The 57,671-nt window shown below is 55.9% G+C and carries 50 protein-coding genes (2 of these 50 running past the window's edge); 32 read left to right on the plus strand and 18 right to left on the minus strand.

The window, feature by feature from the left end; translation table 11 throughout:
* Together malF and malE are read right to left on the minus strand one after the other, a co-directional pair.
* On the minus strand, positions 1 to 1,202 hold the 5' portion of the coding sequence (malF, locus tag AFK66_RS01340) for a maltose ABC transporter permease MalF (RefSeq protein ID WP_007778585.1). Its footprint begins 343 nt before the window's first position; the window shows 1,202 of its 1,545 coding nt (coding positions 1-1,202); its start codon is at positions 1,200 to 1,202; the stop codon falls past the left edge of the window.
* Between the two features lie 228 nt (positions 1,203 to 1,430).
* Positions 1,431 to 2,621 (minus strand): maltose/maltodextrin ABC transporter substrate-binding protein MalE, encoded by a 1,191-nt coding sequence (gene malE / locus AFK66_RS01345; RefSeq protein WP_004387535.1) that lies wholly within the window; start codon positions 2,619 to 2,621, stop codon positions 1,431 to 1,433.
* Between the two features lie 369 nt (positions 2,622 to 2,990).
* On the opposite strand from malE, the gene malK reads away from it, so the two are divergent.
* The 5 genes from malK (at position 2,991) to ubiA (ending at position 8,119) form a co-directional block, all read left to right on the plus strand.
* On the plus strand, positions 2,991 to 4,100 hold the full coding sequence (malK, locus tag AFK66_RS01350) for a maltose/maltodextrin ABC transporter ATP-binding protein MalK (protein ID WP_004387536.1): 1,110 nt from the start codon (positions 2,991 to 2,993) through the stop codon (positions 4,098 to 4,100).
* A 43-nt stretch (positions 4,101 to 4,143) separates the two neighbouring features.
* Entirely contained in the window at positions 4,144 to 5,490 is a 1,347-nt protein-coding gene (locus AFK66_RS01355) for a maltoporin (protein WP_007778581.1), read from the plus strand.
* A gap of 123 nt (positions 5,491 to 5,613) precedes the next feature.
* Positions 5,614 to 6,555: a maltose operon protein MalM gene (malM, locus tag AFK66_RS01360; protein WP_023897892.1), complete on the plus strand. Its 942-nt coding sequence runs from the start codon at positions 5,614 to 5,616 to the stop codon at positions 6,553 to 6,555.
* A gap of 182 nt (positions 6,556 to 6,737) precedes the next feature.
* On the plus strand, positions 6,738 to 7,247 hold the full coding sequence (ubiC, locus tag AFK66_RS01365; RefSeq protein ID WP_007778575.1) for a chorismate lyase: 510 nt from the start codon (positions 6,738 to 6,740) through the stop codon (positions 7,245 to 7,247).
* On the plus strand, positions 7,247 to 8,119 hold the full coding sequence (ubiA, locus tag AFK66_RS01370) for a 4-hydroxybenzoate octaprenyltransferase (RefSeq protein ID WP_007778572.1): 873 nt from the start codon (positions 7,247 to 7,249) through the stop codon (positions 8,117 to 8,119). Before ubiC ends, ubiA begins: the two co-directional genes overlap by 1 nt.
* A 221-nt stretch (positions 8,120 to 8,340) precedes the next feature.
* On the opposite strand, the gene plsB is transcribed toward ubiA, so the two are convergent.
* Positions 8,341 to 10,767: a glycerol-3-phosphate 1-O-acyltransferase PlsB gene (plsB, locus tag AFK66_RS01375; protein WP_032968437.1), complete on the minus strand. Its 2,427-nt coding sequence runs from the start codon at positions 10,765 to 10,767 to the stop codon at positions 8,341 to 8,343.
* A 132-nt stretch (positions 10,768 to 10,899) separates the two neighbouring features.
* Between plsB and AFK66_RS01380 the strand changes: the two genes are divergently transcribed.
* From AFK66_RS01380 to AFK66_RS01395, 4 genes are all read left to right on the plus strand, one after another.
* On the plus strand, positions 10,900 to 11,268 hold the full coding sequence (locus tag AFK66_RS01380; protein WP_007778567.1) for a diacylglycerol kinase: 369 nt from the start codon (positions 10,900 to 10,902) through the stop codon (positions 11,266 to 11,268).
* A gap of 108 nt (positions 11,269 to 11,376) precedes the next feature.
* Positions 11,377 to 11,985 carry a transcriptional repressor LexA gene (lexA, locus tag AFK66_RS01385; protein ID WP_004388589.1) on the plus strand — a complete coding sequence of 203 codons (609 nt, stop codon included), beginning with the start codon at positions 11,377 to 11,379 and terminating at the stop codon, positions 11,983 to 11,985.
* 126 nt (positions 11,986 to 12,111) lie between these two features.
* Positions 12,112 to 13,419 carry an MATE family efflux transporter DinF gene (gene dinF / locus AFK66_RS01390; RefSeq protein ID WP_032968435.1) on the plus strand — a complete coding sequence of 436 codons (1,308 nt, stop codon included), beginning with the start codon at positions 12,112 to 12,114 and terminating at the stop codon, positions 13,417 to 13,419.
* Between the two features lie 207 nt (positions 13,420 to 13,626).
* Complete coding sequence (locus AFK66_RS01395; protein ID WP_004388591.1) at positions 13,627 to 13,836, plus strand: CsbD family protein; 210 nt, start codon at positions 13,627 to 13,629, stop codon at positions 13,834 to 13,836.
* Between the two features lie 79 nt (positions 13,837 to 13,915).
* On the opposite strand, the gene zur is transcribed toward AFK66_RS01395, so the two are convergent.
* Complete coding sequence (gene zur, locus AFK66_RS01400) at positions 13,916 to 14,431, minus strand: zinc uptake transcriptional repressor Zur (RefSeq protein WP_004388592.1); 516 nt, start codon at positions 14,429 to 14,431, stop codon at positions 13,916 to 13,918.
* Between the two features lie 109 nt (positions 14,432 to 14,540).
* On the opposite strand from zur, the gene AFK66_RS01405 reads away from it, so the two are divergent.
* The 4 genes from AFK66_RS01405 (at position 14,541) to pspG (ending at position 17,954) form a co-directional block, all read left to right on the plus strand.
* Complete coding sequence (locus tag AFK66_RS01405) at positions 14,541 to 15,047, plus strand: cupin domain-containing protein (protein WP_007778556.1); 507 nt, start codon at positions 14,541 to 14,543, stop codon at positions 15,045 to 15,047.
* Positions 15,048 to 15,195: 148 nt separating this feature from the next.
* Positions 15,196 to 16,476 carry a conjugal transfer protein TraF gene (locus AFK66_RS01410; protein WP_007778553.1) on the plus strand — a complete coding sequence of 427 codons (1,281 nt, stop codon included), beginning with the start codon at positions 15,196 to 15,198 and terminating at the stop codon, positions 16,474 to 16,476.
* A 90-nt stretch (positions 16,477 to 16,566) separates the two neighbouring features.
* Positions 16,567 to 17,562, plus strand: a complete 996-nt coding sequence (gene dusA / locus AFK66_RS01415) for a tRNA dihydrouridine(20/20a) synthase DusA (protein ID WP_007778550.1) — start codon at positions 16,567 to 16,569, stop codon at positions 17,560 to 17,562.
* Between the two features lie 131 nt (positions 17,563 to 17,693).
* Positions 17,694 to 17,954, plus strand: coding sequence for an envelope stress response protein PspG (gene pspG, locus AFK66_RS01420; RefSeq protein ID WP_007778547.1), 261 nt, complete (start codon positions 17,694 to 17,696; stop codon positions 17,952 to 17,954).
* 181 nt (positions 17,955 to 18,135) lie between these two features.
* Here pspG and AFK66_RS01425 read toward each other — a convergent pair whose 3' ends face one another.
* On the minus strand, positions 18,136 to 19,119 hold the full coding sequence (locus AFK66_RS01425) for a quinone oxidoreductase (RefSeq protein WP_007778544.1): 984 nt from the start codon (positions 19,117 to 19,119) through the stop codon (positions 18,136 to 18,138).
* A 120-nt stretch (positions 19,120 to 19,239) separates the two neighbouring features.
* Here AFK66_RS01425 and dnaB point away from each other — a divergent pair, with 120 nt between their 5' ends.
* The 7 genes from dnaB (at position 19,240) to AFK66_RS01460 (ending at position 29,076) form a co-directional block, all read left to right on the plus strand.
* A complete protein-coding gene (gene dnaB / locus AFK66_RS01430; RefSeq protein WP_004388597.1) occupies positions 19,240 to 20,646 on the plus strand; it encodes a replicative DNA helicase in 1,407 nt (468 codons plus the stop codon).
* A 173-nt stretch (positions 20,647 to 20,819) separates the two neighbouring features.
* On the plus strand, positions 20,820 to 21,899 hold the full coding sequence (alr, locus tag AFK66_RS01435) for an alanine racemase (RefSeq protein ID WP_032986277.1): 1,080 nt from the start codon (positions 20,820 to 20,822) through the stop codon (positions 21,897 to 21,899).
* A 290-nt stretch (positions 21,900 to 22,189) separates the two neighbouring features.
* Positions 22,190 to 23,383: an aromatic amino acid transaminase gene (tyrB, locus tag AFK66_RS01440; protein WP_007778537.1), complete on the plus strand. Its 1,194-nt coding sequence runs from the start codon at positions 22,190 to 22,192 to the stop codon at positions 23,381 to 23,383.
* A gap of 446 nt (positions 23,384 to 23,829) precedes the next feature.
* On the plus strand, positions 23,830 to 25,512 hold the full coding sequence (locus tag AFK66_RS01445; protein ID WP_032983416.1) for a ShlB/FhaC/HecB family hemolysin secretion/activation protein: 1,683 nt from the start codon (positions 23,830 to 23,832) through the stop codon (positions 25,510 to 25,512).
* A gap of 128 nt (positions 25,513 to 25,640) precedes the next feature.
* On the plus strand, positions 25,641 to 26,063 hold the full coding sequence (locus AFK66_RS01450) for a secondary thiamine-phosphate synthase enzyme YjbQ (RefSeq protein WP_007778530.1): 423 nt from the start codon (positions 25,641 to 25,643) through the stop codon (positions 26,061 to 26,063).
* Complete coding sequence (locus AFK66_RS01455; RefSeq protein WP_007778525.1) at positions 26,060 to 26,413, plus strand: MmcQ/YjbR family DNA-binding protein; 354 nt, start codon at positions 26,060 to 26,062, stop codon at positions 26,411 to 26,413. The genes AFK66_RS01450 and AFK66_RS01455 overlap by 4 nt, the downstream gene beginning before the upstream one ends.
* Positions 26,414 to 26,784: 371 nt before the next feature.
* Positions 26,785 to 29,076 (plus strand): filamentous hemagglutinin N-terminal domain-containing protein, encoded by a 2,292-nt coding sequence (locus AFK66_RS01460; RefSeq protein ID WP_023897904.1) that lies wholly within the window; start codon positions 26,785 to 26,787, stop codon positions 29,074 to 29,076.
* 29 nt (positions 29,077 to 29,105) lie between these two features.
* Here AFK66_RS01460 and AFK66_RS01465 read toward each other — a convergent pair whose 3' ends face one another.
* From AFK66_RS01465 to uvrA, 3 genes are all read right to left on the minus strand, one after another.
* Positions 29,106 to 29,450, minus strand: coding sequence for a hypothetical protein (locus tag AFK66_RS01465; RefSeq protein ID WP_007778519.1), 345 nt, complete (start codon positions 29,448 to 29,450; stop codon positions 29,106 to 29,108).
* A 12-nt stretch (positions 29,451 to 29,462) separates the two neighbouring features.
* On the minus strand, positions 29,463 to 29,975 hold the full coding sequence (locus AFK66_RS01470) for a hypothetical protein (RefSeq protein WP_007778516.1): 513 nt from the start codon (positions 29,973 to 29,975) through the stop codon (positions 29,463 to 29,465).
* Positions 29,976 to 30,064: 89 nt separating this feature from the next.
* The gene (gene uvrA, locus AFK66_RS01475) at positions 30,065 to 32,890 is read right to left on the minus strand and encodes an excinuclease ABC subunit UvrA (protein ID WP_023897907.1); all 2,826 of its coding nucleotides are present in this window, start codon (positions 32,888 to 32,890) and stop codon (positions 30,065 to 30,067) included.
* Positions 32,891 to 33,120: 230 nt separating this feature from the next.
* Between uvrA and ssb1 the strand changes: the two genes are divergently transcribed.
* From ssb1 to AFK66_RS01490, 3 genes are all read left to right on the plus strand, one after another.
* Positions 33,121 to 33,657 carry a single-stranded DNA-binding protein SSB1 gene (ssb1, locus tag AFK66_RS01480; protein WP_004386202.1) on the plus strand — a complete coding sequence of 179 codons (537 nt, stop codon included), beginning with the start codon at positions 33,121 to 33,123 and terminating at the stop codon, positions 33,655 to 33,657.
* 345 nt (positions 33,658 to 34,002) lie between these two features.
* Positions 34,003 to 35,049 (plus strand): GGDEF domain-containing protein, encoded by a 1,047-nt coding sequence (locus AFK66_RS01485; protein ID WP_007778508.1) that lies wholly within the window; start codon positions 34,003 to 34,005, stop codon positions 35,047 to 35,049.
* A 175-nt stretch (positions 35,050 to 35,224) separates the two neighbouring features.
* Complete coding sequence (locus tag AFK66_RS01490; protein ID WP_032968434.1) at positions 35,225 to 35,569, plus strand: hypothetical protein; 345 nt, start codon at positions 35,225 to 35,227, stop codon at positions 35,567 to 35,569.
* A gap of 62 nt (positions 35,570 to 35,631) precedes the next feature.
* On the opposite strand, the gene AFK66_RS01495 is transcribed toward AFK66_RS01490, so the two are convergent.
* Positions 35,632 to 35,910 (minus strand): YjcB family protein, encoded by a 279-nt coding sequence (locus AFK66_RS01495; RefSeq protein WP_007778502.1) that lies wholly within the window; start codon positions 35,908 to 35,910, stop codon positions 35,632 to 35,634.
* Between the two features lie 587 nt (positions 35,911 to 36,497).
* On the opposite strand from AFK66_RS01495, the gene AFK66_RS01500 reads away from it, so the two are divergent.
* Positions 36,498 to 38,105 (plus strand): EAL domain-containing protein, encoded by a 1,608-nt coding sequence (locus AFK66_RS01500; RefSeq protein ID WP_144432650.1) that lies wholly within the window; start codon positions 36,498 to 36,500, stop codon positions 38,103 to 38,105.
* Here AFK66_RS01500 and soxS read toward each other — a convergent pair.
* On the minus strand, positions 38,093 to 38,416 hold the full coding sequence (gene soxS / locus AFK66_RS01505) for a superoxide response transcriptional regulator SoxS (protein ID WP_004386206.1): 324 nt from the start codon (positions 38,414 to 38,416) through the stop codon (positions 38,093 to 38,095). The genes AFK66_RS01500 and soxS overlap by 13 nt on opposite strands.
* A gap of 86 nt (positions 38,417 to 38,502) precedes the next feature.
* Here soxS and soxR point away from each other — a divergent pair, with 86 nt between their 5' ends.
* From soxR to AFK66_RS01525, 4 genes are all read left to right on the plus strand, one after another.
* Positions 38,503 to 38,961 (plus strand): redox-sensitive transcriptional activator SoxR, encoded by a 459-nt coding sequence (soxR, locus tag AFK66_RS01510; protein WP_007778486.1) that lies wholly within the window; start codon positions 38,503 to 38,505, stop codon positions 38,959 to 38,961.
* Positions 38,962 to 39,038: 77 nt separating this feature from the next.
* A complete protein-coding gene (locus tag AFK66_RS01515) occupies positions 39,039 to 39,707 on the plus strand; it encodes a glutathione S-transferase family protein (protein ID WP_007778483.1) in 669 nt (222 codons plus the stop codon).
* A 314-nt stretch (positions 39,708 to 40,021) separates the two neighbouring features.
* Positions 40,022 to 41,371: an NCS2 family permease gene (locus AFK66_RS01520; protein WP_023897912.1), complete on the plus strand. Its 1,350-nt coding sequence runs from the start codon at positions 40,022 to 40,024 to the stop codon at positions 41,369 to 41,371.
* 139 nt (positions 41,372 to 41,510) lie between these two features.
* Positions 41,511 to 43,157 (plus strand): Na+/H+ antiporter, encoded by a 1,647-nt coding sequence (locus AFK66_RS01525; RefSeq protein ID WP_007778478.1) that lies wholly within the window; start codon positions 41,511 to 41,513, stop codon positions 43,155 to 43,157.
* Between the two features lie 33 nt (positions 43,158 to 43,190).
* Here AFK66_RS01525 and AFK66_RS01530 read toward each other — a convergent pair whose 3' ends face one another.
* The 4 genes from AFK66_RS01530 to acs all read right to left on the minus strand — a co-directional run bounded on the left by AFK66_RS01530 (position 43,191) and on the right by acs (position 48,644).
* Positions 43,191 to 44,486, minus strand: a complete 1,296-nt coding sequence (locus tag AFK66_RS01530; protein ID WP_032986278.1) for a Gfo/Idh/MocA family protein — start codon at positions 44,484 to 44,486, stop codon at positions 43,191 to 43,193.
* Between the two features lie 148 nt (positions 44,487 to 44,634).
* Entirely contained in the window at positions 44,635 to 46,281 is a 1,647-nt protein-coding gene (actP, locus tag AFK66_RS01535) for a cation/acetate symporter ActP (protein WP_007778474.1), read from the minus strand.
* Positions 46,278 to 46,592: a DUF485 domain-containing protein gene (locus AFK66_RS01540; RefSeq protein ID WP_032969042.1), complete on the minus strand. Its 315-nt coding sequence runs from the start codon at positions 46,590 to 46,592 to the stop codon at positions 46,278 to 46,280. The genes actP and AFK66_RS01540 overlap by 4 nt, the downstream gene beginning before the upstream one ends.
* Before the next feature lie 93 nt (positions 46,593 to 46,685).
* On the minus strand, positions 46,686 to 48,644 hold the full coding sequence (gene acs, locus AFK66_RS01545) for an acetate--CoA ligase (RefSeq protein ID WP_023897917.1): 1,959 nt from the start codon (positions 48,642 to 48,644) through the stop codon (positions 46,686 to 46,688).
* Between the two features lie 424 nt (positions 48,645 to 49,068).
* On the opposite strand from acs, the gene gltP reads away from it, so the two are divergent.
* Entirely contained in the window at positions 49,069 to 50,382 is a 1,314-nt protein-coding gene (gene gltP / locus AFK66_RS01550; protein ID WP_007778468.1) for a glutamate/aspartate:proton symporter GltP, read from the plus strand.
* A 150-nt stretch (positions 50,383 to 50,532) separates the two neighbouring features.
* Here the strand turns inward: gltP and AFK66_RS20930 are convergent, their stop codons facing one another.
* Both AFK66_RS20930 and AFK66_RS01555 read right to left on the minus strand, forming a co-directional pair.
* Positions 50,533 to 50,685: a Hok/Gef family protein gene (locus AFK66_RS20930; RefSeq protein ID WP_071602984.1), complete on the minus strand. Its 153-nt coding sequence runs from the start codon at positions 50,683 to 50,685 to the stop codon at positions 50,533 to 50,535.
* A 372-nt stretch (positions 50,686 to 51,057) separates the two neighbouring features.
* Positions 51,058 to 51,210 carry a Hok/Gef family protein gene (locus AFK66_RS01555; RefSeq protein ID WP_007778465.1) on the minus strand — a complete coding sequence of 51 codons (153 nt, stop codon included), beginning with the start codon at positions 51,208 to 51,210 and terminating at the stop codon, positions 51,058 to 51,060.
* Positions 51,211 to 51,749: 539 nt separating this feature from the next.
* On the opposite strand from AFK66_RS01555, the gene AFK66_RS01560 reads away from it, so the two are divergent.
* The 3 genes from AFK66_RS01560 (at position 51,750) to yjdP (ending at position 56,349) form a co-directional block, all read left to right on the plus strand.
* Entirely contained in the window at positions 51,750 to 53,606 is a 1,857-nt protein-coding gene (locus tag AFK66_RS01560; protein ID WP_007778462.1) for an ATP-binding protein, read from the plus strand.
* A complete protein-coding gene (locus AFK66_RS01565) occupies positions 53,606 to 55,921 on the plus strand; it encodes an ATP-binding protein (RefSeq protein ID WP_032983672.1) in 2,316 nt (771 codons plus the stop codon). The genes AFK66_RS01560 and AFK66_RS01565 overlap by 1 nt, the downstream gene beginning before the upstream one ends.
* Positions 55,922 to 56,028: 107 nt before the next feature.
* Positions 56,029 to 56,349, plus strand: coding sequence for a DDRRRQL repeat protein YjdP (gene yjdP, locus AFK66_RS01570; protein ID WP_007778457.1), 321 nt, complete (start codon positions 56,029 to 56,031; stop codon positions 56,347 to 56,349).
* Here the strand turns inward: yjdP and phnH are convergent.
* Together phnH and AFK66_RS01580 are read right to left on the minus strand one after the other, a co-directional pair.
* Positions 56,346 to 56,942: a phosphonate C-P lyase system protein PhnH gene (gene phnH, locus AFK66_RS01575; protein ID WP_032973765.1), complete on the minus strand. Its 597-nt coding sequence runs from the start codon at positions 56,940 to 56,942 to the stop codon at positions 56,346 to 56,348. The two genes, yjdP and phnH, sit on opposite strands and share 4 nt — an antisense overlap.
* Positions 56,943 to 57,653: 711 nt before the next feature.
* A protein-coding gene (locus tag AFK66_RS01580) for a zinc ribbon domain-containing protein YjdM (protein ID WP_007778449.1) crosses the window boundary here: on the minus strand, positions 57,654 to 57,671 show its final stretch. Its footprint extends 318 nt past the window's final position; the window shows 18 of its 336 coding nt (coding positions 319-336); its start codon lies off the right edge, out of view — the gene reads right to left on this strand; the stop codon is at positions 57,654 to 57,656.

The following is a 57,671-nucleotide window of genomic DNA, read 5'->3' on the forward strand; positions in this document are numbered from 1 at the left end:
TCGTAGAGATCGTCCGGGATAGCTTTCAGCAGCCCCATGCAGAGGATCATCATGTACGGATAGCCAAGCCAGGTGTTGACGATGATGATCATGGTGCGCGCGGTCGTCGGGTCGGTAAACCACGCCGGCTTGATGCCAAACAGCGCGCTCAGCATCATGTTGATCTCACCAAAACTCTGGTTGAACAGCCCTTTGAAAATCAGAATGGAAATAAACGACGGCACCGCATACGGCAGAATGAGCAGCACGCGGTAGATGGCTTTACCCTTCAGCGATTCCCACTGCACCAGGCACGCCAGCACCATGCCGACCGCCACCGTCAGCACGACGGTCAGCGCCGCGAAGACGACCGTCCAGACGAAGATGGCCATAAATGGTTTCTGGATGCCTTCATCGGCAAAGACGCGCAGGAAATTATCCCAGCCGATGGTCACGGTGTAACCCGGGCTGAGCTTCTCATCGCCCCACTGGCCGTCGGCGTTCACCGACTGATAAAAGCCGATATCGTTGTTCGGGCGGTATTTCACGCCGCTCTGATTATTAGTGAGCGTGCCGTCACCGGCGAGCGTATAGAGCGGACGGGTGCCGGAGAACTGGCGCAGCGAACTCATAACGAGCTGGCTTTCGTCCGGCAGTTCGGCGGTGATCTGGTTCAGCGCCTGGCGATTCTGAGTGATAACACGCAGGCTGGCGCGTTCGCCTTCCGGCAGGGCAGGCGCGGCGGAAAGCTTCAGTTTCTGCTCGCCGCCAAATTTAAACGGTTCAGAGACATAATAGTTGCCGCTGGCGCCGTCCGTGAGGGCCAGACGCCACTGATCGCCTGCGGGATACAGGCCAAAGGTGTAGCTTTCGCCCGCCTGATATTTACGATCCATCAGCACTTCACGCGCGCGCTCCTGCGTGAGCTGGTTGGTGCTGCTGTAGTTGGTAAAGGCGATGGCGATGGTGCAGGCGAGCGGAAAGAGCACGAAAAGCCCCATGCCCGCGAGACCCGGATAAACATAACGCCACGCGTAGGCGCGGCGATTCGCGAAAATGTAGAGGCCAATTGAGCTTAAAATCAGCGTCATGATGGCGAACAGGTATTCCCCCTGTGCGTACATTAAAACGACAAGGTAACCCACCAGTAAGCCCAGCAGACCAATCGCCGACCATTTCAGCGCGTCGCTTTGCCACCAGTGTTTCTTTTTAATGACATCCATGGGGATAATCCTCAACAACGATGAAAACGTAGGTGTGGCCGTGCCACGGTGTAATGCCTTACAGGGTGTGGTGGGTGCGTTACGCTTGCCCACCTGCTTTTGTTCGTGGGGGCGCTTCGCTTACCCACCCTACATGATGTTTGCGGGTGCGCTTCGCTTACCCACCGTAAATCTCTGAGAATGGTTTTGTAGGGCGGGTAAGCAAAGCGCACCCGCCATTAACAACCGTTACTTCGCAATACGGCCCTGCGCGTCTTTCAACGCGGCGTCAACGGTCTGACGACCGGTTACGGCGTTGATGACGGCGGTACGTACGGCATACCAGAACGCGGACATTTGCGGCACGTTAGGCATAATTTCGCCGGTTTTCGCGTTCGCCATGGTGGCGGCGATGCGCGGATCTTTCTCCAGCTTCTCCTGGTAAGATTTCAACGCGACGGCACCCAGCGGCTTGTCTTTGTTCACCGCTTCCAGACCCTGGTCGGTCAGCAGGTAGTTTTCCAGGAACTCTTTCGCCAGCTCTTTGTTCGGGCTGGCGGCGTTAATACCCGCGCTCAGCACGCCCACGAACGGTTTAGACGGCTTGCCTTTAAAGGTCGGCAGCTGCGCCACGCCGTAGTTAACTTTGCTCTTGTCGATGTTGGCCCACGCCCACGGACCGTTGATGGTCATGGCGGTTTCGCCTTTGTTAAACGCCGCTTCCGCGATGGAGTAATCGGTGTCGGCGTTCATGTGTTTATCTTTGATAAGCTGAACCAGGAAATTCAGGCCCGCTTTCGCGCCCGCGGTATCCACGCCAACGTTTTTCACGTCATATTTGCCGTTTTCAAACTTAAAGGCGTAACCGCCGTCAGCGGCAATAATCGGCCACGTGAAGTACGGCTCCTGCAGGTTAAACATCAGCGCGCTCTTGCCTTTCGCCTTCAGCTCTTTATCGAGTTTCGGGATCTCTTCCCAGGTTTTCGGCGGGTTCGGTACCAGGTCTTTGTTGTAAATCAGCGACAGCGATTCCACGGCAACCGGGTAGGCAATGATTTTGCCGTTATAGCGAACCGCGTCCCATGTGAACGGGTAAAGTTTGTCCTGGAACGCTTTCTCCGGCGTGATTTCCGCCAGCAGGCCAGACTGCGCGTAGCCGCCAAAGCGGTCGTGCGCCCAGAAAATAATGTCCGGGCCGTCGCCCGTCGCCGCAACCTGCGGGTATTTCTCTTCCAGTTTGTCCGGGTGCTCAACGGTCACTTTAATGCCGGTGTCCTGTTCAAACTTCTTACCCACTTCGGCCAGGCCGTTATAGCCTTTGTCGCCGTTGATCCAGATAACCAGCTTACCTTCTTCAATCTTGGCCAGAGCAGAGGCAGAAAAGAGCGCCGTCGTCAGCGCTGAGAGGGCGAGGAGGCGTACGCCGCTTTTAATTTTCATAACTCCTATCCTTTTAGTGGTTTGCGCGTGGATACACGTGTTGGCTTTACGTGTAACAGTCTGGGCATCTGACAAGCGCTTCTCATCCTCCTTTCCTCTACGCCCCACCGCCTCGTAGTGTGATCTGCATAACATAAGTGGATTTTCTGTGGCCCCGCGCACAGAAAACCGCTGCGTTTTTTGCCGCTTGCATCACGAAAATCGCCGCGGGCCGCCCGGCCGCAGGACGGTCGCCAACCCCTCATCCTCCCGTCTCCTCCCCCATAAAAAAGGCAGGGGTGGAGGATGGCTCGCCCTCGCGCAAGGCGCATAGTGCCGTCAACGTGTTTTTCCCGCGGCAAGCGGGTGAAGTAGACAAGGGAGAAGGGAATGGCAGGCGTTCAGCTTCGCAACGTAACAAAAGCCTGGGGCGATGTGGTGGTATCGAAGGATATCAATCTTGATATTACCGAAGGCGAGTTTGTCGTATTTGTCGGGCCGTCGGGCTGCGGAAAATCCACGCTGCTGCGTATGATTGCCGGGCTTGAGACCATCACCAGCGGCGATTTGCATATCGGCGGCAAGCGTATGAACGACGTGCCGCCCGCCGAGCGCGGCGTGGGGATGGTGTTTCAGTCTTACGCGCTCTATCCGCACCTGTCCGTGGCTGAAAACATGTCTTTCGGCCTGAAGCTGGCAGGCGCCCGCAAAGAAACCATCAACCAGCGCGTCACTCAGGTGGCGGAAGTGCTGCAACTGGCGCATCTGCTGGATCGCCGTCCGAAAGCGCTCTCCGGCGGTCAGCGTCAGCGCGTGGCGATTGGCCGTACGCTGGTGGCGGAGCCTTCCGTATTCCTGCTCGATGAGCCGCTCTCAAACCTTGACGCCGCGCTACGCGTGCAGATGCGTATTGAGATCTCCCGCCTTCACAAGCGCCTTAAGCGCACCATGATTTACGTCACCCACGATCAGGTCGAAGCGATGACGCTCGCCGACAAAATCGTGGTGCTGGACGCGGGCCGCGTCGCCCAGGTGGGCAAGCCGCTGGAACTCTATCACTACCCGGCGGATCGCTTCGTCGCGGGCTTTATCGGCTCGCCGAAAATGAACTTCCTGCCGGTGAAAGTCACCGCCACCGCTATCGATCAGGTGCAGGTGGAGCTGCCGAACCGCCAGCTGGTCTGGCTGCCGGTGGAAAGTACCCATGTTCAGGTGGGTGCCAACATGTCTCTTGGCATTCGCCCCGAACACCTCCTGCCGAGCGATATCGCCGATGTGACGCTGGAAGGCGAGGTGCAGGTGGTCGAACAGTTAGGTCATGAAACTCAGATTCATATCCAAATCCCTGCGCTGCGTCAGAACCTGGTTTACCGCCAGAACGACGTCGTGCTGGTAGAAGAGGGCGCCACATTCGCTATCGGCTTGCCGCCGGAGCGTTGTCATCTTTTTCGGGAAGATGGCACCGCCTGTCGTCGGTTGCATAAAGAGCCAGGCGTTTAAGCGCCCCCGCTTACAAAGAAAAGCAATGATCTCAGGAGATAGAATGATGATAACTCTGCGTAAACTCCCTCTGGCTGTGGCCGTGATGGCGGGCATCTTCGCCGCTCAGGCCTCGGCTGTGGACTTCAAAGGTTATGCCCGTTCCGGCATCGGCTGGACCGGCAGTGGCGGCGAACAGCAGTGCTTCCAGGCGACCGGTGCAGGCGCTAAATACCGTCTGGGTAACGAATGTGAAACCTATGCGGAACTGAAGTTCGGTCAGGAAGTATGGAAAGAGGGCGATAAGAGCTTCTATTTCGATACTAACGTAGCGTATTCCGTTGCGCAGCAGAATGACTGGGAAGCGACCAGCCCGGCGTTCCGCGAAGCTAATGTACAGGGTAAAAACCTGATTGACGCGCTGCCGGGTTCAACTATCTGGGCCGGTAAACGCTTCTATCAGCGTCACGACGTTCACATGATCGACTTCTACTACTGGGATATCTCCGGCCCGGGCGCAGGTCTTGAAAACGTCGATCTGGGCTTTGGTAAGCTCTCTGTTGCGGCAACCCGCTCCTCTGAAGCTGGTGGTTCTGCGACCTTCCAGAGCGACAGCATTTATGATTACAACAAGAGCACGGCTAACGACGTCTTTGACGTACGTTTAGGCAGCCTGGAAGTGAACCCGGGCGGCACGCTGGAACTGGGTGTGGACTATGGTCGTGCCAACGCGCGTGACGACTACTATCTGGCTGACGATGCGACCAAAGACGGCTGGATGTTCACCGCTGAACACGTTCAGACCATCGGTACTGGCTTTAACAAATTTGTTGTTCAGTATGCGACAGATGCACTGACCTCTCAGGGCAAAGGCCTGTCTCAGGGCTCCGGCATTGGCATCAGCGACACCGATCCTAAGTTTGCGTATGCCCAGAACAACAATGGCCACATGCTGCGTTTAATCGATCACGGCTCAATTTCTATGGGCGATCGCTGGGACATGATGTATGTCGGTATGTACCAGGACATCGACTGGGATAACAACAACGGCACCCGCTGGTGGACCGTGGGTGTGCGCCCGATGTTCAAATGGACGCCTATCATGAGCACCCTGCTGGAAGTTGGCTATGACAACGTGAAATCCCAGCGTACTGACGAAACTAACAACCAGTACAAAATCACCCTGGCGCAACAGTGGCAGGCAGGCGACAGCATCTGGTCTCGCCCGGCGCTGCGCGTCTTCGCAACCTATGCCAAGTGGGATGAAAAATGGGGTTATGACAAAACGGGTAACCCGAGCAACAACGCCAACTATGGCTACGCAGTTAAAGATGGCTTTAACGGCGGTAGCTTCGGTCGCGGCGACAGCGATGAATGGTCCTTCGGTGCCCAGATGGAAATCTGGTGGTAATCACGCGTTAGCGTAGTAACAAGAGGGGCGCAAGCCCCTCTTAACCCTCATTGAAAAGTACAGATTTTCGGGAAGCGCGCTATTGCCTGGCTACCGTTTCCCTCTCCACCCGAGGTAATAAAAATGAAAAAACGTCTCGTCGCATTATGCTTAAGCGCAGGGCTGCTCGCAGGCCTGCCCGCCGTCAGCTTCGCTGATGTGAATATCGTGCCGCAGAATACCGCCGCGGCGCCATCCATTCCGGCCGGTGAATTGCAGCGCCTGACCTGGACGCCCGTCGCGCAGTCGCAAACCCAGACCACCGATCTCGCCGCCGTGGGGCAGACCCTCAACGTGCCGGGCATTACCGGTAAAGTCGCCGCGTACAGCGTGCCAGCCAATATTGGTGAATTAACCATTACGCTCACCAGCCTTGCGAACAAACAGACCGGCATTTACGCCCCGAACGTGCTGGTGCTGGATCAAAACTTAACGCCTGCCGCGTACTTCCCGAGCAATTACTTTACCTATCAGGAACCGGGCGTGGTCTCTGAAGACCGCCTCGAAGGCGTTATCAAACTGACTCCTGCGCTGGGGCAGCAGAAACTGTACCTGCTGGTTTTCACCACGCCGCAGGATCTGCAGAAGACCACCACCATGACCAACCCGGCGAAGGCGTACGCCAAAGGCGTGGGTAACGCCGTGCCGGATATCGCCGATCCGGTGGCGCGTCATACGCCTGACGGCAAGCTTAAATTGAAAGTGAGCACTAACTCCGCATCCAGCGTTCTGGTCGGCCCGCTGTTCGGCTCTTCCAGCCCGTCGTCTGTGACGGTCGGCAACACCGCAGCGCCTGCTACAGCTTATTCCGCACCAGCGCCTGCCGCACCGGCGGCTGCGCCCGCTCCTGCCGCGAAGCGCGAGCCGGTGCTTAACGACACTGAAGCCTATTTCAACCGCGCCATTAAAGAGGCGGTCGCGAAAGGCGATGTCGATAAAGCGCTGAAACTGCTGGATGAAGCGGAGCGTCTCGGCTCTACCACAGCACGTCAGACTTTTATCAGCAGCGTAAAAGGCAAGGGGTGACAGTCTCCCCACGCTGCTGATGTTTGCAACACCTGGTGCGCTTGCGCGCACCTTTTTTCCTGGCGCAGCATGCCATCCTGTTGCACCCATGTTGCGCTTTTGTTCGTACTCCTTGTTTCCCCGCCCCCGTTTTGCTGGTTCTGCGTTACAATACGTCCACTTTTGGCCCCGGAGAGTCACGCATGTCCCATCCCGCGCTGAGACAACTGCGCGCGTTGTCCTTTTTTGACGATATCAGCACGCTTGATAGTTCGCTGCTCGACTGGCTAATGCTGGAAGATTCCATGACCCGCCGTTTCGAAGGTTTTTGCCAGCGTGTGACGGTCGACATACTGTTTGAGGGCTTTGTCGGCCCCGAGGCGCTGGAGGAAGAGGGCGAGTTTTTGCCTCAGGAGCCGCGCTACTGGCTGCGCGAAATTCTGCTGTGCGGCGACGGCGTGCCCTGGCTGGTCGGGCGCACAGTGGTGCCGGAGTCTACACTTTGTGGGCCAGAGCTGGCGTTGCAGCAGCTCGGTACCACGCCGCTGGGCCGTTATCTCTTTACCTCATCCACCCTCACGCGTGATTTTATCCAGCCGGGCCGCAGCGACGAACTCTGGGGACGCCGCTCTCTGCTGAGGCTTTCCGGCAAACCGCTGCTGCTGACTGAACTGTTTTTACCTGCATCACCTTTGTACGGAGAGGAAAAATAATGGAGTGGAGCCTGACGCAGAATAAGCTGCTCGCCTATCACCGCCTGATGCGCACCGATAAGCCGATTGGCGCGTTACTGCTGCTCTGGCCGACGCTGTGGGCGCTCTGGGTCGCGTCGCCTGGCGTGCCGCCGCTGTGGATACTCGCAGTGTTTGTGGCGGGTGTCTGGCTGATGCGCGCCGCAGGCTGCGTCGTGAATGATTACGCCGACCGTAAATTTGACGGGCACGTAAAGCGCACCGCGCATCGGCCGCTGCCGAGCGGCGACGTGACCGAAAAAGAGGCGCGCAATCTGTTCGTTATTCTGGTGCTGCTGTCATTTTTGCTGGTGCTAACGCTGAATGTGAAAACCATTCTGCTCTCGGTGGCAGCGCTGGCGCTGGCCTGGATGTATCCGTTTATGAAGCGCTACACCCATCTGCCGCAGGTGGTGCTGGGTGCTGCGTTTGGCTGGTCAATTCCAATGGCGTTTTGCGCGGTGAGTGAATCGCTGCCGTTGAGCTGCTGGCTGATGTTTTTCGCCAATATCTGCTGGGCGGTGGCGTACGATACGGAATATGCGATGGTCGATCGCGATGACGACGTGAAAATCGGCGTTAAGTCGACGGCCATTCTTTTCGGACGCCACGACAAGCTGATTATCGGGCTGTTGCAGATAGCCGTGCTGGCGCTGCTTGGCACAGTCGGCTGGCTGAACGGTCTGGGGGCGTTTTACTATGCCGGTCTCGCAGGCGCGGGCGCGCTGTTTATCTGGCAGCAAAAAATCATCGCCGGGCGCGATCGCGACGCCTGTTTCCGCGCCTTTTTGAATAATAACTACGTGGGGTTGCTGGTGTTTATCGGCCTGGCGTTAAGTTATCTGAAGTTCTGATAAAAGCGGGGAAACCCGCTTTTTTTATGGCTGACGGCCGTGCGGTGATGGCGGGTACGCTGCGCTTACCCGCCCTACATTTTTTCGGCGAGCAAGATTATGAGTAGGGTGGGTAAGCGAAGCGCACCCACCACCCACAGCGTTATCAGCCATTACCCCTGTTTTCCGCCAATAAAAAAGGCGGGTTTCCCCGCCTTATTACTGTCTGTCGCCAGACTCAATCACGCGCCCGCTTGTGCCGCCGCGCTCTCGATAGTCAGTCTGACATCGGAGGTCATCAGCTCTGCCAGCATCTGGTAAACCTTCATGGTTTCCGCCGGTTCGGCATCGCCCGTATCGCTGATATAGCCTTCATCGCGCAGCGTCAGCACCAGCGTTGAGAACACCGCTTTATCGAAGAACTCCGGTGCGTTAATGCCGTGCAGCACCGAAAGGCGCTGCGCCACCGTGCGGCTCTCTTTTTCAAGCGTACCGCGGTTGATGGACGGATTGGCGCTCAGCAGCCAGAAGGTAATCGCGTAGCGTTGCAGCGTTTCGCGCACGCCAGCGGCCAGCAACTGCAGCGTGCGGGAGCGCGCCGGGTTCACCTGAAGCCATTCGTCATCAGCAAGAATAAGCCCCTGCTGCGCCAGCTCGTTAACCAGCGCATCGACGACCGCCGACACTTCTTCTTTCTCCCAGCGCAGGAACAGCTCCGTCTTCAGCATCGGGAATAACAGTTCCACCTGCTGCTGCACCGCCTCACGGCTGATGCGACGATGCTGGGTGACGATAGCCGCGATAAGCGACGGCAGCACCAGCATATGCATGATGTTATTGCGGTAGTAAGTCATCAGCACCGCTTGTTCGCGCGGCAGCACGATGATGTCGCCAATGGTGTCTTTCTCGACTTCAAACTTATTCATCTGCAGCGCGTGCTCAATGAGCTGCGTCGCCGTGGCGTCCGGCACCGTGGCGTCTGCGGCGTAAGGCACGTTACGCAGCAGGCTCAGGTAGCAATCCAGCTGTTCGGTTAACTGCTCACGCGTTAACGAACGCTGGCGCGAAGCCAGCAGCGCGGTGCAACACAGGTTCATGGCGTTGGCCGCGCCCGCGTTGTTGATACGCACCATCAACTGAGCGGCAATCTCGTTCACCGTCGGGGTCAGCCACGCCGGGCGTACCGCCTCGATAGGATCGATAGCATCGCGCCACTCCGGCACGTGCTGGTTCAGGAAGGTCATCAGCGGCAATGGTTCACCGAAGTTCACATAACCCTGACCGAGGTTACGCAGTTTGCTTAAGCCGCGCAGCATCTGCAGCAGGCTCTCTTTCTCTTTGGTGGCGCCGCGCAGCTCTTTAGCGTATGTGCCCACTTCCATCACATGCTCATAACCGATGTAAATCGGCACCAGCGTAATCGGACGCGTGCCGCCGCGCAGCATAGCCTGGATGGTCATGGAGAGCGTGCCGGTTTTCGGGTCAAGCAGACGGCCAGTACGTGAACGCCCGCCTTCCACGAAATATTCCACCGAATAGCCACGGCTGAAGAGTTCGCCGAGATATTCGCGAAACACCGTCGAGTAAAGCTTGTTGCCCTTAAAGGTGCGGCGAATAAAGAACGCGCCCAGGCGGCGGAAAATCGGTCCGGCGGGCCAGAAGTTCAGGTTGATGCCCGCGGCAATATGTGGCGGCACAAGCCCCTGATGGTAGAGCACATATGAGAGCAGCAGATAGTCCATATGGCTGCGGTGGCAGGGCACATAGACAATTTCGTGGCCGTCGTGGGCGAGCTGACGCACACGTTCGGCGTTATGCACATTAATGCCCTGGTAGAGGCGGTTCCAGGTAAATCCAAGCACGCGATCGGTAATACGAATCGCCTCGTAAGAGAAGTCGGCGGCGATCTCTTCCATCAACGCGACGGCATTCTGCTGGGCTTTCTCGTGCGAGATTTTTTTGGTGCGCGCTTCGTCTTCAACGGCGCGAGCAATCGCTTTTGACGAGAGCAGTTTATTAAAGAGATCCTGGCGCGCAGGCAGGCGCGGACCGACGGCGGCGAGGCGCTGACGGGCGAAGTGCATACGCGCCACGCGCGCCAGTTTCTGGGCGATGCGTTTGTCGGTGCCGTGCTCGGTCGCCATGCGGCGCAGCGATACGGGCGGTGAGAAGCGCACAAAGCTGTCGCGACCAAGCCACGAGACCGCAAAGAATTTCTGAATGCCGTTCAGCATGCGCAGCGGCGGGTTTTCCTCGCCTTTTTCTCGCCCCGGTGAGCGGCCAAACATGACCGACACCGGCACCATCTGGACGTCGAGATCCGGGTTGCTGCGGTGCAGATCGAGATAATTGTGGAACAGTTTGATCGATTCTTCTTTCGGCGTGTAGTAGGTAAACACGCGCGGGCCGCCATGGATAAACACATAGCGCGGCAGTTCGGTGCCGTCGATGACCAGCGGATCCAGCGGATCGGGCAGATCGTGCTCCAGGCACTGCGCCCGCAGCGTCAGGAGATCCGCCTTCGAGTTATACGGCAACACGTACATAATAGGGCGTGACGTATCCAGCCCAAGTTCGGGGCAGGGCGCCGCCGGGATGGACTTGCTTTTTACCAGCACGCTTAATGGTAAATTAAGTAATTTGTAGTAAATTCGTGGCCAACCGGACATAAACGATGTAAAGCCTCTGGTTAATAATGCAATTGCGGCGCAAGAATATCAGAAACTCCGTAGAATTTCTGTGGTGCTTCTTTATCGAAGCGCATTAGCATTGACGCCTGAATTTAAAAAAGGTTTCTTGTCATGGCCAATAACACCACGGGGTTAACCCGAATTATTAACGCTGCCGGCTATTCCTGGAAGGGATTACGCGCCGCCTGGAAAAATGAAGCTGCATTTCGCCAGGAAGGGGTTGCCGTGATAGCGGCAATTCTTATCGCCTGCTGGCTGGATGTCGATCCTGTCACCCGCGTGCTGCTGATTGGCTCCGTTACGCTGGTAATGATTGTCGAAATTCTCAACAGCGCCATTGAAGCGGTGGTGGATCGCATCGGCCCTGAATTTCATGAGCTTTCAGGGCGCGCCAAAGATATGGGCTCCGCTGCCGTTCTGCTGTCGATTATCCTCGCGCTGATCGTGTGGGTCACGCTGCTCTGGCAGCATTTGCGATAAGTTTTCCAGAAATCGCGAAAGAAGCGCTTTTTTAACCGGTTATGGTTTTAAAATCACCTTTAGCTGTATATACTCACAGCATCACTGTATATGCACCCAGGGGGCGGAATGAAAGCATTAACTACCAGGCAACAAGAGGTGTTTGATCTCATTCGGGATCACATCAGCCAGACCGGCATGCCGCCTACGCGTGCGGAAATCGCGCAACGTCTGGGTTTCCGTTCACCGAACGCCGCGGAAGAGCACCTTAAAGCGCTGGCGCGTAAAGGGGTGATTGAGATTGTCTCCGGCGCGTCGCGCGGTATCCGTCTGTTGCAGGAAGACGAAACCGGCCTGCCGCTGATAGGGCGCGTGGCGGCGGGCGAACCGCTGCTGGCTCAGCAACATATCGAAGGGCATTATCAGGTTGATCCTGGCCTGTTTAAGCCAAACGCCGATTTTCTGCTGCGTGTTAGCGGGATGTCGATGAAAGATATCGGGATTATGGACGGCGATCTGCTGGCGGTTCATAAAACGCAGGATGTGCGTAACGGGCAGGTCGTCGTCGCGCGCATTGATGATGAAGTAACGGTGAAACGCCTGAAAAAACAGGGTAATACCGTTGAGCTTCTGCCGGAAAACAGCGAGTTTAAACCGATTGTGGTTGATCTGCGCGAGCATAACTTCTCAATCGAAGGTCTGGCCGTCGGCGTTATCCGCAACGGCGAATGGCTCTGATGCGTCACCCGGCTCTCTGAGGCCGCATTACCGTAACTGGCCCGCCCCGGTTACGGTAATGACTTCTCCCGTTAGCTAAAGCCCTTCATACTTTTTCTTCTTCGCGTAACGGCATCGGAACGCCATATGCCCTTTCTGACATCTACTGATAAAGCTCTCTGGCGCCTCGCGCTGCCAATGATTTTCTCCAATATCACCGTACCGCTCTTAGGCCTGGTCGATACCGCCGTTATAGGTCATCTCGACAGCCCCGTATACCTTGGCGGCGTCGCGGTGGGGGCTACCGCCACCAGTTTCCTGTTTATGCTGCTGCTCTTTTTACGCATGAGCACCACCGGGCTAACTGCGCAGGCGTTCGGCGCGCGCGATCCGGTAGCGCTGGCCCGCGCCCTGGTGCAGCCTATGGCGCTGGCGCTGATTGCCGGTGTGCTGATCATCGCCCTGCGCGAGCCGCTGATTCATCTGGCGCTGCATGTTACCGGCGGCAGCGACGCGGTGCTGACGCAGGCCCGGCGGTTTCTGGAGATCCGCTGGCTCAGCGCGCCCGCGGCGCTCGCTAATCTGGTGCTGCTTGGCTGGCTGTTAGGCGTGCAGTACGCCCGCGCGCCGGTGATCCTGCTGGTGGTCGGCAATCTGCTTAATATCGTGCTCGATCTCTGGTTCGTCATGGGGCTTGGCCTTAACGTCCAGGGCGCGGCGCTGGCGACAGCGATAGCGGAATACGCGACGCTTGGCATCGGTCTCATGATGGCAGCCCGCGTGCTGCGCCTGCGCGGTATTACCCTTTCGATGCTGAAAATGGCGTGGCGCGGCGGCGTTGGCAGGCTGCTTGCGCTTAACCGCGACATCATGCTGCGTTCGCTGCTGTTGCAGCTCTGCTTCGGTTCCATCACGGTGTTTGGCGCACGGCTCGGCAGCGATATCGTCGCGGTGAACGCCATTCTGATGACCCTTCTGACCTTCACCGCCTATGCGCTTGATGGCTTCGCCTATGCCGTAGAAGCCCATGCCGGGCAGGCCTTCGGCGCGCAGGATAAATCGCAGCTTAACAGCGTCTGGCGCGCGGCATGCCGACAAGCAGGGATGGTGGCGCTGGCATTCGCGCTGCTGTATGCAGTGGCGGGGCAGTACATTGTGTCGCTATTGACCTCATTACCTTCGCTCCAGGCGCTGGCGCAGCCCTATCTCTTCTGGCAGGCGATCCTGCCGGTCGTCGGCGTCTGGTGTTATCTGCTGGACGGTATGTTTATCGGCGCGACGCGCGGGGCGGAGATGCGCAACAGCATGGCCGTCGCGGCGCTCGGTTTTGGCCTGACGCTGCTCACACTGCCAGCGCTTGGCAACCATGGCCTGTGGCTGGCGCTCACCTTTTTCCTGGCGCTGCGTGGGTTGTCGCTCGGCTATTTATGGCGCCGGGGGCGTCTTTTGCACTGAGTTTCCCTGACGTATCACATCGCCCATAAAAGAAAATTTGTCGGCGTCAGCGCTTCGTTATGGTTAAAGATTCTGAATATCCCACCGGGGTTAAAATTGACGTCTAAAATAAGTAGTACGTTCAGCAAATGATGAAGATGACTCGGGCTGAACCCCCACAGGAAAACCTGTGAGACTGATTCACTACCGAATGTTAAGGAGACGTCTATGAACAGAGATGAAGCTGGCGGTAACTGGAAACAGTTTAAAGGTAAAGTGAAAGAGCAATGGGGTAAATTAACCGACGATGATATGACCATCATCGAAGGGAAACGTGACCAGCTGGTAGGTAAAATCCAGGAACGTTACGGTTACGCGAAAGACGAAGCCGACAAGGAAGTGACTGACTGGGAAAGCCGCCACGATTACCGCTGGTAATCGGGCCACCACCTCAAACGGTATTTTCCCTCTGAGGCTGCCCTGCCCACCGGTACAAGGATGTACCACCCAACCTGATTTAACGTCCTTTCTTTTTCACCGTAATGCTGTGGTCGTGACCACATTGCCCCTGATGGCGACACGCCTCAATTTCTGCACACGCCGCACACAGCCCATGCGCTTCAATGACGTTATGACGCAGCGCAAAGCCCATTCTGGCCGCCAGCGCATGCATGATATCTTCCACGCCTTCCGCTGCCTCTTCTTTGACCACGCCGCATCTGTCGCAAATGAACATGGCTGAAGTATGCGCCGGGTTATCAAACAGATGACACAACACATAGCTGTTGGTGGACTCCACCTTATGAACAAACCCCTGCTCTAGCAGAAAATCGAGCGCGCGGTAAACGGTGGGCGGTTTCGCCTGCGGTTCGCTTTCGCGTAATAAATCAAGCAGATCGTAAGCGCTGATAGCCCCCGGCTGGATGGTCATCAGGCGCAGCACTTCGAGGCGCTGCGGAGTCAGGCGCACATTACGTTGCTGGCAGAGCTTTTCAGCCTGCGCCAGAACTTCCTGCGAAATCGTCGTATCCATCGGCATCCTCTATGAATCGTGTTTATGTCATCACTTTATCATGAACTGGCTGAAACACCGACATCCCGCCTGTGTTATACCTTTCAGGGAACATTAACCGGAGGTTTATATGCATACGCGGCCTGAATGTATTTGTCACTGGCAGGAAGTCGAAGGCAACGATGACGCCTGTTACCCGGACAGCGACGAACTGATGTCCATCGGCGCGCCGCTGGCGAAGCGTACCGGGCTTACGCGGCTCGGCATTCATCATGAGCGCCTGCCGCCGGGGCGTCGTACGTCTTACCCGCATGCCGAAAGCAGCGAAGAAGAGTTTGTCTATGTGCTCGAAGGCTTTCCGGATGTCTGGCTAAACGGTGAGCTATGGCCGTTAAAACCGGGCGACAGCGTGGGGTTCCCGGCAGGCACCGGGCTTTGCCACACGTTCATTAATAATACCGACAGCGAAGTCCGGCTGCTGGTAGTAGGCGAGGCGAACAAACCGGAAAACCGGGTTTACTATCCGCTTAACGGCCCTTACGCCGCCACGCGCCCGGATCGCTGGATAGACCATCCGCCACAATTTTTTGGTCCACACGACGGCTTACCTACACGAATTAAGAACCCTAATCTATAAATAATGAGGGCGATCACGAAACGAGCCCGGAAATGCCGTTGAGCTTTTAGCCTCAACCTCTGGCGTAGTGCGTTCTTCACAACAGAAATCGTCTCTGTCATGAACTGACAGAGGATGTCATTCATGTTGCTAATAAGCAGGGTAAACAGTGAAAAATATAATCAAACCTTCAGTGGCAGCCGTCGCCCTTTCTCTGGTGATGGCCAATCAGGCGAGTGCGGCAAATACCTGGGCGCAGGCGCGTAACGATGCGATGGGCGGCACCGGCGTGGCGTCAGCCGATTACGGCAGCGGCGCGTTAATTAACCCGGCGCTGCTGGCACGTTCACAGCCAGAAGATGACATTACGGTGATTTTGCCGGCATTACAGGCGCAAATTACCGATAAAGACAATCTCGAAGATGAGATAGACCATATTAGCGATCGCGTCGATTATTATCGCGATGTGGTGAACAGCCTGACGCCGGGGGATATCGCGGCCAACCCGATCGGTACGCTGCGTCAGTTCCAGGGCGCGGCGCGTGAACTGGGCGACGAGCTGGAATATCTGCGCGGCAAAACGGCAAGCGCACGCGCGGCGGGCGGTATCGCGGTCAGTATTCCAAACGACGTGCTGGCGGTGGCCTTTGTGGCGAAAGCGTATGCGCATGCGCGCGTCAGCACCCGCGTGGATCAAAGCGATATCGATTACCTGCGTCGCATCCAGAACGATGATATCTACGCGGGCACACAAATCATCAACGCTGCGATCAACGGCTCTGACGCTATCACCGATCGCCTGACGTCCACCGCGTTTGGCCGTGCGGCGATCGTTTCTGATTATGGCGTGGCGTTCGCGCATCGGTTCCAGGTGGGTGATGTGCCGGTCTCCGTCGGCGTCACGCCGAAGCTGCAGAAAACCTGGCTCTATAACTACACCGCGTCGATTTATAACTACGACAGCAGCGACTGGAACAGCTCGCGCTATCGCAACGACGACACCGGTTTCAACGTCGACGCCGGTGTGGCGGCGGATTTCGGCCCGAACTGGACCGTGGGCGTGAGCGGGCAGAACCTGATGTCGCGTGATATCGATACCAAAGAGGTCAACGGGTATAAAGATACCTATCAGATCTCGCCGCTGGTGACGGCGGGCGTGGCCTGGCATAACGATCTGGTAACCCTGAGCGCCGATGGCGATCTGACGGAAACCAAAGGCTTTAAGAGCGAGGAGAACTCACAGTTTGTCGGCGTGGGTGCCGAAGTACGTCCGCTTAACTGGCTGGCGGTGCGTGCTGGTTTCCGCGCAGACGTGAAAGATAATGAGAGCAACGTGTTTACCGCGGGTGTCGGTTTCGCGCCGTTTAACCGCGTGCATCTCGATCTGACAGGCATTGTCGGTGAAGACGAAACCTGGGGCGCAGGCGCGCAGTTGAGCCTGACCTTCTGATCATGTGCAGGGGCGCAGTGCGCCCCTGCCTGAAGTTTGTGCTATAGTAACGCCCCTTTTTCAGCCCGAACTTCGACTCGCTTAGCTATTATGACGTCCACATCCCGTAACGCTTTCCCCGCCCATCGCTTTTCCATCGCGCCGATGCTCGACTGGACCGATCGCCACTGCCGCTACTTCCTGCGTCAGCTTTCGTCCCAGGTGTTGCTCTATACCGAAATGGTGACGACCGGCGCGATCATTCATGGCAAAGGGGATTACCTCGCCTATAGCGAAGAGGAACATCCGGTGGCGTTGCAACTGGGCGGGAGCGATCCGGCGGCGCTGGCGCACTGCGCGAAGCTCGCCGAGGAGCGCGGCTATGACGAGATAAACCTTAACGTCGGCTGCCCGTCCGACCGTGTCCAGAATGGCCGCTTCGGCGCCTGCCTGATGGGCGAGGCGCAACTCGTCGCCGATTGCGTCAGGGCGATGCGCGATGTGGTTTCCATTCCGGTGACGGTGAAAACTCGTATCGGTATTGACGACCAGGACAGCTACGAATTCCTCTGCGATTTCGTCGGCACCGTGGCGGAGCAGGGCGGCTGCGACACCTTTATTATTCATGCGCGCAAGGCGTGGCTCTCCGGCCTCAGCCCAAAAGAGAACCGCGAAATCCCGCCGCTGGATTATCCGCGCGTTTACCAGCTTAAGCGCGATTTCCCGCAGCTTACGATGTCGATTAACGGCGGCATCAAAACGCTGGATGACGTGAAAACGCACCTTGAACATATGGATGGCGTAATGGTGGGCCGCGAGGCGTACCAGAATCCTGGCATACTGGCGTCGGTCGATCGCGAAATCTTCGGGCTTGATGTGCCGGATGCCGATCCGGTGGCGGTAGTGCGCGCCATGTATCCTTACATTGAGGGCGAGCTGGCGAAAGGCACGTACCTGGGCCATGTCACCCGCCATATGCTCGGGCTTTTTCAGGGGATCCCCGGCGCGCGGCAGTGGCGTCGCTATCTCAGCGAAAACGCCCATAAGCCAGGCGCGGATATTAACGTGCTTGAGCAGGCGCTGAAACTGGTGGCTGACAAACGTTAAATTTCACCAGAATATCGTCAATTTCACTAACGCCCCGGATAACATGCCGGGGCGTTTCTTTTTAATTCAGTGAGTTAAATGTGGCACGAAACTTGTAATAGCAGGGCATAACGTTTTTAAGGAGAACGAGAATGTTTGAACTGCTGTTTGTGGTGGCTTTCTTTCTGATGCTGCTGGCGACCGGCGTGTCGCTTATCGGGATTATCGCCGCGCTGATGGTAGCGACCCTGGTGATGTTTTTCGGTGGCGTATTCGCGCTGATGATTAAACTACTGCCGTGGCTGTTGCTGGCGGTGGCGGTGGTGTGGGTGATCCGCACCGTGAAGGCCCCGAAAGTGCCGGAGTATCGTCGTACCTCACGTTACAGCCGGACGAATCGCTGGCGTTACTAATAAGTTGCGGGGTTGATCACAACCTCGCAACTTTCCATGTTACTTTGCGCGCTAAGCCATGTTCTTTGCCGGGGCTGTCTGGCACTATGTCAGCCGTGTTACAGAATTCATCAGCGCTGTACCCTACATGCGGCGCGAACAATAAAAAAGAAAGGGCTTCCTGCGGGAAGCCCTAATTCTTTCAGGGAATCAACAGGCTGGAGCCTTGCGTGCTGCGGCTTTCCAGCGTCTTATGGGCGCGCGCGGCGTCTTCAAGCGCAAACTTCTGGCTCTCTGCCACCTCCACTTTAATTACCCCACTGGCGATCAGCGAAAACAGCTCGTTACTGGCTTCTTCCAGTTCGGCGCGATTGGTCAGATAGCCGTTCAGCGATGGGCGGGTCACGTAGAGCGAGCCTTTTTGATTAAGAATGCCGAGATTCACGCCGGTCACCGGGCCGGAAGAGTTACCGAAGCTCACCATTAAGCCGCGGCGTTGCAGGCAGTCGAGCGACGACTCCCAGGTCTCTTTACCCACCGAGTCATACACCACGCGCACTTTTTTACCGCCGGTCAGTTCACGCAGCCGCTCTGGCACATTCTCTTCACGGTAGTTGATGGTTTGCCACGCGCCCGCCTGCTTCGCCCGTTGGGCTTTTTCGGCAGAACCTACGGTGCCGATAAGGCGCGCGCCAAGCGCTTTCGCCCACTGGCAGGCGATAAGCCCGACGCCGCCTGCGGCCGCGTGAAACAGGAACATCTCGTCGGGTTTGATTTCATAGGTTTTGCGCAGCAGATAAAAGACGGTCAGCCCTTTTAAAAAGCAGGCCGCCGCCTGTTCAAACGAGATGACATCCGGAAGCACAACGGCTTTATCCGCTGGCACGTTATGCACCGAGCTGTAGGCACCGAGCGCCGATTGTGCGTAGACGACGCGATCGCCAGGTTTGAGGTGCGTCACGCCGCTGCCGACTTTCGTCACGACGCCCGCGGCTTCGGTGCCGAGGCCCGCCGGGAGCGCCGGTGGCGGGTAGAGACCGCTGCGAATATAGGTGTCGATATAGTTGATGCCGATGGCTTTGTTTTCCACCTGCACTTCCATCTCGTCCGGGTCGGCCGGGGTAAACGTCACCGCTTTTAACACTTCTGGTCCGCCATGCTGGCTGAACTCAATACGCGTCGCCATAGGAACTCCTTGTTAAGGGTCGGGCATGAAAGCAGGAGCGCGCAAACTGAGTACAAAACGACTCAGATCAGATACACTCCTCATTCTCTCTGATGATGATTTTTGGTAACTCCATTCACTATGGCAGGAAATAAACCCTTCAACAAACCCACTGAACCTCGTGACCCGCAGGTCGCCGGGCTGAAAATGCCGCCGCATTCCATGGAGGCGGAACAGTCGGTGTTGGGCGGTTTAATGCTGGATAACGAGCGCTGGGACGATGTGGCCGAGCGCGTCGTGGCCGAGGATTTTTACACCCGCCAGCACCGCATGATCTTCACCGAAATGCATCGCCTGCAGGAGATGGGCAAACCCATCGATCTGATTACGCTTTCCGAATCGCTGGAACTCCAGGGACAGCTGGAAAGCGTCGGCGGTTTTGCGTATCTCGCGGAGCTTTCCAAAAACACGCCAAGCGCCGCGAACATCAGCGCTTATGCCGATATCGTGCGCGAACGTGCTGTCGTGCGCGACATGATTTCCGTCGCCAATGAAATTGCCGACGCCGGTTACGATCCGCAGGGCCGCACCAGCGAAGATCTGCTCGATCTCGCCGAATCGCGCGTCTTTCAGATAGCCGAAAACCGCGCCAATAAAGACGAAGGGCCGAAAAGTATCGATCAGATCTTAGAAGCCACCGTCGCGCGTATCGAAACGCTCTATCAGCAGCCGCACGACGGCGTGACGGGCGTGGATACCGGCTATCAGGATCTCAATAAAAAGACCGCGGGCTTACAGCGCTCGGATCTCATCATCGTGGCGGCGCGTCCTTCGATGGGTAAAACCACCTTCGCGATGAACCTGTGCGAAAACGCCGCGATGCTCCAGGATAAACCGGTGCTGATCTTCTCCCTTGAGATGCCCGGCGAGCAGATCATGATGCGTATGCTGGCGTCGCTCTCCCGCGTGGATCAGACGCGTATTCGTACCGGCCAGCTGGATGACGAAGACTGGGCGCGTATTTCCGGCACCATGGGCATCCTGCTTGAGAAGCGCAATATGTATATTGACGACTCCTCGGGCCTGACGCCGACGGAAGTGCGCTCGCGCGCGCGCCGTATTTATCGCGAGCACGGCGGCTTAAGCCTGATTATGATCGACTACTTACAGCTGATGCGCGTGCCGTCGCTCTCCGATAACCGTACGCTGGAAATCGCCGAGATTTCCCGCTCGCTGAAAGCGCTGGCGAAAGAGCTTCAGGTGCCGGTGGTGGCGCTCTCGCAGCTTAACCGCTCGCTGGAGCAGCGCGCCGATAAGCGCCCGGTGAACTCGGATCTGCGTGAGTCCGGCTCCATCGAGCAGGACGCCGACCTGATTATGTTCATCTATCGTGATGAGGTGTATCACGAAAACAGTGACTTAAAAGGCATCGCGGAGATTATTATCGGTAAGCAGCGTAACGGCCCGATAGGCACGGTGCGCCTGACGTTTAACGGACAGTGGTCGCGGTTTGATAACTACGCAGGTCCCCAGTACGACGACGAATAATTAATTTGGCTATTTCACTTGCGATTTTGGGCTTGGGCAGTGCTCGCCATCCTCACGTACTTCAGTACGCTCCGGTGGCTGCGCGCTGGCCGCACCCAAACTCGCTGCGCCAATAACGCCAAATTGTCTGTAGCTTAAAAGTTAATACACCAAAATAACTGCAAGGAAAGTCAATGCAAGCGGCAACTGTGGTAGTAAACCGCCGCGCTCTGCGTCACAACCTGCAACGCCTGCGTGAACTGGCGCCCGCCAGCCAGCTGGTTGCGGTGGTGAAGGCAAACGCCTATGGACACGGTCTTCTTGAGACCGCCCGCACTCTCCCTGATGCCGATGCGTTCGGCGTGGCGCGCCTTGAAGAGGCGCTGCGCCTGCGCGAAGGCGGCATCACTCAGCCCATTCTTTTGCTCGAAGGCTTTTTTAACGCAGGCGATCTGCCCGCGATTGCCGCGCAGCAATTACATACTGCGGTACACAGCGAAGAGCAACTGATGGCACTGGAGCAGGCGATGCTTTCAGAGCCTGTCACCGTCTGGATGAAGCTCGACACCGGTATGCATCGCTTAGGCGTGCGCCCGGAGGCGGCACAGGCGTTTTACGACAGGCTCGCGGCCTGTAAAAACGTACGTCAGCCGGTGAACGTGGTAAGCCATTTCGCCCGCGCCGATGAGCCAGACTGCGGCGCCACCGAGCGCCAGCTTGATATCTTCAACAGCTTTACCCACGACAAACCTGGCAAGCGCTCGATTGCCGCCTCCGGCGGTATCCTCTTCTGGCCACAGTCGCATTTCGACTGGGTGCGCCCCGGCATTATTCTCTACGGCGTGTCGCCGCTGGATACGCACCCGTGGGGCGCGGAGCTTGGTTTTCAGCCTGCGATGTCGCTGACGTCAAGCCTTATTGCCGTGCGCGATCACAAAGCGGGCGAACCTGTCGGCTACGGCGGTACCTGGGTGAGCGAGCGCGACACGCGGCTTGGCGTTGTGGCGATGGGCTATGGCGACGGATATCCGCGCTGCGCGCCGACGGGCACGCCGGTGCTGGTCAATGGCCGTGAAGTGCCCATTGTCGGGCGCGTGGCGATGGATATGATCTGCGTTGATTTAGGCCCTGACGCGGCGGAGAAAGCAGGGGACACGGTAGTCATGTGGGGCGAAGGATTGCCGGTCGAGCGTATCGCCGAAGCGACAGGTGTGAGCGCTTACGAACTTGTTACGCGACTGACCTCAAGAGTGGCGATGCGTTACCTGGATTAAAGGCCATACGAGTGTTTCAACGTCTGGCGGTGGGTGCGCTTCGCTTACCCACCCTACGGGTACGTTAAACCCTGGTTTATTAATGGCGGCGGGTGCGCTTCGCTTACCCACCCTACCAACACCGGCGCGTCTTCTGTAGGGCGGGTAAGCGCAGCGCACCCGCCGTGTTTATTAACGCTGCGCGCCCGCCATCTTCCCCAGGGTATCGCACCCATCACATCCCTCTCGATCTGCCGCGCTATCCGGTTTATTGTGAAGACACATCACACCGTAAATCTGGAGAACCAAGCGTGTTTCAGAATGTTGACGCCTACGCCGGCGACCCCATCCTTTCGCTGATGGAACGCTTTAAAGAAGATCCCCGCAGCGACAAAGTTAACCTGAGTATCGGCCTCTATTACAACGAACAAAATATCATCCCGCAGCTTCAGGCCGTGGCGCAGGCGGAACAACGGCTGAACGCGCAGCCGCACGGCGCCTCGCTTTATCTCCCGATGGAAGGGCTCAATAACTACCGCAGCGCGATAGCGCCGCTTCTGTTCGGGGCCGATCACCCGGCGCTGACCGCTGGCCGCATCGCCAGCATCCAGACGGTAGGCGGTTCGGGCGCGCTGAAAATCGGCGCGGATTTCCTTAAGCGCTACTTTCCTCAATCCCGCGTCTGGGTCAGCGATCCGACCTGGGAAAACCACGTGGCCATCTTTAACGGCGCAGGTTTTGAAGTAAGTACTTACCCTTGGTTTGACGCAGAGACCAACGGCGTGCGTTTCGAGGCATTGCTTGAAAAGCTCAACACTCTGCCTGCGCGCGATATTGTGCTGCTACACCCGTGCTGCCACAACCCGACCGGTGCCGATCTGACTAACGCCCAGTGGGATGTCGTGGTTGAGGTGCTCAAAGCGCGCGAGCTGATCCCGTTCCTGGATATCGCGTATCAGGGCTTTGGCGCAGGCATGGAAGAAGATGCGTACGCGATCCGCGCTATCGCCAGCGCGGGCCTGCCTGCGCTGGTCAGCAACTCGTTTTCAAAAATCTTCTCGCTCTATGGCGAACGCGTGGGTGGGTTGTCTGTCGTTTGTGACGACGCGGAAACCGCTGCCCGCGTGCTCGGCCAGCTTAAAGCGACGGTACGCCGCAACTATTCCAGCCCGCCGAATTTCGGTGCGCAGGTGGTTGCCACCGTCCTTAACGACGCCACCCTCAAAGCGCAGTGGCTCGCTGAAGTGGAAGCGATGCGCTGCCGCATTCTGGAGATGCGCCAGGCGCTGGTGGATGTTCTCAAAACGGAAGTGCCGGGGCGCAATTTCGATTATCTGCTTAAGCAGCGCGGGATGTTCAGCTATACCGGCCTGAGCGCCGCGCAGGTTGACCGTCTGCGTGACGAGTTCGGTGTCTACTTGATCAGCAGCGGACGCATGTGCGTGGCGGGCCTTAACAGCCGCAACGTGAAACAGGTGGCGCAGGCGTTTGCCGCCGTCATGTAATACGTTTAAAAGCGCTGTCATACAGCGCTTTTCTTTTTCCTCCGCTATTTTACCAGTATTCATTTTGAGGTTTTTCTTAAGCATTAATCAAAAGATTGTAAGTGTGGTTGTTGAATTTTTTCTGTCGGATATTAATAGATTTCGCGGAACTTATTTATGCTAGTGATACTAAATGGGTTGCTGTTGATATTCATCTCTTAACGACACATTAGCTGTTTATTAGTGGATATTTTAACGTTTTATCTCCTGCTTGAATATTCATTATAATAATGATTCCTGTCTTTACATTCCTTTTGTTATTCGTCTTCATTTACACGTTTTTTTTGTAGGAAAAGAGACGTCGGTATATACCTGTTCGCTATTTTTTAGCTGGCCATATTATGAACGCTGCTGGTACATCGCGCATAAATTCGCAGCCAGTAAACAAGGATTGTTGAGGAATTAAAGTGATTGTTCGCCGTTCAAACGTATATCCAGCGATCCTGTCGGTGCTGGTCGGGTGGCATTCCCCGGTTTATGCGGAAGTCATAGCAAATCAGCAGGCGCTAAACCAGCAACAGCAGAATGAAGCCCGCCATGAAAGTCTCGCACCTGAAAGTAAGTCCTTACTTTCGACTGCCGAAGTCAAGCCCCGGGAAGGGCTGAACTTACCTGAAGAACAGCCCTGCTACCCGGTTAATGCCATTCAGATAGACAATAAAAACGCGGTGGCGCACTGGATGTCCTTTCAGGATGTTGTGCGCAGCGTGAAGGGAAAGTGCGTCGGTATTAATGGTCTTAAAATGATCCATAAAACGGTACAAAACCGGTTGATCGAGCACGGCTATATAACAACGCGGGTGTTAATACCGGCGCAGGATCTTAAAAGCGGCACGCTTAAATTCCAAATTCTGCCGGGCACGATTAGCGAGATTGTCTTTAAGGGCGATGGCGGAAAGTATATTCACGCAATAAATAATTTCCCTGAGCGTCAGGGCGATGTCCTGGATTTGCGCGGTCTTGAACAGGGGCTGGAGAATCTGCAACGCACACCAGGCTCTGAGACCAATATTCAGTTATTGCCGGGAACGAAACCTGGCGAAACACGGGTCGAAGTAACACGTACCCAGCCGAAACACTGGCGGCTTGGCGCATGGGCGGATGACTCCGGCAGTAAATACACGGGGCGTTACCAGAGCGGGCTGGCCTTTTATCTGGATAATCTGACCTCGCTTAACGATATGTTTTACGCCGCTTATGGCGGAGGGCTTAAAAATGAGGATGGCCGCCGTAGCGATAACGTCTCGGCGTTTTACTCGGTTCCGTGGGGGTACTGGCAGCTTGAACTGTATGGCAGCAAATACCGCTATACCCAGACTATTCACGACAGTGTTTCCAGCTATCTCTACAGCGGTATCGAAAAATACCTCAGCGCGCAACTCAGCCGCGTGATCTACCGCAGCGCCAGCCAGAAGACGACGCTGGCGTTAAAGGCTTTCCGTCGTGATTCCACCTATCTGCTCAATGATGTGGAAATAGAGGTGCAGCGGCGCAAAACGAGCAACTGGAAGCTGTCGCTGGAGCACCTGACGTATCTGCCATTTGGTCAGGTCAAAGCCAGCCTCGGCTACCAGAAAGCGGCGCACTGGTTTAATGAACTGGAAGATGCCGAAGAACAAGTGGGCAGCGCCGATCCACAGGCGCGTATCGTTACGATGAGTGTTGATGGCGCGTTCCCGTTCAAACTCGGTAAATTATCTCTGAGCTATGAGCCACATTTTATGTCGCAAACGTCACCGGATCGCCTGACGCAGCCGGATAAATTCACGATAGGCAACCGGTGGACGGTGCGCGGTTTCGATGGCGAAACCACGATTTACGCCGATAAGGGCTGGTATCTGCGCAACGATATTAATCTCAACCTGCCGCAGTGGGGAATGCAGCCCTATCTTGGTCTCGACTATGGCGAAGTCAAAGGCTCGAAAAACGATTACTGGAGTGGTAAGCAACTGGCAGGCGCGGCGCTCGGCGTGCGCGGCGTTAAAGGTAAATTCGGCTACGATCTTTTTGCCGGTGTGCCGCTTATGAAACCAGAAGAATTGCATACCAGCCCTTTTACGCTCGGTTTCGCCATGCAGTGGCAATACTGACGGCCCACGTTTGCCTGATCCTGCCGCGCTGGCGTCATGCGTAAATTTTCACCATAACGCCAGCGAAATTTTGCCTTTTGCCGTTCAGTCTGCACACTTAGAAGATCACTATTTTTAAGGGGCAGCGTATGTGGTTCCAACAAACCCTGACATTAAAATCCAGACCTCGGGGCTTTCACCTCATCACTGATGAGATAGTCAGTCAGCTCCCCGCGCTTTCACAGGTTCAGACCGGGTTACTGCATCTTCTGCTTCAGCACACTTCAGCCTCTTTGACGCTTAATGAAAATTGCGATCCTTCGGTGCGTCGCGATATGGAGCGCTATTTCCAAACCGCCGTGCCGGATAACGGGCACTACGAGCATGATGATGAGGGGCCGGACGATATGCCCGCGCATATCAAATCCTCCACGCTTGGCGTTTCTCTGATATTGCCAGTTAAGCAGGGACGCCTGCTGCTTGGCACCTGGCAGGGGATCTGGCTTGGGGAACACCGCAACCATGGCGGCTCGCGCCGTATAGTCGCGACGCTTCAAGGAGAAACTTTATGACGAATTCTGACTTGCTGGATTACTGTATGAATAAACCGGGTGCTGAGCAGAGCGAGCACCGGGAGTGGAAAGCGGCGCAAATTAAAGTGGGCGACGTCATGTTCGCGATGGTTCATGAAGTCAGTCATCGTCCTGCCGTCTCACTAAAAACCAGCCCGGAGCTGGCAGAACTACTGCGACAGGAACATAAAGACGTTTTTCCCAGTGCGCAGCTCAATAAGGCGCACTGGAGTACGGTCTATCTGGATGGTGAACTGCCGGATTCGCAGATCTACTATCTGGTCGACGCGTCGTATCAGCAGGCTGTGGGTCTGCTTCCGGAACAGATTCGACAGCAATTGTCGGTGTAGTCATCTTCTTTCTGACAGAGGTGCAGCCTGCGGCGCTGCACTTCTGGATCTTTTTTTAATTGAGTATTCGTTGCGATTCTATGATTCGGTTTTTTGTGTTGTTTATTATGATTAAAATAAATTAATTTTGTCTATTTTTGGTCACTTTTACTCTTTATTATTTAATTTAGCCTGTTAAAAAACGGCCACACTTAATTAAAGAATAAATAATCATTCTCGATAATTACGATCAATTATCTGAAATAAATTGTACGACAGCATTTAAAAAAACCGTTGCATTATAATTAAAAAGCCTTGTTTATTGGGGTTTTTACATATCCGCAAGGTATAAACTTAAATTATAATATATTAATGAGTCATAAGGATGAGCAATGGAAAATAAACATGGAGCGACCTTTCGCGCGCCGAAAGAGTTGCGAGCTAAAATGGGCCCGGTCTGTTTCGCCACGCTTCTGGCATTAGGCATGGTGCAAAGTGCCGGTGCGGCGATCACCGCAGATACCAGCGCAGCGAACCAGCCCGGAATTCATACCAGCACCAGTGGTGCCACGGTTGTGGATATTAATAAAGCCAGCAGTGAAGGCGTTTCACATAATATTTATTCCGAATTTAACGTCGATAAAAATGGAGTGGTACTGAATAACAGCACGACAAATACGTCTACGCAGCAGGCAGGCAATATTAACGGGAACGCCAATCTGGCGGGGCAGAGCGCGACGATTATTCTTAACGAAGTTCGTTCTTCCGATCCGAGCCAGTTAAATGGCATGGTAGAAGTGGCTGGACAGTCTGCGCAGGTCATTATTGCTAACCCTTCTGGCATTACCTGTGACGGCTGTGGTTTTATTAATACTAACCATGCCACACTGACTACGGGCACAGCGAATTTCGATGATGCAGGCAAACTGACCGGTTTTGACGTTCAGAAAGGTCAGGTAACTATCACTGGCGCGGGCATGGATGTTAATAACAGTGGTAAACCACTGATGACGGATATCTACGCACGCTCTGTAAAAGTAAATGCGAAACTTCAGGCAAATAATCTCAATATCATCACGGGTGCGAACCGTATTAATACGAATGGCACTGTAAAAGAAACGCTTGAAGGCATCGGTGCTGCGCCTGCGGTAGCGCTGGATGTGTCATCGCTCGGCTCTATGTATGCCGGCAAAATTACCATGGTAGGTACTGATACGGGGGTAGGTGTACGTCTGGATCATGCAGATATTACCGCGCAAGACCGGCTTTCGATTTCGACAGCCGGTAAGATTGAAAACAACAACAGCGTGATAGCATCAGGCAATGCTCTTACTATCAACAGCCAGTCCCTGGACAACAGCAACGGCGAAATCCGCTCAGATGCTGGTAGCCTTGTCATTAATTCCCGTCAGGATCTTAACAACCACAACGGTAAGATTTCTGGTTACGATGTGTCTGTTAATGGCGGTGATACCAATAACACCGACGGAATCATTCAATCTAAAGGTAATCTGTCTCTGACGGGCTTTACGCTTGATAATCAAAACGGCGTAGTAAGCAGCGGTGACGATCTTAGTGTCAACTATAACTACAGTAACCATAACGATCCTTCCGTTTATGCCATTAAAAACGAGAATGGCGTGATGGCGTCTGCTGGCAATATGTTTATCCAGACGGTTAACCTGGATAACAACAGCGGCTTGATTACTGCAGACAAAGCGCTGTCTATTAGTGCTGCTAAGCTTGTTAACACAAATAGTGATAACTTTGTCGCCAGTGAAAACTGGAAAGGCGTTAATCAGGCAGGGGGCATTTACGCCGGTGACAGTGAGGGGGCCAATACGCATTCTCATTACATGACCGGTGAATCTATTATTAGCGTTGCATCGCTGGATAATGAGGCGGGTCGTATCGTTTCTACCGGTAAGAATACCGATCTGCATATCATGAGCAGCCAGGTGATTAATAACAATGAAGGTATTATCGATGCGGCAAAATCGCTAACCATCGATCAGCGTAGCCAGTTTAACAACGGTAACGGTAAAGTGAGCGCCGCACAGGACCTCAACATTAATGCTTATGACTTCTCGTCTGATGCTAAGGGCGAAATCAAAGCAAACAATATCAATCTGCACACCAGCGGTACGTTTAATAATAGTGGTGTTATAACAGCCTCGCGCGATCTGCTTCTTAATGTCGGTGATGCGCACAGCTACCTGTCAGAGACCAGCTATAACAAAGGCCAGATTACGGCGGGCGGCGCGATGACGGTGCAAACCGATATGACCAACTTTGTTAACGAAGGTACCATCAAAGCAGGCGATGCACTCAACTGGCATGGCGGCAATGTGATTAACAAAGGCGTTATCGACAGCAACAGCGATATTCGCTTTACCGTTCAGTCGCTGAAAAATGCGAAAGGCGCAACCATCGATGGTAAGAGCGTCACCATCAGCGGTGCGGTAGATAATCAGGGTACAATCACGCCGGATTACATTCCGGATAACGGACCTGCTCCACATCCGGATGATAATGGCGGTCATACCCCAATGCCGGATCCCGCACCGGCTCCGCGTCCGGATGATGGTGGTCATACTCCGATCCCGGATCAGACGCCATCTCATCACTCAGATAGCCAGTCACAATCTTCGTCTGGCTCTTCTTCCACCTACAGCCATCATTGATCCTTTCAGCCCCGCTTCGGCGGGGCTTTTTACTTCAGTCCGCATGCTATAGCACTGGCTGCCAGATCGAGAAGACGCATAGTGATCGATTGAATGCGCGTGCGTAACGCTATCTCACTGCTGTTGGCATGGATCTGCGCGATCGTTTTCTGTTTATTCAGCAGCGCTGCCATATCCTCTTCACTAATTAACCCCTGCGAGCGATCAAGTACCGCCTGAGCGGCAATCTCCGCGCTGGTGTTAATAAAGGTTTCACGATCGTTCAGGCCCTGTCTCAGGAGACCAAGAAACTCGTCCGCGACGATTTTCAAGGCACTTTTTTGAAACTGTGGTGAAGCCAGCGCCTGGCCTACGGCGTTAATTAGCGTACTCATTAACATTCTCCTTTATTCACATGGCGAAGCGGGTCGGTTGCATTCGCCCCGTACGGCTTCGAGATACGCCAGTCGGGCCTGGGCACGCCATAGCGCGGCCTGTGCTGGCGTAAAAGGACGATGCTGCCTCAATAGCCGGGCATGATCTTCGCGATAAACCAACTGCAGCAGACGGAGATTATCGGTACGCAGCGGGTCGCCCAGGCTTTCGGCATACGCGAGCGCTTCTGCAAAGCGCAATTGCAGAGTGTGGTCAGCGTCCGCGAGCGCGAGGGTGTCCAGTGTGCCGGAAGGTGCAGTGAAATCGTCGATCATCTGTAAATGCGCTGCCATCAGGTCGGTTAACTGCGCATGGGCTCGCGGCTGGTAATTTCCCACCAGACTGCACGCTGAAATGAGTACTGTCAGACCAAGTAGCCACCCCGGAAAATAGTGCGTTAGCGTTGATATGCGCGGCATGATATTCCCCTGCGTTTGCCCGCCCTTCGCGAAATTCAGCATCGGTTGGCTACGCGCGCAAATCATCTTTGCTCACGCCGTTCGCAAGAAACATCATCAGAAAAAAGTGAGGGGAAATGAGGCGCGTCGGGCCGGTTGACCCGACGCGTGGAACGTTACTTCAGAAGTGGTTTCAGGAAGCGGGCGGTGTGCGAGGCTTCGCACTCCGCCACGGTTTCCGGCGTGCCGGAAACGAGGATCTCGCCGCCGCCGCTGCCGCCTTCCGGCCCCAGATCGACGATCCAGTCGGCGGTTTTGATCACATCCAGGTTATGTTCGATAACCACGATCGTGTTGCCCTGATCGCGCAACTGATGCAGTACCGCCAGCAGTTGCTGGATATCCGCGAAGTGCAGACCGGTCGTTGGCTCATCGAGAATATAGAGCGTCTGCCCGGTGCCGCGTTTTGAAAGCTCCCGGGCAAGCTTCACGCGCTGCGCTTCACCACCGGAAAGCGTGGTGGCGGACTGGCCGAGACGAATATAAGTCAGACCCACATCCATCAGCGTTTGCAGCTTACGCGCCAGTGCTGGCACCGCGTCGAAGAACTCACGCGCTTCTTCGATGGTCATATCCAGCACTTCATGGATGGTTTTGCCTTTATATTTGATCTCCAGCGTTTCGCGGTTGTAGCGCTTGCCTTTGCACTGATCGCACGGCACGTAGATATCCGGCAGGAAGTGCATCTCAACCTTGATAACGCCATCGCCCTGGCAGGCTTCACAGCGGCCGCCGCGCACGTTAAAGCTGAAGCGGCCCGGCGTATAGCCGCGCGAGCGCGCTTCCGGCACGCCAGCGAACAGTTCACGCACTGGTGTAAAGACGCCGGTATAGGTCGCCGGGTTCGAACGTGGCGTCCGGCCAATCGGGCTCTGATCGATATCAATAACTTTATCGAAATGTTCCATACCCTGAACGTCGCGATACGGTGCCGGTTCGGCGATGGTCGCACCGTTGAGCTGGCGCTGGGCAATCGGGAACAGCGTATCGTTGATAAGCGTCGATTTACCGGAGCCAGAAACGCCAGTCACGCAGGTAAACAGGCCAACCGGCAGCGTCAGGGTGACGTCTTTCAGGTTGTTGCCGCGCGCACCGGTCAGCTTCAGCACTTTTTCAGGATCGGCTTTCACGCGCTCTTTCGGCACTTCAATTTTGCGCTTACCGCTCATGAACTGGCCCGTGAGCGATTCCGGCACCGCCATGATCGCGTCCAGTGGACCTTCGGCGACGACCTGGCCGCCGTGCACGCCAGCGCCAGGGCCGATATCGATCACATGGTCGGCCGCGCGGATGGCGTCTTCATCGTGCTCCACCACAATTACGGTATTGCCAAGATTACGCAGGTGAATCAGCGTACCGAGCAGGCGTTCGTTATCGCGCTGATGCAGGCCGATGGACGGCTCATCCAGCACATACATCACGCCCACCAGGCCCGCGCCAATCTGGCTTGCCAGACGGATACGCTGCGCCTCGCCGCCCGAAAGCGTTTCTGCGGAGCGGGAGAGCGTCAGGTAGTTCAGGCCGACGTTCACCAGGAATTTCAGGCGATCGCCAATCTCTTTCAATACTTTTTCAGCAATTTTGGCGCGCTGGCCGGAGAGCTTCATGTTATTGAAGAACTCCATGGCGTGGCCGATGCTCATATCGGAAATGGTCGGCAGCGCGGTGTTTTCGACAAACACGTGGCGCGCTTCGCGACGCAGACGCGTGCCTTCGCAGGTGGCACACGGGCGGTTGCTGATAAATTTCGCCAGCTCTTCGCGCACCGCGTTGGATTCGGTCTCTTTGTAGCGACGCTCCATATTGTGCAACACGCCTTCAAATGGATGACGACGCACGGAGGTGTCGCCGCGATCGTTCATATATTTGAATTCGATGGTTTCTTTACCGGAGCCGAACAGCACCGCTTTCTGCACTTTATCGCTGAGCGTATTCCACGGCGCTTCGACGTCAAACTTATAGTGTTCCGCCAGCGAGCGCAGCATCTGGAAATAGTAAAAGTTGCGGCGATCCCAGCCGCGGATGGCGCCGCCCGCGAGCGACAGCTCGCCGTTCTGCACCACGCGATCCGGGTCAAAATATTGCTGCACGCCAAGACCGTCACAGGTCGGACATGCGCCAGCCGGGTTGTTAAACGAAAACAGGCGCGGCTCAAGCTCGCGCATGCTGTAGCCGCAAATCGGGCAGGCGAAATTGGCGGAGAACAGCAGTTCTTCCGCTTTTTCGTCATCCATATCCGCCACGACCGCCGTACCGCCGGAAAGCTCCAGCGCGGTTTCAAACGACTCGGCCAGGCGCTGCGCTAAATCTTCACGCACTTTGAAGCGGTCCACGACCACTTCGATGGTGTGTTTCTTCTGCAATTCCAGCTTCGGTGGATCGGAGAGATCGCACACTTCGCCATCGATACGCGCGCGGATATAGCCCTGGCTTGCCAGGTTTTCCAGCGTCTTGGTGTGCTCGCCTTTACGCTCTTTAATGACCGGCGCAAGCAGCATCAGGCGCTTGCCTTCCGGCAGCGCCAGCACGTTATCGACCATCTGGCTGACGGTTTGCGCCGCAAGCGTAACGTCGTGATCCGGGCAACGTGGCTCGCCGACGCGGGCGTAGAGCAGACGCAGATAGTCGTGGATTTCCGTGATAGTGCCCACGGTAGAACGCGGGTTATGGGACGTCGATTTCTGCTCGATGGAGATAGCAGGCGACAGCCCTTCGATATGATCGACATCCGGCTTTTCCATCAGCGACAGGAACTGACGCGCGTAAGCGGAAAGCGACTCGACATAACGGCGCTGCCCTTCGGCGTAGAGCGTGTCGAAAGCCAGCGAAGACTTGCCGGAACCCGACAGCCCGGTCACGACAATCAGTTTGTCGCGCGGAATGACGAGATTGATATTTTTGAGATTGTGGGTGCGGGCGCCCCGAACTTCTATCTTATCCATTCACCTTTCCTGGATTTGAACGCTAATGCCTGGGTGTTTGAAGGACAACCGGTGGCCAGAAACGGTTAATTATGACACAATTTAACCTGAATGGATATCCAGTATTTATTTGCAACTGTGTATACTGTGTGAACATTTCCTGAAGCCGTCTCGCAGCTATCAACATTGAAGGCTGACGTGGTAGAATGGAATGTTTACACTATTAAGAAATGTTTTCAGGAGACACGATCATGGCCAGCAGAGGCGTAAACAAGGTGATTCTCGTCGGTAATCTGGGGCAGGACCCGGAAGTACGCTACATGCCGAACGGCGGGGCCGTGGCGAACCTGCGCCTGGCGACTTCCGAATCCTGGCGCGATAAGCAGACCGGTGAGATGAAAGAAGTGACCGAATGGCACAGCGTCGTGCTGTACGGGAAACTGGCGGAAGTCGCTGGCGAATACCTGCGCAAAGGCTCGCAGGTGTACATCGAAGGTCAGCTGCGTACCCGTAAGTGGCAGGATCAGAGCGGTCAGGATCGCTACTCTACCGAAGTTGTTGTTAACGTCGGCGGCACCATGCAGATGCTGGGCGGCCGTCAGGGCGGCGGCGCAGGCGGCAACATGGGCGGCGGTCAGCAGCAGGGCGGTTGGGGTCAGCCTCAGCAGCCGCAGCAGCAGGGTGGTGGCGCGCAGTTCAGCGGCGGCGCACAGTCTCGTCCGCAGCAGCAGGCGCCAGCGCCTTCTAACGAACCGCCGATGGATTTCGACGACGATATCCCGTTCTGATAGCGCTGCGTTCCGCGCGGAATGCCTCACTTCAGAAAGCGTTGAAAAGCTCTGCTCCGGCAGGGCTTTTTCTTTACCGTTTTTTGTTGTGGCTGTTGAATGTCTTCTGTCTGATAGTACGCCAGCCTGCAAGCCTTCACCGCAACGGCACCTTCCATAATGGCTAACCGCGTTCGCTTTCTTCCTTAACTGGCACGATGAAATAATCGCCAAATGAAAGGGATAGCGCTTTTCCGCGATGCGGCGCTAAATCTCGCCGCCGGAATGCCGATATAGGTTGCATGAAGTCTTCATACGTTCCGTACGTTTTCGGCAGGGATGATGCCCCACAGTGCAGGTTAGCCCATGTCAGAAAGAGATCGCGACCAACTCCTTAGCCAGGCGACCGACCAGTACTGGCAACACATTATTCCGATCGTCTGGCTGGCGTTGCTGATTCATGTCGGGCTGATTTTTCTGTTTCTGTCGATGAGCATTCCGACGCTCGCCATTTTTAATATCTTCAGCGTGATGGTTTATATCCACTGCCTGAATGAAATAGAGCACTACCGGTATCTGTATGTCGGTACGCTGATGAGCGTGGAAATTCTGGCGCATGCCGTTGCCACTACGGTGTTGCTGGGCTGGGAGAGTAATTTTTATCTGTTTGTTTTTTCGCTGATCCCCATCGTGTCGTTCAGCTTCCAGCAGGTACCGGTGCGGCGTGCGCTGTTCCTGGCGGCGATTGCGGTGCTTGGCACTGTGGGGTATGCCCTGCGCCATCACACCGGTACGGCGTCGGGGTTAAGCCCGGCAGTGCTGAATGGCATCGGTGTGGCTAATGCGGTGATGGCGATTGGCCTGTTGATGTACACCACGCTGCGTTCGGTAGAATTCACCCACGCAATGAAGCTCGATCTTTTTAATACCGCAAGCCGCGACAGCCTGACGAACCTGTATACCCGACGCCATTTTATGCATCAGGTTTCCCTGCTGGACAAACAACCCGGCACCCATAATGTGGCGCTGTTGCTGCTGGATATCGACCATTTTAAAACGATTAACGACAGCAGCGGCCACAGCTATGGAGATATGATTTTGCAGCGCATCGCGCGGGCGATTACCGATAACGTGCGCGAAAGCGACATCGTGGCGCGCTGGGGCGGCGAAGAGTTTCTGGTGCTGATGCCGGATACGTCGTTACCTGATGCCAGACGGGTGGCGGAGCGGCTGCTGACGCGCATTCAGGAGTGGGTCGGACAAACGGATAAAAACCCGCGTGAAGTAACCGCGACGCTTGCCATCAGCGCCTTTGGCAAAGATGAAGAGTTTGAAAAAGCGCTCAATCGCGCCGACAAAATGTTGTACGCCGGTAAGCAGCAGGGGCGAAATCGTCTGGTTATCGCCGATTAACGTACTGATTTAAAAATTTAAAAAAGCCAGAAATAACCCCTGGGTACTCCTTAGTTAGCATTTTCCCGGTGGGGGTGAAGTGCCATGCTCTGCGATTCCTTCCTGTGCGACGGCGTTTATTGACGTGCCCGCCAGTTGCCGCCCGCAGGTGAATTTCACACAGGGAATGCAAGCGATGACACAGGAATCGAATCCGTTTACTGCCGCCTGGAGCCGTAACGGCAATCTGCTCTGCCACGGCCACTGGATTATTACTTTTGAAGCGCGCCCGGTGACGTTGCCGCAACAATGGCAGGATAAGGCGATGAACACATGGGGGATCTACTCGATTATCGATCCCGAGGACGACACGTTCGCCGACGGGCTGGAAGAAGAGGAGTGGATTGTCGAGAACGTCGAGTGGCTGACAGACTGGTTTTTCGATAACCATATTCCGCTGGAGGAGCGCTACTACCGCGCCTTCTGGCAGGCAATCAATAAAGCGGACTGGCGCTGTACCAGTTGCGCCGGTTGTATGTAAGGGCCTGGCAGAAAACAAAAAAGCCCCTGATGCAGGGGCTTTAATGAAAGACGATGAGGTTATCAGGTCACAACCATCGGCCATTCCGGCGGCGTGTGGCTCATCACTTCCACCATCACGTCTTTCAGATTGTGCCAGATGGCGTGAAAGTCGATGCTGACGCCGAGCAGCCCTGTCGCGAAGACGCAGGAAGCGACGATACCCAGCCCGCTGCTGATTACCGCCAGCGCCTGGTAGTCAGATTTGCGAAACTGAATATTGAGCGTGCTGGCAAGAAACATTAAAACCGCACCCAGAAGTTGCCAGCGCATCAGTACCATGCTGGCGGTAAGCGTAGCCATGAAAACCTGTCCTCAAAAAGCGTTCTGCCGCGCAGGAGGCCGGGAAGAGGTTAGCCTGGCGCGGCGCTAAAATTTAACGTGACGGCAAGCATGTAAACTTGCACACTAAGTGTGAACTGTATCACATTTGTTGTTTTATTCGCCAGTCGGAAGGACGTGTGTTGATGAAAAAAAACGCACGTTTAACGTGTCCAGTGGCGACCGCCTGGAATAAAAAATCGTCGAAAAGAAAGCGCGGAAAAAAATCCTTGCCGGATTTTACTAATGCATAAATTTTCATTTCGACACAAAAAAACGCGACCCGTACATTTTTTCGGCAGTTGTGATTAATTTAACTTAAAACGCTTTCTGAAGTGGTTGATGAATTTTTAGCACGGTTATCAACGCGGATATTTCACTTAAGAAAAATTAAATAGCCATTCCCTATTTTCCTTATGGCAAATTTTAATGTTTCACGTGAAATATTGGATGGATAACTGGAAATGGCTATTGCCAATGCGTGCTGATTGATGCAACGTAAACACCTGTTTGCGATGTGTCTCATCAGGCGATTAATGTGACACAGAAAGCAGGGATATGAGGCCATAATGAATTTCAGGGCACGACGTCAGGCGTTGCGAATCTCAGGCATAATCATGGTGGTCTTACTGCCTGTGATGCTTGCGCTTTGGGTCGCCCATCATCGGGCAGTCAACGAGACGCGTGCACATCTGGATACCTTCGCGCAACTGGTCCTCAACCGTACCGAACTGGTGTTAAACCATGTCGATGCCGCCCATAACGAAGCCGAAAAATATCAGGGCGAAATATGCTCTTCCGCGCATCAAAGAAATATGCTGGATATTTCGCGCGGACAAATCTATATCGAAGATTTAATTTACGCACAGGGTGATGAGCTATTATGTTCAACTCTGTTCGACCAGCCTTTTATTCTCTCGCCTGCGAATTATACGCGCTCACCAGACATTGCTATTTACTATTATCGTGATACGCCATTTTTTGCTGGTCATAAAATGGTTTATTTGCGTAAAGGCAATTATGTCGCGGTGGTTAACCCGTTATCCTTTAGCGAAATACTATCTAATGACGCCACTATCTCTTATGGCGTTTATGACACCGTCACACGGGAGTTTTTTTCGGTAAGTGATAAAGCCGACGCCCGTGCGCTCGCGCCTTTTGCACGTTCACGGAATACCGATTTCCAGAACGAGGGCCGTTTCTGGTCGATTGTGCTCTCCGGCAAGCGTCCGATTGCCGTCGCCGTTTCAACCAGCGACGCCTGGTTCTGGCAGGCGTGGCGGCGCCAGATGTCGGTGATGTTGCCGCTCGGGCTTGTGATGGGCGGTTTGCTGGTTTTTCTCGGCACGCGCACCCGTAACCGCTTCAACTCGCCGAGCCGCCAGCTCCAGCGCGCGTTGCATAAACGCGCGTTGCGTCTGCATTATCAGCCGATTATGGATATCAAGCACGGCATGTGCGTCGGCGCGGAAGCGCTGTTGCGCTGGCCCGGCTACAACGGTCAGGTGATGAGTCCGGCGGAGTTTATCCCGCTTGCGGAAAAAACCGGGATGATTGCGCAGGTGACTGATTATGTGGTGGAAGAGTTGTTTAATGACTTAGGCCATTTCCTGGCGACCCACCCGCAGATTTATATTTCTATTAACCTGTCGGCATCCGATTTCCATTCGTCGCGCCTGATAGCGTTAATCGAAGGGAAAAATAACCAGCATGGCGTTCGGGCGCAGCAAATCAAGATTGAAGTGACCGAGCGCGGCTTTATTGATGTGCCGCGCACCACGCCGGTTATTCAGGCGTTTCGCCAGTCAGGATTTGAGATTGCCATTGATGATTTCGGCACCGGATATTCCAACCTTCATAATCTCTATTCGCTGAACGTCGATATTCTGAAAATTGATAAATCGTTTATCGATACCTTAACCACCAACAGCACCAGCCATCTGATCGCGGAACATATCATCGATATGGCGCAAAGCCTGCGGCTGAAAATTATCGCCGAGGGCGTTGAAACCGCCGAACAGGTGGGCTGGCTGTTGAAGCGCGGGGTGCAGTATTGCCAGGGGGGGCATTTCTCAAAAGCGCTGCCGCGTCAGGAGTTTGTCACCTGGCTGCAACAGGATGACGCCCGGGGAGTGCCGGGCTGGCAGAGTTGCACCATTAACCGTCAGGCGCTCTGACGATAATCGCTCGGCGTGCGGTCGAACTGACGGCGAAATATCCGCGAAAACGTCTGTTGCGACACATAGCCATAATCCATCGCAATATCAAAAATCGGCCGTCGGGTCGTGCGCAGCTCCTGCGCCGCCAGTTGCAAACGCCGCTTGCGAATATACTCACCCAGCGTCTGATGCATCACGGTGCGAAACATCCGCTGTAGATACCATTTCGAATAGCCCGACTTCTTTGCCACCACATCGATATTCAGTGGCTGGTCAATATGCTCATCAATCCATTGCGTCAGCGCGTGGATAATTTCCTGATGTGACATAAGCCGTCCTCTTCCTCTGTTTTGGGTTAGCCGTTCTTCTGGTCGGCGAGTATAATTCCTCAAGTCAACTTGAGGTAAAGCCCCTGATGGAAAAGAAAGCACCCAGAATCAAATCGCTGCTGACGCCGGGCGAAGTCGCGAAGCGCAGCGGCGTGGCGGTCTCCGCGCTGCACTTCTATGAAACTAAAGGCCTGATCAAAAGCACCCGCAACAGCGGCAATCAACGGCGTTACCGGCGAGACGTGCTGCGCCAGGTGGCGATTATTAAAATCGCCCAGCGTATCGGCATTCCGCTGGCGACGATTGGCGAGGCTATCGGCGTGTTGCCGGAAGGGCATAACCTGAGCCCGAAGGCATGGAAGCAGCTCTCGATGCAGTGGCGCGAGGAGCTGGACCGGCGTATTAAAACGCTGACCGCGCTGCGCGACGATCTCGACGGCTGCATCGGCTGCGGCTGTTTGTCGCACCGCGACTGCCCGCTGCGCAACCCCGAAGACCGTCTGGGCGCGCAGGGCAGCGGGGCGCGTCTGCTGGAAGACGAATAAGCGGCGCGCAAACAAATTCGGTGCACTGGCGGCGGATTCTCTATAGTTAATGCAATGAAAAGCGAAAGGAAAACGCCATGCTGACGGTCCACCATCTGAATAATTCCCGCTCGCAGCGCATTCTTTTTGCGCTTGAAGAGCTTGGACAGCCCTATGAACTGGTGCGCTACCAGCGCGAGCCGACTATGCTGGCGCCGCCCTCGCTCAGGAAAGTGCATCCGCTCGGCAAGTCGCCGGTGCTGGAGGATAACGGCCAGAAAATTATCGAGTCCGGCGCGATTCTGGAGTATCTCCAGGAGACCTATGACACCGAACAGCGTTTTAAACCGCAGAGTGCGGAAGAGAAAATTCAGTACCGCATCTGGCTGCATTACGCCGAAGGTTCGTTAATGCCGCTGCTGTTAATGAAGCTGGTGTTTGGCAGCCTCGGGAAAAAGCCCGTTCCGCTCGGGCTTCGCACCCTCGGCAAAGCGCTTGGACAGGGCGTGCAGAAAGCCTGGCTTAATAAGCAGCTCGCCACTCACACGCGCTTTATGGAAGATCACCTGACACAACATCCATGGTTTGCCGGACAGACCTTCAGCATGGCGGATATTCAGATGAGCTTCCCGGTTATCGCCCTGCTGGCGCGCAGCGACTCCGGCGAGTTCCGCCAGCTACGCGCGTGGCTTACCAATCTTCAGGCGCGTCCGGCCTGGCAGCGCGCCATCGAAAAAGGCGGCCCGCTGGAGATCCCCGGCAGCTAATCGTTGTGGCCTTCCTATGAAGGCCCTGTTTTTGCGCATCAACGATATCGTTTGCGCAGCCTGCGCTGAATTAATCATCAGACGACGCAACTTTTTGCCAAAAGCCATAAAGTTCAGTTGAAAATCCCCGCCCTAAGGCTGGATAATCGTTTGCCTTAAAATTTTGCCGTTTTTTGCGCGTGGAGTTAAACGTTTGCTTTTTGTGGCTCCTCCAAAACCACAAACAGAACGCAGGGAGTTAACGTTTGATCCGCAGCGGGTTGTTTGCCACGCGCGAGCTTTAAAAACTCACACTTTTCAGGGGATGTCTCATTATGTCTACGCCTTCTGCGCGTAACGGCGGTTCACTCGACGCCTTTTTTAAAATTTCCGCGCGCGGCAGTAACGTGCGTCAGGAGATTGTTGCCGGTCTCACCACATTTCTCGCGATGGTCTATTCGGTGATCGTCGTGCCGGGCATGCTCGGCAAAGCCGGTTTTCCGCCTGCCGCCGTGTTTGTCGCCACTTGTCTGGTGGCAGGTGTTGGCTCCATCGTGATGGGGCTGTGGGCGAATCTGCCGCTGGCGATTGGCTGCGCCATCTCGCTGACCGCCTTTACGGCGTTTAGCCTGGTGCTCGGGCAGCACATCAGCGTACCGGTCGCGCTCGGCGCGGTCTTCCTGATGGGCGTGCTGTTTACCGTTATCTCCGCAACCGGCATTCGTAGCTGGATCCTGCGTAACCTGCCGCAGGGCGTGGCGCACGGCACCGGCATCGGTATCGGTCTGTTCCTGTTGCTGATTGCCGCGAACGGCGTAGGCCTGGTCATTAAAAACCCGCTCGACGGCTTGCCGGTGGCGCTTGGCCATTTCGCGAGCTTCCCGGTGATCATGTCGCTGATTGGTCTTGCGGTTATTATCGGTCTTGAGAAACTCAAAGTGCCGGGCGGCATTCTGCTGACCATCATCGGTATTTCCATTGTCGGCCTGATTTTCGATCCGACGGTGAAGTTCACCGGCCTGTTCGCCATGCCGTCGCTGAGCGATGACAAGGGCAATTCGCTGATCGGCAGCCTGGATATCATGGGCGCGCTCGATCCTGTGGTGATTCCGAGCGTGCTGGCGCTGGTGATGACCGCCGTGTTTGACGCCACCGGCACCATTCGCGCGGTCGCGGGCCAGGCGAATCTACTGGATAAAGACGGTCAGATCATCGACGGCGGCAAAGCGCTGACCACCGACTCCCTCTCCAGCGTCTTCTCAGGCCTGGTGGGCGCGGCACCGGCAGCGGTGTATATCGAATCTGCCGCTGGCACCGCGGCGGGCGGTAAAACGGGCCTGACGGCGATTACCGTCGGCGTGCTGTTCCTGCTTATCCTGTTCCTCTCGCCGCTCTCGTACCTGGTACCGGCGTATGCCACAGCGCCCGCGCTGATGTATGTTGGCCTGCTGATGCTGAGCAACGTGGCGAAAATCGACTTCGCTGATTTCGTGGATGCGATGGCGGGGCTGATTACCGCGGTGTTTATCGTGCTGACCTGCAACATCGTGACCGGCATCATGATAGGTTTTGCGTCGCTGGTCATTGGCCGCGTCGTCTCCGGTGAGTTCCGCAAGCTTAATATCGGCACTATTGTCATCGCCATCGCGCTGGTCGCTTTCTACGCGGGCGGCTGGGCAATCTAAACCTTTCTTTAACGAAGCGGGCTGCGGCCCGCTTTTTTCCTGCTTTCAGGGCACAACCTGATTCCTTTTCCGGCGCGTCAGTGTTCTATTATCAAAGGTGAGTCTTTCATCACAGATAATAAGGAGCCGCTCAGACCGCATGGAAATCTTTTTTACCATTCTCATCATGACCCTCATGGTATCGCTCTCCGGGGTCGTTACCCGCATGCTGCCCTTCCAAATCCCGCTGCCGCTGATGCAGATAGCCATCGGGGCGCTGCTCGCCTGGCCGACGTTCGGTCTGCACGTCGACTTTAACCCCGAGCTGTTCCTGGTCCTGTTTATTCCGCCGCTGTTGTTCGCCGACGGCTGGAAAACCCCGACCCGCGAATTTCTCGATCACGGCCGCGAAATTATCGGCCTCGCGCTGGCACTGGTGGTGGTCACCGTTGTCGGCATCGGTTTTCTTATCTACTGGATGGTGCCGGGCATTCCACTCATTCCTGCTTTCGCGCTGGCGGCGGTGCTGTCGCCAACCGATGCGGTGGCGCTTTCCGGCATCGTGGGCGAAGGCCGTATCCCGAAAAAAATCATGGGAATTTTGCAGGGCGAGGCGCTGATGAATGACGCCTCCGGCCTGGTGTCCCTGAAATTCGCCGTCGCGGTCGCGATGGGGACGATGGTCTTTACCGTGGGCGGCGCGTCGCTGGAGTTTTTAAAAGTGGCGATTGGCGGTCTGCTCGCCGGGATCGCGGTAAGCTGGCTGTATGGCCGCTCGCTGCGCCTGCTGAGCCGCTGGGGCGGCGATGAGCCCGCTACGCAGATAGTTCTGCTGTTCCTGCTGCCGTTCGCCTCTTATCTGATTGCCGAACATATCGGCTTCTCCGGCATTCTGGCCGCGGTGGCCGCCGGGATGACCATCACCCGCTCCGGCGTGATGCGCACCGCGCCGCTGGCGATGCGCCTGCGCGCCAACAGCGTCTGGTCGATGCTGGAGTTTGTGTTTAACGGCATGGTCTTCCTGATGCTCGGTCTGCAACTGCCGGGGATTATGGAGACGTCGCTTGCCGCCGCCGAAAAAGATCCGAACGTCGAGACCTGGATGCTGTTCATGGATGTCGTTCTGATCTACGGGGCGCTGATTGGCGTGCGTTTCCTGTGGCTGTGGATCATGAAGCGCTTTAGCCTGCGTTTTCTGAAGAAAAAACCGCTGACGTTTGGCGAGTACTCGACGCGCGAGCTGCTGGTGGCGTCGTTCGCCGGCGTGCGTGGGGCGATTACCCTTGCGGGTGTGCTCTCCATACCGCTGCTGCTGCCGGACGGCTCGCCGTTCCCGGCGCGCTATGAGCTGGTGTTCCTGGCTGCGGGCGTCATTCTTTTCTCGCTGTTTGTCGGCGTGATCCTGCTGCCGATTCTGCTGCAACAGGTTGAGACGCCGGATCACGGCCTGGCGCACAAAGAAGAACGCATGGCGCGTTCGGTGACAGCGGAAGTGGCGATTACCGCCATCCAGAAAATGGAAGAGCGTCTGGCTGCGGATACCGAAGAGAACATCGACGATCAGTTGTTAAGAGAAGTTTCCGCACGCGTGGTGGGGAACCTGCGCCGCCGCGCAGACGGGCGCAACGATGTGGAAAACAGTGAGCTTGAGGAAAATCTTGAGCGCCGTTTCCGCCTGACCGCACTGCGTGCGGAGCGCGCCGAGCTGTACCACCTGCGCGCCACGCGGCAAATCAGTAACGAGACGCTGCAAAAAATGCTGCACGATATGGACCTGCTCGAAGCGCTGCTGATGGAGCGCAAATAACCGTAACCGCCGGAGTTTTCCGGCGGTTTTTTTTTACCGTCCCGCCAGCCGTCGCACCAGTTCAAACTCGCTAAAATTCACCGGCCGCTGCTGCTGCATTGAGATATTCCCGGCAATGCCTGTGAGAATGGACATCGCGCCCGCGCGGTGATCGGCGGCGCGTTGCAGCGGGTCGTCGCCCGGCTCACCGAAGAGATCGGCCAGCATCGCGTTGTCGCCGCCGCCGTGCCCGCCTTCGCCCAGCGTGAAATCCGCCTTCCAGGGGGCCGCAAACATCGGGTAAACCGTGATATCACAGCGGTCGAGGCTGCCTTCGGCCTCACGCAGCCCGCCGCCGTTAACGTAAGAGTTTTCCACCAGTTTCATTTCAAGCCGACCGCGGCTGCCGTTAAACACCACGTTGAGTCCCTCCTGCGGCAGATACGCATTGAGCGAATAGGTGAGCTGCGTCTGGTTCTGGTATTTCACCAGCACCGACAGCGTATCCTCAATGGTAATGCCGTCGCCAAAAACGCTCTGATCACGAAAGTAGCTGCCCTCGTGTTCGGCATCCAGATAGAGCGCTTTAAGCTGCGCGCTCTCCTCCATGTGCAGCGCAAACGGGTCGTCCTTCGCCGCCGCATAGCCGTGGGCGCGTGGGTAAAAGTGCGAAACGCCGCGCTTTTCGGCGTTTTCACGCCCATAAAAACGCAGCGCGCCTTCGGCATAAACCCGTTGCGGGTAGCTGCCGAGCCAGAAATTCATTAAGTCGAAATGGTGGGTGGATTTATGCACCAGCAGGCCGCCGCTGTTGCGCTTCTCCCGGTGCCAGCGGCGGAAATAGTCCGCGCCATGTTCAGTATTCAGCAGCCATTCGAAGTGCACCGAAAACACCTCGCCGATAGTGCCGTTCATCAGCAGTTCGCGCACTTTGCTGTGGTGCGGCGCATAGCGGTAGTTGAAGGTCACACGCACTTCGCGGCCCGTCTCTTCAATGGCGTTAAGGATGCGTAGCGCACGCGCTTCGTCGATGGTCATCGGTTTTTCGGTGATGACATCGCAGCCCGCATGGAGCGCGCGGACGATGTAGTCGTCGTGAGTGCGATCCATCGTGGTGACGATGATCGTATCGGGCCGGGTGTTGCGGATCATCGCTTCAAACTGCGCGGCGACGAAACAGGGCACCGGCGGCGCGCCTGCGTTTTCCAGCAGACGATTAGCGTAGCGCATGCGGGTCTGGTTGGTGTCGCAGAACGCGACCATCTGCGCGCTGTCGCGAAACGTCCTGCCGATAGCCTCGATATACATTCCGGCGCGCCCGCCGGTTCCCACCAGGGCGTATTTTTTCACGGTCAACGTCCTCTCAGCCAAAATGACATGTTGTATGTATAAAATAAAAACGATGTTTCATTTTTATAATGTAGCGCGAGAGGCGTTGTGGGACAGAACGAAAGGGGAAAAGTGTGATCCCCGGCCGTCATAGCCGGGGAGAAGAGGCTTAGTGCGCGCGGCCCTGTTCGATGCCAAGACCGGTTTGTGAGCGGATAAACTGCGCGCGGAACTGCTCGCGCTCCAGATTGCCCTGCGCGCTGTTGTCGGTTGCCGAGAAGACCCAGATCCCGATAAACGCCACGGCGATGGAGAACAGCGCCGGATATTCATACGGGAAGACCGGCGCGGCGTGACCAAGCACCTGCACCCAGACGGTCGGGCCGAGGATCATCAGCACCACGGCGGTGAGCAGGCCGAGCCAGCCGCCAATCATCGCGCCGCGAGTGGTGAGCTTCGACCAGTACATCGAGAGCAAAATGATCGGGAAGTTACAGCTCGCCGCAATCGAGAACGCCAGGCCCACCATGAACGCGATGTTCTGCTTCTCAAACAGAATCCCGAGCAGGATAGCCACCACGCCGAGCACCAGCACGGTGATTTTCGAGACGCGCAGCTCGTCACGCTCGGTAGCACCTTTGCGAAAGACGTTGGCGTAGAGATCGTGCGACACCGCCGACGCGCCCGCGAGCGTCAGGCCAGCCACAACCGCGAGGATCGTGGCGAAGGCGACCGCCGAGATAAAGCCCAGGAACAGGTTGCCGCCCACGGCATCGGCCAGATGTACCGCCGCCATGTTGTTGCCGCCAATCAGCGCGCCAGTGGCGTCTTTAAACGCCGGGTTCGCGCCCACCAGCATGATGGCGCCAAAGCCGATGATAAAGGTCAGGATGTAGAAATAACCCATAAACCCGGTGGCGTAGAACACGCTCTTACGCGCTTCGCGGGCGTCGCTGACGGTAAAGAAGCGCATCAGGATATGCGGCAGACCGGCGGTGCCGAACATCAGGCCGAGGCCGAGCGACAGCGCGGAAACCGGATCTTTCACCAGACCGCCAGGACTCATGATAGCGCTGCCTTTCGGGTGAACCGCCATCGCTTCCGTAAACAGGTTGTTGAAGCTAAAGCCCACATGCTTCATTACCATGAACGCCATAAAGCTTGCGCCGAACAGTAGTAATACGGCTTTGATGATCTGCACCCAGGTGGTGGCCAGCATGCCGCCGAACAGCACATACATCACCATCAGCACGCCCACCAGCACCACGGCGATGTGGTAGTTCAGGCCGAAAAGCAGCTCGATAAGCTTGCCTGCGCCAACCATCTGCGCAATCAGATAGAGCGCGACCACCACCAGCGAACCACAGGCGGAGAGCAGACGGATAGGGCGCTGCTTCAGGCGATAGGAGGCGACGTCCGCAAAGGTGTAACGCCCGAGGTTACGCAACCGCTCGGCGATTAAAAACAGAATAATCGGCCAGCCCACCAGGAAGCCCAGCGAGTAAATGAGCCCGTCGTAGCCGGATGTATAGACCAGCGCGGAGATGCCGAGGAACGACGCGGCGGACATAAAGTCGCCCGCGATGGCAAGACCGTTCTGAAAGCCGGTAATGTTGCCGCCCGCGGTGTAGTAATCGCTGCGCGAACGGGTGCGTTTAGAGGCCCAGTAGGTGATGCCAAGCGTCAGCGCCACGAAGATCAGGAACATGATGATGGCCTGCCAGTTGGTCGGCTGGCGCTGTACATCACCGGTCAGCGCATCGGCGAGAGCGGCGGGCGAAAGCAGAGTCAGCAGCGGGAAAAGCACCTTTTTCATGATGACTTCACCTCTTTCAGCACGGCGTTATTCAGTCGGTCAAATTCACTGTTAGCGCGCCAGACATACACGCCGGTGAGAATAAACGATATAAGGATGACGCCGATGCCGATGGGAATACCGCGCGTCACGCTGCTGCCGGGCGAAAGCGGCGTGCCGAGCCAGCCCGGCGCGAATGCAATAAGCAGGATAAAGCCGACGTAAATAATCAGCATGATGAGGGAAAGGGTGAAGGCAAACCGTTGCCGCTTATGCACTAACTCCCTGTAAGGCGCACTGCTCTCTATCTGCTGACAAATATCGTTATTCATCATCGCAGTCTCCAGAAGTAAGGTAGGGGTTGTTATTATTCCCTCTCCCTTTAGGGGAGAGGGTTAGGTCGAAAGGTCAGTATGCAGGCGTGGTTATGATGGCATCGCGATGGACTGCTTCTCTTCGAGCAGTTTTTCCACCACACCCGGATCGGCGAGCGTTGAGGTATCGCCGAGATTGCTGGTATCGCCCGCCGCGATTTTGCGCAAAATACGGCGCATGATTTTGCCGGAGCGGGTTTTCGGCAGCGAATCGGTCCAGTGCAGCACGTCCGGCGTCGCCAGCGGGCCAATCTCTTTACGCACCCAGTTACGCACTTCGCTGTACAGCTCGGCTGACGGCTCTTCGCCATGGTTCAGCGTCACGTAAGCGTAGATCGCCTGGCCTTTAATGCTGTGCGGAATGCCCACCACCGCGGCTTCGGCGATTTTCGGGTGCGAGACCAGCGCGGATTCAATTTCGGCGGTGCCGAGACGGTGCCCGGAGACGTTGAGTACATCGTCCACGCGCCCGGTAATCCAGTAGTAACCGTCTTCGTCACGGCGTGCGCCGTCGCCGCTGAAGTACATGTTTTTAAACGTCGAGAAATAGGTCTGCTCGAAACGTTCGTGATCGCCAAACAGCGTACGCGCCTGGCCCGGCCAGGAGTCGGTAATGACCAAGTTGCCTTCGGTGGCGCCCTGCTGCGGATTGCCTTCGTTATCCACCAGCGCTGGCTGCACACCGAAGAACGGTCGCGTGGCGGAACCGGCTTTCAGTTCGGTCGCGCCGGGCAGCGGCGTAATCATGAAGCCGCCGGTTTCGGTCTGCCACCAGGTGTCGATCACCGGGCATTTCTCATTGCCGATTTTCTTCCAGTACCACTCCCACGCTTCCGGGTTAATCGGCTCGCCGACGGAACCGAGAATGCGCAGCGAGGAACGGTCAGTGCCGTCGATAGCCTTATCGCCTTCCGCCATCAGCGCGCGAATGGCCGTCGGCGCGGTATAGAGAATATTCACTTTGTGCTTATCCACCACCTGCGCCATACGGTTGGCGGAAGGCCAGTTCGGCACGCCTTCAAACATCAGCGTGGTGGCGCCGCAGGCGAGCGGCCCGTAGAGCAGATAGCTGTGGCCAGTCACCCAGCCCACATCGGCGGTGCACCAGTAGATATCGCCCGGATGGTAGTCAAAGGCGTAGAGGAATGTGGTCGCTGCGTAAACCAGATAGCCGCCGGTAGTATGCAGCACGCCTTTCGGTTTACCGGTCGAGCCAGAGGTGTAGAGAATAAACAGCGGATCTTCGGCGTTCATCTCGACGGGCTGATGATGCGCGCTGGCTTTCTCCACCAGCTCGCTCCACCAGAGATCGCGTCCTTCATGCCATTCGATGTTTCCGCCGGTGCGTTTCAATACCACAACATGTTCCACGCTGGTGACGCCGGGGTTTTTCAGCGCGTCATCGACGTTTTTCTTCAGCGGAATGGCACGTCCGGCTCGCACGCCTTCATCGGCGGTGATAACGAGACGCGCGCTGGAGTCGATAATGCGTCCGGCGACGGCCTCCGGCGAAAAGCCGCCGAAAATAACCGAGTGCACCGCGCCGATACGGGCGCAGGCGAGCATCGCGACGGCGGCTTCCGGCACCATCGGCATATAGATAGCGACCACATCGCCTTTCTTAATGCCGAGAGAGGTCAGGGTGTTTGCGAAGCGGCAAACGTCGCGGTGGAGTTCGCGGTAGCTGATGTGTTTGCTCTGGGTCGCGTCATCGCCTTCCCAGATAATGGCAGTCTGATCGCCGCGCTCGTTGAGATGCCGGTCAAGACAGTTTGCTGCCAGATTTAGCGTGCCGTCTTCATACCATTTAATCGAGATATTACCAGGCGCGAAAGAGGTGTTTTTTACCTTCTGGTAAGGCGTGATCCAGTCCAGGATTTTGCCTTGTTCGCCCCAGAAGGCGTCAGGGTCATGCACGGATTGCTGATATTTCGCATCATATTGTTCCGGCGTAATCAGGCAACGTTCCGCAATCGCTGCGGGAATAGGGTGTTTATGGATTTGGCTCATGGCTTTTTTCTCCTTTTAGATGTTAATGATATGTCACGCAAAAGTTAAGAACAGGCTTGCGAATAGCTTTGTTTACTTTTTGGGCGGCAGATCACGCATTGCCGAAACTGCATGAAAATTCATCAAACGAATCTTTCAAGGAAAATAATTGCTGTTAAGTATTATTTGCTGGCTCGATTTTATAATGTCTTAAATAACATTGGCTTATAGATGATTATCGCGATAAATTAGGGTTATTAAGGCAATTTTCAGTGAATATGCCTGTTCTTAAAGGGTTGCGTAGGATGCCGTGCAAGTGGTACTGATTAAACGCGTTAAAAAACCCCACAATATCACCCAACGTTTGTCATACCCCTTTCAGCTTGCGTCGTTCTCATTCGAGCACGCGTGGGAATGGCGCTGTAATTTAGGAAGTAAAGTCGTTATGAAAAACAGTAAAATCAGCCTGGCCTGGCAGATCCTGCTGGCCCTGGTGCTGGGTATTCTTCTGGGCAGTTTTCTCCATTATCAGACGGATAGCCGCGAATGGCTGGTGACCAACCTTCTTTCACCCGCTGGCGACATTTTTATTCATCTGATTAAAATGATCGTCGTGCCGATTGTTATCTCCACGCTGGTGGTGGGCATCGCCGGTGTCGGCGATGCCAAACAGCTCGGGCGCATCGGCGCGAAAACCATCCTCTATTTTGAAGTGATCACAACCGTCGCAATCATCATTGGCATTACGCTTGCGAACGTGTTCCAGCCAGGCAGCGGCATTGATATGTCACAGCTGGCAGCCGTGGATATTTCAAAATATCAGCACACGACCGAAGAGGTGCAGAGCCATGCTCACGGTCTGATGGGCACGATCCTCTCACTGGTGCCGACTAACATTTTCGCCTCAATGGCGAAAGGCGAGATGCTGCCGATTATCTTCTTCTCGGTGCTGTTCGGATTGGGGCTGTCTTCACTCCCGGCCACGCACCGTGAGCCGCTGGTGACGGTCTTCCGCTCTGTCTCCGAAACCATGTTTAAAGTCACCCATATGGTGATGCGCTATGCACCGGTGGGGGTGTTTGCGCTGATCTCTGTGACGGTGGCGAATTTTGGTTTCGCGTCGCTATGGCCGCTTGCGAAACTGGTGATTCTGGTTTACGTGGCGATTTTGTTCTTCGCGCTGATCGTACTGGGCGCGGTGGCGCGGATGTGTGGGCTGCGCGTCTGGACGCTGATCCGCATTCTTAAAGATGAACTGATTCTGGCGTACTCCACCGCAAGTTCGGAAAGCGTGCTGCCGCGGATTATCGAGAAAATGGAAGCCTACGGGGCGCCTGCGTCTATCACGAGTTTCGTGGTGCCGACCGGTTACTCCTTTAACCTTGATGGTTCGACGCTGTACCAGAGCATCGCGGCGATTTTTATCGCCCAGCTTTACGGTATTGAACTGTCGCTGGGTCAGGAGATTATCCTGGTGCTGACGCTGATGGTGACCTCGAAAGGGATCGCGGGCGTGCCTGGCGTTTCGTTCGTGGTACTGCTCGCGACGCTTGGCAGCGTCGGCATTCCGCTGGAAGGCCTGGCGTTTATCGCGGGCGTGGACCGTATCCTCGACATGGCGCGCACCGCGCTGAACGTGGTCGGCAACGCGCTGGCGGTTCTGGTTATCGCCAAGTGGGAACACAAGTTTGACCGCAAAAAAGCGCAGGCTTACGAGCGGGAAATGCTGGGCCGGTTCGACAGTACCGCCAACGATTAATCCCCTCGCTTTTGCGTTTTTGCAAACCCCGCTTCTGGCGGGGTTTTTTATAGCGATAGCGCAGGGTATGCACTGTAAATGGTAAAAAAACGGGTGCGTTAAGCACTCAACGCCAGCAAGTCGGGCGGAGCGAACCCCGCCCGGAGAGTGTTACCGGTCAGAGCAGGAAAGCCGTGCCGCCACCTCCTTATTTCCTTGCTTTATCGTTAACTCACATAACGTGCCGTGGTTAATTAAAGCGAAAATTAATATCGTGACGCAAAATACAACAAAACATGCGAAAAGATATCTCAGTGGCTTCATGCCTTTTACTCCTTGCCTTTCGGCGAGTAAGCGGCTAATCTCAACTTGTTGGGAGTTGAGGGATAGCCTCGGGTTAATAGAAATATTGCCCGGGGCTTTCTTCTTTCTGTCCCTCGCGTCGGCTTAAGACAGAAAGTCTTAAGCACCCGGCGCTTATCATAATGATCTCTTATTAAAATGAGAATAAAAATCCCAATGTAATTTATGGTGAGTTTGTTGCATTGGGTTAGCTTATAAATTAAATATGCCTATTTGATGATGTGAATATTTAATAGGCCAGAGGCAATTAATACCAGAAAGCGTAAAAAGGATTGGGTGCGTTAAGACCTCTGCTCCTGGCAAGCCGGGCGAGGAAACCCGCCCGGGAGAGCCTTACTTGCCGGTACAGGCAAGCTTAGCCGCCACCTCCTGACTGCCGCTTCTGATGGTGAGTTCGCATAACGTACCCTGATTCATTAATGCAAAAATCAAAATAGTTACGCAGACCATGAATAAACAGGCCAGTAAATAATGCAGTGGCTTCATGCCTTTTACTCCTTGCATTCTGAAGAGTAAGAGGCTAATCTCAACTTGCTTGGAGTTGAGGGATAGCCTCGGGTTAATAGAAATATTGCCCGGGGCTTTCTTCTTTCTGTCCCTCACATTTGCTTAAGACAGAAAGCCTTAAGCACCCGCGCTTATAATAATCCTTTCGCCAAAAGTTTAAATAAAAATCCTGATGTAATTCATTTATAGCTTTTACATTAATTATGGAGCCCTTCTCGCAAATTTCCGCGTTTAAATAGCGAAAGCTGTAACGGGAAAATATAACGCTTTCTATTAATATATTATTGAATGCCTCTTTTTTCCTTCTGCTCGCGCAGCAAAGCCCGGGTTGTGTATCCTGATAATGAGAGAAAGCGTGATGTGCGCTGGCCACGCCCGAAAACTATCGGGAATGATAGTATACCCGGCCGCCGTACACCCTTATCATCTCTCCCTTATGCCTGCGCGATAGTGAGCGCCTACATGCGCCATCCGGGCAGGCTACCGACAACCACAGCCGGAATATAAAGAGAGTCACAGTGGATAACCTCATTAGCGCGCCATTAACAGGACAACATGAAACGCCGGTGAACCTGCCGGGGTTGATGCAAGTGCTCAGCAAACACCTTTACTCCACGCCGATGGTCGCCATCCGTGAACTGGTGCAAAACGCGCACGACGCGATTGTCAGACGTCGACTGGAAGAGGGCACCGGGGACCGGCTTGCGGAAATCCGCGTCACGGGCGATGCGCAAAACCGGACTATCGTTATTCACGATACCGGCTCCGGCCTCACGGAGCAGGAGATCCACGATTTCCTGGCGACCGTCGGCGTCGGCTACACCCGCCATCTGCGCCAGCAGGACGACGAAACAGGGCTTATTGGCATGTTTGGGCTGGGCTTTCTTTCCGCCTTTGTGCTGGCGGAGCGGGTGACGGTACACACCACCTCCTGGAAAACGCCGGAGGAAGGCTGGCTTTATGCCTCCGCCAGCGGCGAAACGTATAGCGTCACCCCTGCGAGCCCGCGCGAGCCAGGAGCGACCGTCACGCTGCATCTCAAAGACGAGTTTTTATATCTCGCCAACAACAAGCTGCTGGGCGATGTGCTGGGCCGCTACTGCATATTAATGAAAGAGCCGCTGTTTGTGGGTGAAGAGCAGACAGCAGTAAACCATCTGACGCCGCCCTGGCGCGTCGCGACACAGGATGGCGTGGCGCTGCATCCGGCGCTGCGCCAGAAGCAAAACATTGAGTTCGCCAGCCGCTTCGAGCGCGCGTTTACGCCGCTCTGTACTTTGCTGGTGGAGCCATCGGGCGATAGCGACGCGGTGGGCATGCTCTGGCTTCAGGACGGCGCGACGTATGGCACCAGCGATAACCGTAACCTGTCGCTCTTTCTGCGCGGCATGCTGCTGGACGATCAGGCGCGCGAGCTGCTGCCGCCGTGGGCGGGTTTTGTCGGCGGCGTTATCGAATCTAATCGCCTTACGCCGACGGCGAGCCGCGAAGATTTACAGCGCGATGTTACCTGGTACGCCACGCAGGCGGCGCTTACCGAGGCGCTGATTAACGGGCTGGCCGATCTCGCGAAGCAGCAGCCTGCCGTCTGGCGTCGTGTGCTGGTGCGCCATAACGAAGCGCTGCTCGGCGCGGCCATCTGCGACGATCGTCTTTTCGATCTGCTGAAAGATGAACTGCTGATCCCGACGTCTCAGGGCGATCTGCCGGTTAAAGCGCTGCGCCAGAACAACACGCTGAACGTGATGCTCAGCGAAGAGGGCGGTTTTGAAGAGATGCTGTTCCGGCTTTCGGGCCGCCCTGTCGCGCTGGGCTATCGCTACGCGGTCGTGCCGTTCCTGCGCCGCTGGGCGACGCTCTACGGCGCGCGTCTGGTGGAAGTGGGCACCTCGGCGGGTAACGAACAACTCTTTGCGCTGCATGACGTCAGCGCGGAAGAAAAAGCGTGGTGGAGCGAACAGCTGCGTGACGACGAAGAGTGTGTGATGTCTTCGTTCGAACCTGCGACGCTGCCGCTGGTGATGGTGGTCAACCGTGACGCCGAGCTTAAAGCGCGTCTTGAGCAGGACGACGCCGATCGCCGCATGAGCACCGCCGCGCTGATGCTGGCGCGCCAGTTTGCCAGCAAAATCGAGCAACAGGCGCCGGTGCGCCTCTACATCAACTTTAACAATCCTGCGGTAAAAGCCTTATCACAGGCCTGGCGGGCCGGACAGCCCATCGCGCCCGGCGCCACGCAATTACTGAAAAGCCTCAAAATTATTCTTGCTCTGGCTACGGGGGATTCCCGTGAGTATGACTTTCGCCAGGCGCTGGACACATTCAGTTGCATCACGGCGCAACTTATTACACCGACAACAGAAGGAAGCAACTAATGGATATCTGGGCATGGTATGAGCAATATGAGCGGGATCTCGCGGAAGCCGGTAAACCCTGGATCACGCAGCATGTCAATAAGCTTATCGAGTCTGTTGTTGAAGTGCAGACCGGTAAAACCGAAGCGCTGCTGCCGGAAGCGCGCGCGCTGAAAAAGACCGCGGGCAATCCGTGGATTGACGTGATGGTTGGCCACTGGGAAATGCGTCACCGCATCGGCAACCTTGGCGAAGGCGAAAAAGCGCTGGGCGATGTCGTGGCGCTGTTTGAGCGCGCTCACCAGTCCGATGCCGCAGAGTGCCCGCAGTCGATTTGCGTGACCCAGGATCTCAGCGCCTGCTACAGCAATGTGGACGGCCCAGGCTGGGCGGACGAGCGTATCGCCGTTTGCCAGGAGACGCTCTCGAAAATCACCCCGCTGCGCAGCTGCTTCCTGTGCCTTTCTGAAGAGCAGTTCTTCGCGATGGTCGATAAAGGCCAGGTTGAAGAGGCGCTGGCGTTTGTGCAGCAGCAGATGGAGAAGCGCCGCGCGGCAGGCGAAGAGGACGTCAATGGCCTCAAAGAGAACGAAGCGCAGGCGCTGATGCTGCTTGGTCGTTATGACGAGGCGCTGGCGATCATCGATAAGCTTCATGAAGACGAGCTGGAAAACAGCAGCGAGCAGGTCCGCCAGGTCATGATGATGATGAAAGCGGAAGTGCTGGCGCTGATGGGGCGTGAAGAGGACGCTCGCGAATGGCTGCTGCCGTGGGATCGCCTCACCGCCTATAACCGTATGCGCTGGGTGCGCGTGGTGGAGCAACTGGTTCGCCTCAATCCGGCTTACAACAACTGGCAGACCGGCAGCGCGCTGCAGCTGATTCTGGAACAGCGTGTGGAAGCGCAGGCGTGGCGCGAAGCGGTTATCGTCGCGAAAACCCATATCCGCCTGGCGCTGGCGCGAGGCGCTACCTGGGTCGCCCGTCGTGCCCTGATGCAGGCGAAACAGTGCGCCGCGAAACTGCGTAACCCGCACGATGAAGATGCCGCTCTGGCGGAATTCGCAAGTCAGTTAGCGGGCATGGAAACGCAGGTAGAGCTGCCTGTGCCTGCCGAATCGCTGATGGCGTGGCTGGAAGAGCGCGGCCAGCAGGAAGGCGTGACGCGCGATCCTGAACAGGAAGCCCAGTGGCTGCTGCTCGCTTCCGCGCAGCGCCCTGACGATGAAGAACTGCTGATGCTGGCGGGCGCCGCGCTGGAAGCGTGCCAGGCGCAGGGCGAAGCGACGGATCTCCTGCTTGGCTGGCAGAAACGCCACCCGCAGGAAGAGGCCGCGCCGCTGTTCCATCTGCTCTCCGCGCTTCTGAATGCGCGTCGTTACGACGACATCTTGGCGCTGGCCGAAAGCTATCGCGATGCGCTCCCGCATGTGGCGCTGTGGTTTGAAGCTCAGGTGGCGCAGGCGCAGGAAGACTGGGAAAAACTGGAGTCCGTAAGCCAGGCGCTGCGCGCCACGCCGCAGGGGCAGCATAAGATTGCGCCGCTGATGCTGGCGGGCCAGGCGGCGATGCGACAGAAAGCCTATGACCGCGCCACGGCGTACCTGAAAGACGCGGTGGCGATGCTGGACGCGCGCGAAGAGGACGCCAGCAATGTTCTGTGGGATCTGCTGACCGCCGCCAGCGCCAGTGAGGACTGGTCAACCGTGCGCGAAGTCGGCGCGCGTCTTGGCATGAAGTTCAGCACCGATGAAGGCCCGGTTGAAGAGCAGTGGGGCACCGTTCGCCTGCGTTTCTTCGAAAACCATGACGAGCATTATTACTTCGCCCAGCGTACCGGCCCGGTGACGGCGCGCGTGTTCCAGCCGTCGTGGCGTAAAGCGCCGCAGCATATGAACGAGTCGGTGGTCTTTGACGCCAATCTGCTGAACACCCCGCCGGAAGATGAAAAAGAGCGCGAGAACTTCATCCCGGTGCATAACGTGGTGAAAACGCTTGAGCCGGGCGAATATGCTCCGAGCTGGTTTATCGACGGCGTCGATCCGGGCGAAGAGACGTTTAACGCGTTTGTGAATGGCGTGCGTCAGCGCGGCGGTGCCATCTGGGTGCACTGCGAATCCGATTACCAGGTGACGGATAGCGAAAGCGGCGAAACGCTGCCTGGCATCTACTTCATGCTGGCGATGCCGCAGTCGGTCTCGCCGCTGGAAGTGGACGCAATGCTGCGTGAATTCACCCAGGGCTGGAAACACCCGATCCACTGGCTGGATGTCGCGATGTCAGGCGGACTGGATGAAACGCGTCACCGTCAGGTGATGGAGCGTTATCAGCTTTAGTTTTAGGCTACGGGCGGCGGCCATCGCCGCCCGATTTGAGAATCCTCCGCTGTCTGCCTCTCTTCGCCCTCTTTACTTTAAGACCAGTCAAACACAGGGCTGGCATTATGAAATCATCTCTTCGCGCTTTGCTTTTCGCCACACTCTCTCTTTCCAGCAGCCACGCGCTGGCGGATGGCCTGGATTCCGTCTTTAACGACACCATTAACTCGGTAACGGAAGCGATCAACGAGGCTTACCATCCGGATAGCAGCGATGCGTCGGATGACCGTCGCTATGACGATGAAAGCCGCACACGCTACGACGAGCGGCGCAGACGTCTGGAAGAGCGCCACCGGCAGCTTGATGAGCGTCAGCGCCGTCTGGACGAGGAACGCCGTCGTCTGGAGGAAGAAGAGCAACGGCTGGATGATAGCGATTACCGCTAACGGCCGCTGTCGGCGATCTCCACATGCGTGGTGCGCGGGATCGCGAGCAGACGATCGCCGCAGGTCAGCAGGAGATCGATACCGAGCGATCCGGCGTGCAGGCGATCGGCCAGTTGCTCGATCAGACACTCCGGCAACTGCGGCGCTATCATGCGTTCTTCCGCAATACCGGCGCCGGTCAGACGTAGCATGCGTCCGCCGCTCAGGCTATTAACCTGCAACACCAGCGTGGCGCTGTGTTCCGGCGCTATCACGCTGCCGTGAGCCAGGCGATCGGGCAGGAGCGGGTTGAGGTTTTCATCAGCGATTGCGAAAACCGCCTCGTCCGGCGTATCGGCAATGCGCGTGCCGGTGTGAAAGCGCAGGTTAGAGCGCACGATATCATTTGCCAGCGAGGGGGAAAGCCAGACAGGGGTATCACTATCAACAAGTGTAAGCAGCACGCTGGTGGTGGCTACGCCAAGCGGCTGCCAGCCGTGGCGAAGCAACTGTAGCGAGACAATCACGCCAGGCTCGCTCATGGCTTTTAGCAGGCGGCGAAAGCATTGCTGTGCATCATGCACGGGTGAATCAAAGGCGGTGTTTAACGTCATCAGAATCTCCATACTGCTGCGCAACGCGGCGGTACGTGCTGGACGCCGCCGGATGCAGGTTGCGGCACATCCTGACGGCCTAATATGACCCGACTGTTAAACAAACATGACAGCCAGATGAATTGTGACGCAATAAAAAGAGGAGAAGATCGCCCTGCCTTTAACGGAATCATCGATGAGAGACGTTAATATTGGGCTTAAGTCAGGTAAGAAAAAAGATGATATTTTTACGTTAAATAGGTCCCTGGCCTGTTAAGGGATATTATCGCAGCGCGATTTTATGTTCTTTTGGTTTTTAATTTTTATTTCTTTAATTATATTTATTGCCAGCGAGTTATATTTTATTTTGCGCTGGTTAATAATATTCCTAAAAGAAACTGGTGAAAAGTTAAGCAGCGCTTAATTCAAGTGTAGTTATTATTTATTTTGTTGATTTTAAAGGGTATTTATTTGAATTGCTGCTTTGATTTCTATTTTACGCTGCTTTTCGTTTTTGTTTTACTCTTTTTTTAAAAGAAGCACGGAAATAAGCGTGAAATCACGTTAACGAAGCGTCATACCGGCAGCGTCGCCCATAAAAAACACAGGGGTAAATCGATCGAGCACGCTATTTTATTCTGAGCAGAGCTCCGTCCAGTTGGCAGGCCGCAGGATGACATGGAGCTGGCGGCGCAGGCCGCCAGCCCAGGAAAAATGCGCCTTGTGGCATCGTCAGCTTTTTTTGACGAA

The organism is Cronobacter malonaticus LMG 23826 (genome assembly GCF_001277215.2).
Classification (GTDB): Bacteria; Pseudomonadota; Gammaproteobacteria; order Enterobacterales; family Enterobacteriaceae; genus Cronobacter; species Cronobacter malonaticus.

What these genes read in the sequence shown, in the direction of transcription:
- alr (WP_032986277.1), top strand. Translation starts at nt 20,820, where the DNA reads ATGCAAGCGGCAACTGTGGTAGTAAACCGCCGCGCTCTGCGTCACAAC.
- AFK66_RS01455 (WP_007778525.1), top strand. Translation starts at nt 26,060, where the DNA reads ATGACGAATTCTGACTTGCTGGATTACTGTATGAATAAACCGGGTGCT.
- actP (WP_007778474.1), bottom strand. Translation starts at nt 46,281, where the DNA reads ATGAAAAAGGTGCTTTTCCCGCTGCTGACTCTGCTTTCGCCCGCCGCT.
- gltP (WP_007778468.1), top strand. Translation starts at nt 49,069, where the DNA reads ATGAAAAACAGTAAAATCAGCCTGGCCTGGCAGATCCTGCTGGCCCTG.
- pspG (WP_007778547.1), top strand. Translation starts at nt 17,694, where the DNA reads ATGTTTGAACTGCTGTTTGTGGTGGCTTTCTTTCTGATGCTGCTGGCG.
- plsB (WP_032968437.1), bottom strand. Translation starts at nt 10,767, where the DNA reads ATGTCCGGTTGGCCACGAATTTACTACAAATTACTTAATTTACCATTA.
- AFK66_RS01355 (WP_007778581.1), top strand. Translation starts at nt 4,144, where the DNA reads ATGATGATAACTCTGCGTAAACTCCCTCTGGCTGTGGCCGTGATGGCG.
- AFK66_RS01490 (WP_032968434.1), top strand. Translation starts at nt 35,225, where the DNA reads ATGACACAGGAATCGAATCCGTTTACTGCCGCCTGGAGCCGTAACGGC.
- AFK66_RS01465 (WP_007778519.1), bottom strand. Translation starts at nt 29,450, where the DNA reads ATGAGTACGCTAATTAACGCCGTAGGCCAGGCGCTGGCTTCACCACAG.
- AFK66_RS01395 (WP_004388591.1), top strand. Translation starts at nt 13,627, where the DNA reads ATGAACAGAGATGAAGCTGGCGGTAACTGGAAACAGTTTAAAGGTAAA.
- AFK66_RS20930 (WP_071602984.1), bottom strand. Translation starts at nt 50,685, where the DNA reads ATGAAGCCACTGAGATATCTTTTCGCATGTTTTGTTGTATTTTGCGTC.
- AFK66_RS01405 (WP_007778556.1), top strand. Translation starts at nt 14,541, where the DNA reads ATGCATACGCGGCCTGAATGTATTTGTCACTGGCAGGAAGTCGAAGGC.
- acs (WP_023897917.1), bottom strand. Translation starts at nt 48,644, where the DNA reads ATGAGCCAAATCCATAAACACCCTATTCCCGCAGCGATTGCGGAACGT.
- dnaB (WP_004388597.1), top strand. Translation starts at nt 19,240, where the DNA reads ATGGCAGGAAATAAACCCTTCAACAAACCCACTGAACCTCGTGACCCG.
- AFK66_RS01470 (WP_007778516.1), bottom strand. Translation starts at nt 29,975, where the DNA reads ATGATTTGCGCGCGTAGCCAACCGATGCTGAATTTCGCGAAGGGCGGG.
- AFK66_RS01520 (WP_023897912.1), top strand. Translation starts at nt 40,022, where the DNA reads ATGTCTACGCCTTCTGCGCGTAACGGCGGTTCACTCGACGCCTTTTTT.
- zur (WP_004388592.1), bottom strand. Translation starts at nt 14,431, where the DNA reads ATGGATACGACGATTTCGCAGGAAGTTCTGGCGCAGGCTGAAAAGCTC.
- AFK66_RS01495 (WP_007778502.1), bottom strand. Translation starts at nt 35,910, where the DNA reads ATGGCTACGCTTACCGCCAGCATGGTACTGATGCGCTGGCAACTTCTG.
- AFK66_RS01380 (WP_007778567.1), top strand. Translation starts at nt 10,900, where the DNA reads ATGGCCAATAACACCACGGGGTTAACCCGAATTATTAACGCTGCCGGC.
- lexA (WP_004388589.1), top strand. Translation starts at nt 11,377, where the DNA reads ATGAAAGCATTAACTACCAGGCAACAAGAGGTGTTTGATCTCATTCGG.
- soxS (WP_004386206.1), bottom strand. Translation starts at nt 38,416, where the DNA reads ATGTCACATCAGGAAATTATCCACGCGCTGACGCAATGGATTGATGAG.
- AFK66_RS01460 (WP_023897904.1), top strand. Translation starts at nt 26,785, where the DNA reads ATGGAAAATAAACATGGAGCGACCTTTCGCGCGCCGAAAGAGTTGCGA.
- AFK66_RS01555 (WP_007778465.1), bottom strand. Translation starts at nt 51,210, where the DNA reads ATGAAGCCACTGCATTATTTACTGGCCTGTTTATTCATGGTCTGCGTA.
- AFK66_RS01500 (WP_144432650.1), top strand. Translation starts at nt 36,498, where the DNA reads ATGAATTTCAGGGCACGACGTCAGGCGTTGCGAATCTCAGGCATAATC.
- AFK66_RS01485 (WP_007778508.1), top strand. Translation starts at nt 34,003, where the DNA reads ATGTCAGAAAGAGATCGCGACCAACTCCTTAGCCAGGCGACCGACCAG.
- ubiC (WP_007778575.1), top strand. Translation starts at nt 6,738, where the DNA reads ATGTCCCATCCCGCGCTGAGACAACTGCGCGCGTTGTCCTTTTTTGAC.
- phnH (WP_032973765.1), bottom strand. Translation starts at nt 56,942, where the DNA reads ATGACGTTAAACACCGCCTTTGATTCACCCGTGCATGATGCACAGCAA.
- ubiA (WP_007778572.1), top strand. Translation starts at nt 7,247, where the DNA reads ATGGAGTGGAGCCTGACGCAGAATAAGCTGCTCGCCTATCACCGCCTG.
- ssb1 (WP_004386202.1), top strand. Translation starts at nt 33,121, where the DNA reads ATGGCCAGCAGAGGCGTAAACAAGGTGATTCTCGTCGGTAATCTGGGG.
- AFK66_RS01425 (WP_007778544.1), bottom strand. Translation starts at nt 19,119, where the DNA reads ATGGCGACGCGTATTGAGTTCAGCCAGCATGGCGGACCAGAAGTGTTA.
- uvrA (WP_023897907.1), bottom strand. Translation starts at nt 32,890, where the DNA reads ATGGATAAGATAGAAGTTCGGGGCGCCCGCACCCACAATCTCAAAAAT.
- yjdP (WP_007778457.1), top strand. Translation starts at nt 56,029, where the DNA reads ATGAAATCATCTCTTCGCGCTTTGCTTTTCGCCACACTCTCTCTTTCC.
- AFK66_RS01565 (WP_032983672.1), top strand. Translation starts at nt 53,606, where the DNA reads ATGGATATCTGGGCATGGTATGAGCAATATGAGCGGGATCTCGCGGAA.
- AFK66_RS01540 (WP_032969042.1), bottom strand. Translation starts at nt 46,592, where the DNA reads ATGAATAACGATATTTGTCAGCAGATAGAGAGCAGTGCGCCTTACAGG.
- soxR (WP_007778486.1), top strand. Translation starts at nt 38,503, where the DNA reads ATGGAAAAGAAAGCACCCAGAATCAAATCGCTGCTGACGCCGGGCGAA.
- dinF (WP_032968435.1), top strand. Translation starts at nt 12,112, where the DNA reads ATGCCCTTTCTGACATCTACTGATAAAGCTCTCTGGCGCCTCGCGCTG.
- dusA (WP_007778550.1), top strand. Translation starts at nt 16,567, where the DNA reads ATGACGTCCACATCCCGTAACGCTTTCCCCGCCCATCGCTTTTCCATC.
- AFK66_RS01450 (WP_007778530.1), top strand. Translation starts at nt 25,641, where the DNA reads ATGTGGTTCCAACAAACCCTGACATTAAAATCCAGACCTCGGGGCTTT.
- malE (WP_004387535.1), bottom strand. Translation starts at nt 2,621, where the DNA reads ATGAAAATTAAAAGCGGCGTACGCCTCCTCGCCCTCTCAGCGCTGACG.
- malK (WP_004387536.1), top strand. Translation starts at nt 2,991, where the DNA reads ATGGCAGGCGTTCAGCTTCGCAACGTAACAAAAGCCTGGGGCGATGTG.
- malM (WP_023897892.1), top strand. Translation starts at nt 5,614, where the DNA reads ATGAAAAAACGTCTCGTCGCATTATGCTTAAGCGCAGGGCTGCTCGCA.
- AFK66_RS01515 (WP_007778483.1), top strand. Translation starts at nt 39,039, where the DNA reads ATGCTGACGGTCCACCATCTGAATAATTCCCGCTCGCAGCGCATTCTT.
- AFK66_RS01525 (WP_007778478.1), top strand. Translation starts at nt 41,511, where the DNA reads ATGGAAATCTTTTTTACCATTCTCATCATGACCCTCATGGTATCGCTC.